This window comes from Candidatus Amarolinea dominans (genome assembly GCA_016719785.1).
In the GTDB taxonomy this organism is placed as follows: Bacteria; Chloroflexota; Anaerolineae; order SSC4; family Amarolineaceae; genus Amarolinea; species Amarolinea dominans.
The window spans coordinates 1-57,671 of sequence record JADJYJ010000007.1 but is presented as its reverse complement, the minus strand read 5'-3'; the positions used below and the strand labels follow the sequence as shown (position 1 = coordinate 57,671).

The window sequence follows — 57,671 nt, the reverse complement described above, 5'->3', positions numbered from 1 at the left end:
TGAACTGGCGCGCAGGCTGCGGCGCCTCCGGCGGGCGATTGGCTGACATAGTCAACTCCTTGTAAATCACGGCCCGATCAGATGACCGGGCCGTGGTTCTTGCGGCAAATGCCTGTTAGAATGGGATTTCTTCGTCGTGGATTTCAGGCGGCGGCGGGCCAAAGCTGCCCGGCGCGCCAGGTGCAGTCGAAGCCGGACGCGGCGCTGCACGCTGCGGAGCCGCATTGTAGGCGCCCCCACCGCTGCCGGCACTAGCGGCACTAGCGCCTGTCCCCGCGCCGGCGACCGGCGCGTCTGTGCGGTTGCCCAGGAAGCGCACGTCACGTGCGGTCAACTCCAGCGACGCCCGCGGTGTGCCATCCTGCGCCATATAGGCCGAGGCCTCGACTTCGCCTTCGATTAGCACCATGCGCCCTTTGCTCAGGTACTGACTGCATGTTTCGGCCAGTTGCCGCCAGGCCGTGACGCGAAACCAGGTGGTTTTGTCCTGCAACGAGCCATCCTGCAGCTTGACTTTGCGGTTGACGGCGACGCTAAAACTGGTGACGGGGACGCCGCTGGGGGTGTAACGCATGTCCGGGTCGGAACCGAGGTTACCGACGATCGTGATCTTCTGCCACATCGTTCTGTGTCCTTTCCGGTCGTAATGTGCTCAATCCAAAGTGGCCCATCTGCCACCGTGGCAGCAACCTGTATTGTAGGGGAAACGGCGGGAGTTGTCAAAATAGCACAGGTGTTCGTGTGAATTGCATACTGCTCACGCCAGGATCAGCGTGAGCGCGCTGGGCGCCAGGGCCAGGCTGAGATGGGCGCCGCCCATCACTGCTTCGGCCAGCGGCAGTTCCAACTGGAGGGGCGTTGCCAGCCCTTCAGCCTGGAACTCGATGGCGTAGTGACCGCCGCGGAAGGTGCGCCGCAGCACCTGGCCATGGACGATGTTCGGCCCTGACGCGCGGATGGGCACGATGGCCGCGGCTTCCGGCCGGATCAACAGCATGACCGCGTCACCAGCCTGCGCCGCGTCGCTCAAGGCCGGAGAGAGCCGCAAGGGGCCGAGGTCGGTCTGCAGCACTGCGCCCTGGGGGCCAACCGCCCAGCGTCCGGCGATCAGATTGCTGAGACCCAGGAACTGGGCCACGAAGCGGTTGGCCGGTTGCTGATAGACCGCCTCAGGCGCACCGCGCTGTACGATTTGCCCCTGGCTCATGATGAGCACCTGGTCGGCGATGGCAAAGGCCTCCTGCTGGTCGTGCGTGACGTAGAGCGCGCTCAGGCCCACCTGCTTGAGTATGGTGCGCAGTTCGCCCAGCAGGCCGGCGCGCAAGGTGCGGTCGAGCGCGCCGAGCGGTTCGTCGAGCATGAGAAACTGGGGCTGCGGCGCCAGGCTGCGTGCCAGGGCCACCCGCTGCTGTTCGCCGCCCGATAGTTCATGCACGCGGCGCTGGCCGTAGCCCGGCAGGTTGACGAGCGTCAGCATCTCAGCCACGCGCCGGCGCCTATCAACCGGCGCCAGGCCCTGCATGCGCAGGCCAAAAGCGACGTTGTCGGCCACGTTGCGATGCGGAAAGAGGGCAAAATCCTGGAACATCAGCCCGAAGCCGCGGCGATGCACCGCCACCCCCGCCAGGTCCTGACCGGCGTAGCTGATCGTGCCCTGATCTGCCTGTTCCAGCCCGGCCACGATGCGCAGCAGCGTCGTCTTACCGCAGCCGCTCGGCCCCAACAGGCAGGCGATTTCCCCGCTTGTCACGGTCGCCGAAACTTCATGCAGCACCCGCGTCGGCCCAAACGCCTTCGATACCCCATCTATAATCAACATGTCTCTCCTAAAACTCCCCCACTTCCTCATATCTCACCCGCTCCAGAAGGATGAAGCCGGCGGCGCAGACGAGCATGAGGAGAGTGCTGGCGGCCAGGGCCTGGCCGTAGTTTTGCGCGCCTGGTTGGCCCAGGAAGCGGTAGATGACCAGCGGCAGGGTTGGGGTCTCTGGCCGGGCGATGAGCGCGGTGGCGCCGAATTCGCCCAGGGAGACGGTGACGGCAAACACCGCGCCCACGATCAGCGCCGGCGCCAGCATCGGCAGGTCAACCTCGCGCCAGACACGGCGCGGAGAAGCGCCTTGCACCGCGGCCGCTTCACGCAGGTGCGGGTTGAGGCCGCGCAACACCGGCAGCAGGCTGCGAATGACGAACGGCAGGGCCACCAGGGTGTGGGCCAGCGGCACCAGCAGAGGCGAGGCGCGCAGATTGAGCGGCGGTGCGTCCAGGGCGACCAGGAAGCCCAGGCCGAGGGTGACGGCCGAGGCGCCCAAGGGCAGCATGAAGATCGGGTCGAGCCAGGCGCTGACGCGCAGGCGCGGGCGGGCCAGCAGGTAGGCGCTGAGCACGCCGAGGATCAGCGCCAGGGCCAGCGTCAGCAGGGCGAAGATCAGGGAGTTGCGCATCGCGGCAACCGGCGGCACAAAGAGGATGGATTGGCGTTGATTGATGAACAGCGCCTGGTAGTAGGCCAGGCTGACGCCGCCCGGTGTGCTGACAGAGCGCACGATCAACGCGGCCAGGGGGGCCAGAAGCAGCCAGAAGAGCAGCGTGATGCCGCTGCCTACCACGGCGAACTGGCGCCAGCCGCGGATGCGACGCTGCGTGGCCTGCTGTGGCTTGAAGTTGAGCACCACGACGTTGCGGGCTTGCATGCGGGTGTAGAGCGCCATGATGGCGAAGGTGAGAACCATCTGCACCAGCGCCAGCGCCGCGGCCATCGGCAGGCGAAACAGGTTGACCGCCTGCCGATAGATTTCGACCTCCAGGGTGGCGAAGCGCGGCCCGCCCAGGATCAGGATGACGCCGAAACTGGTGAAGCAGAAGAGAAAGATCAGCAGGCCAGCCGCGGTCAGCGAGGGCAGCAGCAGGGGAAGTGTAATCTCGCGGAAGGCGCGCCAGCGACTGGCGCCCAGCACGGCCGCGGCCTGTTCCAGGCGCGGGTCCAGGTTGGCCCAAAAGCCGCCCACCATGCGCAGGACGATGGTGGCGTTGTAGAAAACGTGCGCCAGCAGGATCATCCAGATCGTCTGCTGGAGCTGCAGCGGCGGTTGGCCCAGGTGCAGGGCCTGCATGAGCCAGCGGTTGACGGCGCCGTTGGGGCCAAGCAGCGCGCTGAAGGCCGCGGCCACTACCACCGTCGGCATGACGAACGGGATCGTGCTCAGCGCCCGCAGCAGCGTCTTACCGGGAAAGGTGTAGCGGGCGAAAACATAGGCCGCGGGCAACCCCAGGGCCAGGGTCAGCAGGGTGGAGATGACCGCTTGCCAGGTGGTGAACCAAAGCACGCGGCCATAGTAGGGCTGCTGCACCAGCGCGGCCAGGGGCGCCAGGTCGAGTTTGCCCTCCGGCGCCAGGCTGAGGCGCAGAATCTCGAACAAAGGGTAGAAGAAAAAGACGGCCAGGAACGCCAACGGCGTCCATGATACCCAACCCAGGTTCCATTTTCTCATCTCCGATCTCCAATCTCCGGTCTCCAATCTCCGCTCTCCAATCTCCGGTCTCCAACCTCCACCCTACCTCAGCACCGCGGTCGTCCACGCGTCAAGCCAGGCCTCGCGCTGCTGGCTGATCGTCTCCGCGGGCAGGCTGGCGGGCGTCTCTGGTAGCAGGGCAAACTGTTGAAAAAGATCGGGCAGCCTGGCCGTGCGGTTGGCGGGGTAGACGAACATCTGCAAGGGAATGTCCTCCTGGAAGGCCGGGCTGAGCATGAAGTCAATCCACTTGGCGGCCAGGTCACGGTTGGGCGTGCCCTTGAGGATGCCGGCGAATTCGATCTGGCGGAAGCTGGCGCCGGCGGGCAGAATGTTGCCGGTGAGCGGCGTTGTCAACGCGCCTTCGCTGAAATAGACCTCGGCGGCCGGGCTGGTGGCATAGCTGACGACGAGGGGGCGCGGGCCTTTGCCGCTGCTGCCGCTGAACTGCGTGTAGTACGCGTCCTCCCAGCCGTCGCTGACTAACACGTCGTTGGCGCGCAATCCCTGCCACCAGGCCAGGTAGTTGTCCGGACCAAAATGTGCGATACTGGCCAGCAGAAAGGCCAGGCCTGGCGAGGAAGTAGCCGGATTTTCGACCACCAGTAACCCCTTGTATGCCGGTTTGACCAGGTCTTCCAGCGTCTGCGGCGCAGGGATCTGCTTGTCAGCAAACCACTGCTTGTCGTAATTCAGGCAGACGAAGCCAAAGTCAACCGGCAGTAGACGGAACTCCGGGTCGAGCTGCAGATCGGCGGGGATGTCGGCCAGAAGCGGGGATGGGTACGGCTCGAAGATGCCGCTGTTCAGCGCACGGCTGAGGAAGGTGTTGTCCACGCCGAAGAAGACATCGGCCAGCGGGTTGCCCTTGCTCAGGATGGCCTGGTTGAGCGCACTGCCGGCGTCGTTGGCCTTCAGGATTTTCACGGTGGCGTTGTTGGCTGCCTCGAACTGCTTGATGATGGCTTCACTGGCGGCAAAGCTGTCATGGGTCATGATGGTCAGGATGCGCGGGGCAGGCCCCGATGTGCCTGGCGGGGTTGTTGCGGGCGCACAGGCCGCAACGGTCAGCACGACCAGCAGGACGGCGAGCAGGGAGGTCGGTAAAAATTGCTTGAGCATGTCCGTTCTCCTCGTTAGATTGATGCATTCTTTGTGATGTGTACAACGAGCAAGAGACCGTGCTCGATGTAAAGTTCAGCGGAGGGGCCGCACAGCACATTGCTGACGCCACGTGCCACGCCCAGGGGCAGGGTCGCCGCAGTCAGCGGCCATTCAACGTGGTGCGCGGTGACCCCCGTGGCATCACCGCCGATTGGAATGAGGGACAGAGTGTCGCCGGGCTGGCCGGCGATAGTGAGCGGATGCCCAGGTCGCAAGAGACGCACGCTTTGGCTGCCGTCCACCATGCAGACATCCAGCGCGGCCAGATCAACGCGGGTGAGGAGGAGAAGATTGGCCAGGGTATGATCAATGCGGCCGCCCAGTACACCGACGATGACGATGATGGTGGCGCCGGCCTGCAGCGCGTGGTTCAAGGCCAGCTCCAGGTCGGTCTCATCCTTGCGGGTGGGCATGATGATGAATGGGCTGCCCTGAGCAGCCAGGACGACTTGTGCAGCTGCCGGCAGCGAATCCAGGTCGCCGATCACCAGGCTGGGCCGCCAACCCCAGCGCAGGCAGTGCGCGGCGCCCAGGTCCGCGCCAATAACCAGGTCACCCGGTTGGGGCCGTAGCCCAGGTGGTCGTATGACCTCCGGGCTGCCGGCAACGATAATGGCTCGCATGCGTTCCTCGTTTCTCGATGCGCACAAAAAAGACCGCCTCACCTGAATGAAGCGGTCTCATGCGCCATAGCTGCATCTCCCTACGCCGGCATTATCCAGGTCAGGTTCAAAGGGTCGAAGTCAGTGACCGGATGGCCAGGGACTTCCTCTCAACCGGGCTTACTCCCAGCTCCCCATCGTGTAGATTGGTAACGTCTGCTGTCGCTGTGCGGCCCCTAGGCCAGGACTGGCTCCAGTAGTTGCTCAATGACAAGATCGTCCAGCACGCTTGGCAAGGCGGGCGTGGAGGCAATCACCTTGAACTCGATTTGCTTGGTCTCCGGGTTGTAGTCGGCGAGCACGCAATCGCCGGGGCCGAATCGTCCGGCCAGGACACCCTCACTCAGGGGGTCATCGAGTAGGTTCTGAATCGCGCGACGCAGCGGGCGCGCGCCGTAGTCGGGATCATAGCCGATGTTGACGATGAACTCTTTGGTTGCCTCGCTGACCTGCAGGGTGATGTTGTGCTCGCTGAGCTGCCAATGCACCCGTTTCATTTCCAAGTCAACGATGTCGGTGATCTGCGGCTTCGTCAACGCCCGGAAGACCATCACGCCATCAATGCGGTTGAGGAACTCGGGTCGGAATGTCTTCTTGAGGTCTGCCGTCACCCGCTCGCGCATGGATTGGTACTCATCCTCAACCTTCTTCTCTTCATCCCGGTTTGGGATGAAGCCCAGGCTGGTCGCGCGCTTGATCAATTGTGCGCCCACATTGGAGGTCATGATGATGATGGTGTTGCGGAAGTCCACGCGGCGGCCCTTGGCATCGCTCAAATGCCCATCTTCCATGATCTGCAGGAGCATGTTGAACACTTCAGTGTGGGCCTTCTCGATTTCGTCGAGCAGGATGACCGAATAGGGGCGACGGCGCACCGCCTCGGTCAGCTGGCCGCCTTCTTCATAGCCAATGTAGCCGGGCGGCGCGCCCACCAGGCGGCTGACATTGTGCCGCTCCATGAACTCGCTCATGTCCAGCTTGATGAGCGCTTCGTCGCTGCCAAACAGGAATTCGGCCAACGTTTTGGCGAGCAGGGTCTTGCCAACGCCGGTGGGGCCGAGGAAGATCAGAGAGGCGATGGGGCGTTTGGGGTCCTTCAGCCCGGCGCGTGCGCGGCGCACAGCCTTGCTGACCGCTTCGATGGCCTCTTGCTGCCCCACGACGCGCTGGTGCAGTTCGCGTTCCATTTCGAGCAGGCGCGCCGATTCTTCGCCGGCGATGCGCATCAGCGGGATGCCGGTCCACATCGAAACGACCTCGGCAATGTCTTCGGCCCCGACCTTGGGGCGGTTGTCCACATCTTCCCAGCCCATGCGCAACTGGTCAAGCTCATGCCCCATCTCCACCTCGCGGTAATGCAGGTCAATGGCTTCATCATAGCGCTGCGTGTTCAGGGCTGCGTCTTTTTCTTTCTGCAGGGACCTCAGGCTGACGAAGGTCTCGCGCAGGCTGCGCGCAAAGGGCGCCTTATACATGCGCACGCGGCTGGCCGCCTCATCAATGACATCAATGGCCTTATCGGGCAAGAAGCGGTCCACCACATAGCGCGCCGCCAACGTGGCTGCGGCGTGGATGGCGTCTTCAGTGATTTCCAGTTTGTGATGGGCCTCGTAGGCGCCCTTGACCCCGCGCAGAATCTCAACCGTCTCTTCGATGGTTGGCTCGAATACCTGCACCGGCTGGAAGCGCCGTTCCAACGCGGCGTCACCTTCGATGTAGCGGCGGTATTCATCGAGCGTGGTGGCGCCAATGCACTGTAATTCCCCGCGTGACAGGGCCGGTTTGAGGATATTGGCGGCATCCACTGAGCTGCCGGCCGAGCCGGCGCCAACGAGCATGTGTACTTCGTCAATGAAGAGGATGTTGGCGCTGTGCTTGATCTCTTCGATCACCTTCTTGAGTCGTTCTTCGAACTGGCCGCGGTACATGGTGCCGGCCACCAGGGAACCGACATCGAGCGTGAGCACGCGTTTGTCGAGCAGCAACTCTGGCACGTTGCCTGCCACGATGCGCTGGGCCAGGCCCTCGACGATGGCCGTCTTGCCCACGCCTGGTTCGCCGATGAGTGCCGGGTTGTTCTTGGTACGTCGGCACAGAATCTGAATGACGCGCTCGATCTCTTTCTCCCGGCCAATGACCCGATCGAGTTTGCCTTCTTCGGCTTGCGCGGTCAAGTCCATGCCCAGTTGATCGAGCATGGGCGTCTTGCGTTCGGTTTTCTGTTTTTCTTTGGTGATCTGAGTTTGGCTTTGCAGGAGACTGCGTGCGGTCTGGGTGCGCACCTTGTCCAGGCTAACGCCCAGGCTGCGCAGCACATTGACTGCGATGCCGTCACCTTCACGCACGAGGCCCAGGAGGAGGTGTTCGGTGCCGATGTAATGATGCCCCAACAGGCGTGCTTCATCAACGGCCAGTTCAATCACGCGCTTAGTGCGGGGGGCCAGGATGGGTTTGCCGGTGATTGGGCGATCGCCACGGCCCACGGTGCGCTCGACGGCGCGCACCACATGGTTGGTCTCCACGCCCAGCTCCCCCAATACCTTGACGGCGACGCCGTTTTCTTCGCGCACCAGGCCTAACAGCAGGTGCTCGGTGCCGACGTAATTGTGATTCAGGCGCTGCGCTTCATCGTGCGCTAATTGCAGCACACGACGTGCGCGCTTGGTAAACCGATCGAACTTGTCTGCCATGGTGGCAATTCCTTTGGCCCATCAAACAAAAACAAACCTGCCAGGCTTATGCCACCTGACAGGTTTGCTCGCGGCCGATGGGTCTAGTTTTCAGTCTCGAGACTGTCTTCGGTGGTGACTTGCTCGTCATCCATTTCAGCCAGTTGCTCGCGCCAGTCCATTTCCGTGTATTCTTCCTCGGGCGCTTGCTTGAGGCTGAGGCCGATGCGCCGGCGTTGGGGGTCAATGCGAATGATCCGCAGTCTCATGCGCTGGCCCTCGCGCAAGATGTCGCGCGCATGGCCGACGCGTTTGTCGGAGAGTTCCGATAGATGGATCAAGCCTTCGATGCCGTCATCCAGGCGGGCGAAGGCGCCGAAGTTTGTCAGCTTGGTGACCGTCGCGTCCACCAGTTGCCCCACCGCGTAGCGCTCATGCACCACGCTCCAGGGTTCTGGTTGCAAGCGGCGCAGGCTCAGGCCGATGCGCCGGCGATCCATGTCCACATTGAGAACGTAAGCTTCGACCCGCTGCCCCACCTTCAAGGCCTCGCCGGGATGATTGATATGACCCCAGGTGATCTCCGATAGATGCACCAGGCCATCGGCGCCGCCCAAATCAATGAAGGCGCCGAAATCGGACATACTGGTGACGATGCCGCTGCATTTATCACCCTTTTTCAATTCAGACAGCAGGCGTTCTTTGGCCTGCTTACGCCAATCGCGATTGGCCTGGCGTTCAGACAGGATCAGTCGGTTGCGTTTTTGATCCAGTTCAACGACCTTGAGCCTGAGTTTCTTGCCGACCAGGTCGGCCAGGCGTGCTTCCAGGTTATCGCTGGCGCTCTCCTGGGACATGGCTTGCACGGAAACCAATTGCGATGTGGGGACGAAGCCGCGCAGCCGGCCAACTTTGATGGTGACACCACCGCGGTTGAAACCTGCAACCAGACCTTCGAACACTTCCTGGCTCTTCAACAGCTCTTCAGCCTTGAGCCAATCGCGTTCTTGCTGGGCACGGCTAAACGACAAGACCACATGACCTTCTTCATCCTCTGGGCGAACGACGTAGACCAAAATCTCATCGCCAACGGTGAGCTGGGCAAGCGCTTCCTTGCCCACGCGTTCCAGTTCGCGATCAGAAATGATTCCTTCGGACTTGGCGCCAATGTCTACGAGAATCTCGGTTGGCGACATACGGACGATAATTCCCTTGCGCACGGAGCCACTCGACAGCGGCTCAAACCCAAACGAACTATCCATCAACTCGGCCATTGGATTAACGTTTTCGGCCTGTGGCACCTCCTGTTCGGCAGTCAACGTGGGCGATAAATCGAGGTTTTCCATCCTAACTTGCGACATCTCCTCTTTGGTGGGTGAGAACTATTATAATGGATGTAGCGCCGAAACGCAAGAACGTTCGCCAGGTGGTACAGCGTGAAATAAAACTTCCGAAGTCTGGGAGACTTCGGAAGTTTGGGTCTGCAGGAGTGGCTGGCCGACGACTAGCGTCTCGCCCGTTTGACCGGCGCGGCCGGTCGCGCCTTCACCGCCGCTGGCGCCGGCGCCGGCGGGCCGCCTGGCGTTGCGCCGCTTTCGTGGTCGCTTGCCATGTGACATTGCTTGTACTTCTTGCCACTGCCGCACCAGCACGGATCGTTGCGGCCGATCGTGCTGCCGCTGCGCCGCACAGGGCGGGCTTCACCCTCCTGGCGGTTGGTCTGCAGTTGTTGCACCCGCCGCACCGGTTCGGGCCTGGCTTGCTGCACGTGGAAAATGGCGCGCACGATGTCGTGCTGAATGTCCGCCATCAACCCCTGGTACATCTCGAACGCCTCTTTCTTATAGGCGAGGAGTGGCTCAACCTGGGCAAAGGCGCGCAAGCCAATGCCTTCGCGCAATTGGTCCAGGTCGGTCAGGTGCCGCTGCCAGCGATGATCTACAACGCTCAGCATGACATGGCGTTCCGCGTGACGCATCCACTCGGCGCCCAGTTCGGCCTCTTTGGCGTCATACGTCTGCTCGGCTAACTCACACAGGCGGTCGGTCAGCTCATCTGGCGCCATTGCCTGCCAGTCCGCCGCAGTATCCGGCACAGGCATGATGCCGATCACCGTTTGATGCAGTGCGGTGATGTCCCAGTCCGCAGGATCCTGTCCTGACGTAAACGACTTGACAACTGCTGTTAGATCGTTTTCGACCATGCCGAGGATGGTGGGGCGCATCGTGGACTTGGTCAGAATCTGCCGGCGCTGATCGTAGATGATCTCGCGCTGCTTGTTGACCACATCATCGTATTCGAGCACATGCTTGCGAATGTCGAAGTTGAAACCTTCCACGCGCACCTGGGCGTTGGCGATGGTCTTGCTCACCAGGTTGTGCTCGATCGGCATGTCATCTTCGACGCCCAGCCGATTCATCAGGCTGGCTACATTCTCCCCGCCAAAGCGACGCATCAGATCATCGCTCAGCGAAAGATAAAAGCGCGAGGACCCCGGGTCGCCCTGGCGGGCCGCACGCCCTCGCAACTGATTGTCAATGCGCCGCGCCTCATGACGTTCGGTGCCGATCACGTGCAGACCGCCCAACTCCCATACCACTTGCCGATTCCGCTTGACTTCCGCCTCGGCTTCCGCCAGCGCTTGTTCCCACATGCCCGGCTCCAGGTTGATCAGATCATGGCCTTGCTTGCGCAGATGGTCGCGTGCCATGCCTTCAGCATTGCCGCCCAGCAGAATGTCAACCCCGCGACCGGCCATGTTGGTGGCAATGGTCACATTGCCCGGGCGCCCGGCCTGCGCAATGATGATGGCTTCGCGCTCATGCTGCTTGGCGTTGAGCACGCTGTGCGGCACACCATGGCGCTTGAGCATGGACGCCAGCATTTCCGAGGTTTCGATGGCAACCGTGCCCACCAGGACCGGCCGTCCTTGCTTGTGCATCTCGGCCACATCTTTCACCACGGCCCTGAACTTGGCTTCCTGGTTCTTGTAGATCAGGTCGGGTGAGTCCAAGCGCTTGAAATAGCGATCGCCGGTGGCGGGGGCCTCGTAGGTGACCAAGTCCGCGCCACCGACTTTTTCGGTTCGGGTGGTCAATTCGCCCTGCTTGGCGCGATATTCGATGTTTGTAGGGATCATCGTCACATCGAGCTGATAAATCTTGGAGAATTCCTCTGCTTCCGTCGCCGCTGTACCGGTCATACCGGCCAGCTTATGGTACATGCGGAAGAAATTCTGGAAGGTGATCGTCGCCAGGGTCAGGCTCTCACGCTGCACGCGCACCCCTTCTTTGCCTTCGATCGCCTGGTGCGGGCCCTCTGAGAATCGCCGCCCATGCATCAAGCGCCCGGTGAACTCATCCACAATGATGACTTCGCCATCCTTGACGATGTAGTCGCGGTCAACGCTGTACAGCACATGCGCACGCAGGGCGTTGTCCAGGTAGGGCGTTTTTTCGAAATGCTCGGCCGAGTACAGGTTGTCAATTCCCAGCCAGCCCTCGATCTTGTTGACGCCTTCTTCGGTCAGGGTGACCACGCGCTCTTTTTCTTCAACCAGGTAATCTTCGTTGAGACGCAAGCGTTTCACCAGCCCGGCAAAGATGCGGTACAGGTCGGACGACTCTTGCGCCTGGCCGGAGATGATCAGCGGCGTGCGCGCTTCGTCAATCAGGATATTATCCACCTCGTCTACGATGGCAAAGTGCAGTTCGTTCTGCGCGGCTTCTTCGCTGGCGAAGATCATGTTGTCGCGCAGATAATCAAAGCCAAACTCGTTGTTCGTGCCATAGGTGACATCAGCCTCGTAGGCTGCGCGCCGGCTGACCGGTCGCAAGAACTGATAGCGATCATCGGCCGACTGAAATGTATGGTCATAGACGAAGGAACCCAGGTCAGGGTTGGCCGCGGCCGACTGAATGACGCCCACGCTGACGCCGAGCAGACTATAAACAGGGCCCATCCATTGGGCGCCGATCTTTGACAGATAATCGTTGGGCGTCACCAGGTGGGCGCCGTGCCTGGCCAGCGCGTTGAGATACAGCGGCAGCGTGGCCACCAGCGTCTTGCCTTCGCCGGTGCGCATCTCGGCGATCTTGCCCTGGTGCAGCACGATACCGCCGATCAGTTGCACATCATAGTGACGCAGGCCGATCGTGCGCCGGGCCGCTTCGCGCACCGCCGCAAACGCGGTCGGCAGGATGGCATCCAGCACCTCGCGTTCGCCAGCCTTCACCGCCTTCACCGCTGCCTCCCATTCGGCACGGAGACCCTGCTGCGCGCTGGTATCGGTTTCCTGCAGATACGCCTCGCGCGCCTCCGCTGCCTCTTGGGCCAGGGCCGCGGTCTCGGCTGCCACCCGGCGACGGAATTCCTCCGTCTGGCCGCGCAAGTCAGCGTCGCTGCGCGCCTTCATCTCGTTTTCGAGTTGATTGATCTCGTCAATGATGGGCTGCAGGCTCCGCACCTCGCGTTCGTTCGGATCGCCCATCACCCTCGTCAGTAGTTTCTTGAACATCTCAGCGTTTTTTCCTCAGTCCCCAATAAATTTGCCAGGCCATGACAGATTGCAGGCGGGCACGAATTGCCCACGTTTCCTCAGGCGGACAAGCGAAGCCTGTTCCCGCCCGCAGTATAGCATAACAACAGCGCAGGGGATAGGAACGATCATACCCATTGCGCTGTTGTGCTCGTTTGTTGGGACGTCAGGCGCCCCCGTGACGGCTCGCGGGTCGCGCTCAGGCGATGCCGCTGTCTGGCAGGTTGTGATCCAGCGCATCCCATTTGTCGAACAGGGCGCCGACAGATTCACCGTTATGCGTGCGCAGAATGACATCGGCCAGCATTTCGGCCACCGAAACCACCACCAACTTGCAACCGATGATTTCAGACTTCTCAGACGGAATGGCAACCGTATCGGCCACCACCACCTGCTTGAAGACCGAATCGCGCAGGTTGACCGCAGCAGCATCAGATAAAACGGCATGGGTAGCGCAGGCATAGACTTCAATGGCGCCTCTGTTAGGAAGAAAGGCGCCAGCCTTGCACAATGTTCCTGCGGTGTCAATCTCATCGTCCACAACGATGACGTTTTTGTTCTCCACATCGCCGATCAACTCGAACATCTCGGTCTGTTTGCCATCGAGAGAACGCCGTTTTTCGATCACGGCCAGCGGCACAGCGAACCGATCCTGAATCTCAGGATCAGATGTGGTGACGCTGCCGGTGGCGGCAAAGCACAGCTTTTGAGAAAGCCGTTCGGCGAAGTTGCGCGCCCGGCGCACGCCGCCCACGTCCGGTGAGACGACAACCAGGTTGGGAATCTGCAGGCGCGCGAAATGATCCACCAACGGATAGAGCGCGGTCAGCTCATCGGTTGGAATCGTGAAGAAGCCCTGAATCTGGCCGGCGTGCAAATCCACCGTCACAAAACGATCGGCGCCGGCCACGGTAATCAGATCCGCTACCAGCCTCGCCGTAATCGGCACGCGGGGCTGATCCTTCTTGTCGGTGCGCCCATAGCCGTAGAAGGGCAGCACCGCCGTGATGCGACCGGCTGAATCGCGGCGCAGCGTGTCCAGAAAGATCAACAGCTCCATCACGTTGTCATTGGTGGGCGCGGAGGTAGATTGGATGAGGAAGACATCTTTGCCGCGCACGCTTTCGTCGAGTTTACAAAAGGTGTTCCCATTGGCGAACTTAGTAATCTCGGCTTGGCCCAGCCTGAAATCGGGGGCCTCCTTGAGTCGCAGGAAGCGACAGATGGCGTTAGCGAGCGGGGGACTGGCGCTGCCCGAAAAGACGGCCATTTTGCCGTACATGCTCAGTCCGGCCATGGCGCCGTTCGTCCTTTGGTTGCTAATAAAATGGACATGGTGGGTCTTAGCTCCCTTGCTTGCATAGGGCCGTGCGCCATCAGGCGAGCGCGGCCAGCAACTGCTCGGCCGCGGTGTACGGGTCGAGCACGCGGCGCGCGATCTGGTCAACAAGTTCTTGCAGCGATCCCTGCGGGATGAGTTGGGCCAGTTTCTGCAGCAGGCGCCGGCGCACAATGCTTTCCAATTCGCTGGCAGCCCGCACACGCTCACGCGCGCCCCACAGGTCACTCTGGATCAGGAAGGCGCGATGCTGTTCCACTGCGGCCACCAGTTCGAGGATCCCCTGGTCCTGCAGAGCAACAGTCTTGATGATGGGCGGCTCCCAGGCCACGGCGCGCTGCCTGCTCGGCGTTTCGATGGTCAGCAACTGGCCGTGGTGTGAAATGCCACGCACCTCTTCCGGGGCGATGCCGAGCATCATCCTCAACGCCATCACCGTGCGGTCGGAGCCTTCGCGATCCGCCTTGTTCACCGCGAAGACATCGGCGATTTCGAGCACCCCCGCCTTGATGGCCTGCACTTCATCGCCCATGCCCGGCGCCTCCACCACGATGGTGGTGTGCGCGGTGCTGGCAATTTCCACCTCAGCCTGACCAACCCCAACCGTCTCCACCAACACACGCTCGAAGCCGGCCGCGTCCAGCGCGAGGATGACATCGGCCGTGGCGCGGGCCAGGCCGCCCAGGCTGCCGCGCGTCGCCATGGAGCGGATGAAGATACCGGGATCGCCGCTCAGGTCGCGCATGCGCACGCGGTCGCCCAACAGCGCGCCGCCGGTGAACGGGCTGGTGGGGTCAACCGCCACGATACCCACGGTTTTGCCTTGCTGACGGTAAACCTTAGCCACGGCGTTGACCAGGGTGCTCTTGCCCGTACCGGGCGAGCCGGTTACACCGATGACGGTCGCCTGGCCGGTGAACGGGTAGAGGCGCGTCAGCAGCTCATGGGCGGCCGCGCCGCCGGTTTCGATCAGGGTGATGGTACGCGCCAGCGCGCGGCGGTTGCCCTGGCACAGTTGCGCGACAAGCTCAGTGGGCGATTGGTTCATGATTACGCCGGAGCCGCAGCCCTTACCTGCTGATGGATGAAATCAACGATGTGCTGAGTTGGGGTGCCGGGGCCAAAAACGCCCTTGACGCCCATCTTTTTGAGGCTTTCTACATCTTCGTCCGGAATGATGCCGCCCATCAGCACGACAACATCGTCGAGGCCGTTCTGCTGCATCTCTTGCATGATTTTGGGGGCCAGGGCCATATGCGCGCCGGAGAGAATGGAGAGACCAATCACGTCCACATCCTCTTGCAGCGCGGCTTCTACGATCATCTGCGGGGTCTGCCGAATCCCGGTGTAGATCACCTCGAATCCGGCATCGCGCAGCGCCCTTGCCACCACTTTGGCCCCACGGTCATGACCGTCCAGGCCTGGCTTGGCCACTAAGACACGAATCTTACGTTCGCTCATAACCCCTCTTTTCTCCTTTTTTTGTGCTGGCGACACGCGCCAGCAGCCGTTGCCGTTCAGAAATTAGAAAAACACCGGTTCGTGATAAATGCCGAGCACCTCGCGCAATACGTCGCACATTTCGCCCAGGGTGGCATAGGCCTTGACCGCTTCGATGATCGGCTCCATCAGGTTGACCGTGGGCGCACGCGCGGCAGCGGCCAGACGGCGCAGCGCGTGCTGGGTGGCCTGGTTGTCGCGCCCGCTGCGCACCGCGTGCAGGCGCTGCAGCTGGCGTTCATAGCCCTGCGGATCCATCTCCAAAATGGGGATGGCTGGCGTTTCCTTGTTGGCGAATTCGTTGACGCCCACGATCGTGCGGCGGTGGCTGTCAATTTCTTGCTGATAGCGGTAGGCCGCCTCGGCAATCTCACGCTGCATGAAGCCGCCTTCGAGCGCAGGGATGACGCCGCCCAGGGCCTCGATGCGCTTGAGGTAGTGCAGGGTCGCGGCTTCGGTCTCGTTGGTCAGGGCTTCGACGAAGAACGAACCGGCCAGGGGATCAATCGTGTGGGCGACGCCGCTCTCGTGCGCGATGACCTGCTGCGTGCGCAGGGCAATGGTGACCGCTTTGGCGCTGGGCAAGGCCAGCGCTTCATCCATCGAGTTGGTGTGCAGCGATTGCGTGCCGCCGAGCACCGCGGCCAGGGCTTGAATGGCGACGCGCACGATGTTGTTCTCCGGCTGCTGCGCGGTCAGGCTGACGCCGGCCGTTTGGGTATGAAAGCGCAGCATCCACGAGCGCGGGTCCTGCGCGCCGTATTTTTCGCGCAGGATGCGCGCCCAGATGCGGCGGCCGGCCCGGTACTTGGCAATTTCTTCGAAAAAGTCGTTGTGCGCATTGAAGAAGAAAGACAAACGCGGGGCAAAATCGTCCACCTTCATGCCACGAGCCACACAGGCATCCACGTAGGCCAACCCGTCGGCCAGGGTGAACGCAAGCTCCTGCACAGCCGTGCTGCCGGCCTCGCGGATGTGATAGCCTGAAATGCTAACGGTGTTCCACAGCGGCATCTGCTGCGTGCCAAATTCGATGGTGTCCACCACCAGGCGCATGGAGTGATCGGGCGGGAAGAGGAATTCCTTCTGCGCGATGAACTCCTTGAGGATATCGTTTTGCAGGGTGCCGCGTAATTGCTGGCGTTGGTAGCCCTGCTTCTCAGCCGCCACGATGTACATGGCCCAGATGATGGCCGCCGGGCTGTTGATGGTCATCGAAGTGCTGACTTCGCCCAGCGGAATCCCAGCGAAGAGGATTTCCATGTCGGCCAGGGAGCTGATGGCCACCCCGCATTTGCCGAATTCGCCCAGGGCTTCGGGCGCGTCGGAGTCATAGCCATAGAGCGTGGGCATGTCGAAGGCCACCGAAAGGCCCATGTTGCCCTGGCTCAGGAGGTACTTGTAACGGGCGTTGGTCTCCTCGGCTGTGCCGAAGCCAGAGAACATGCGCATGGTCCACACGCGGCCGCGATGCATGGTGGGGTAGACGCCGCGGGTAAAGGGATATTCTCCCGGCAGCCCCAAATCCTGGCCGTAGTCCATGCCGGCCACATCCAGCGGTGTGTACAGGCGGCCGATCGGCACACTCGACGCGGTGATGAACTCAGGCTGGCGCTCCGGTGTTTGCGCCAGCGTTTGCTGCAGGGTGGTCTCTTCCCACTGCTCCACAGCCTCCCGGATGTTGGTCAGGCTGACTCGGTCGTACAGTTCCATTACCTCTCCTCCATCGCCTCTCCTTCATCGCCTCTCCGTTGCCTCCAGTTATTCTATACTGCAAGCGGAATAGACTTCACTCTTTCGCCTAAGGAAACAGGCGCCATTCGTGCCCGCTTGCAGTATACAACGCGGTGCGTCATCGCCGTGCGTCACTCATTCATTGTACCCGAAGAGAGCGCCGCGCGCCAGTTGGATCACCATCCTGGAATGGCTGCCCCGGTCAGAGCGCGGCCGGCCACAGGCCACTCAGCGCGGCCTCAATGCACTGTTCCAGCTCGCCAAAACGCATGGTGACGCCGCTGTGCGCCGGGGCATAGCAGGCCATCTTGCCCGCGTTGGTCGCCATGCTCTTGATGCCCAGTTGCTTGATGGGCGCTACCACCGCGCAGGTGTCGGCCACCACCAGGCCGCCGGCCGCCTCGATGTCATGCACCCAGCCGGCCACCTCGGCGTGCTGGCGAATCGAGCGCCCGGTTGTCACCCACAACTGGGTGGCCAATTTCTGGCCGCGCACCGCCTGCGCCACAGCCTGGATTTCGCTCAGGCTGGCATGGGGGCAGCCGATCGTCACCAGGTCAATGGTGGACACCTCCGGGTTGGCGTCCATGACCGCGTAGGCCGGCGCCAGGCTTTCCACGCGCAGGCGGCGGGCGTCAGGTCGGATCAAGGTCTCGCCCAGGGCCGCGGCTTCCGGCGTGTAGCCGGCGATATGATAGAGTGCCACGGCGCCGTAACCGGCCAGGGCCGCGCCCAGGGTCTTGAGGCGATCGGCGGCGGCGCCGCCGGCGGTCACATCGGCCGGCAGCGGCGGCAGCCAGGCGCCCAGGTCGCTGAACCAGAGACAGCCGTTGCCCACCTCTTTGCCAACGAGATAGCCCAGGGCGCCAAAATCGGCAATCGAGCGTACCGGGCAGGCCACTTCGATCACCCAGTTGGCTTGGCGCCCCTGGTCGAGGTGATAGCCATAGCGGGCCGTGCGCCCCACAATGGCGGCCGCCAGCGCACTGGGGCCACCCTCGCGGTTGGTGCGCAGCGCCAGGATCGAGCTGCCAAAGGCCACCGCGCTCGATTCGGCCCAGGCCACGTGATCACCCCTCTGCAGGCCCGCTTCGGGGAGGAGATAGGGCACACAGGTCAAGGTCTGCTGGACGCCGAGTTTACTGAACGCGCCGATCGCTTCCAACTGGGGTTTGGCAAAAGCCTCGGCGACGCCCATCTCCTGCCAGCGCGCCTCTTCCATGCCCATGGGGTTAAGCATGGTGGGTACACGCACGCGCGCACCCTCCGCCGCCCATGCGCTGAGAAAGGCGACGCCGGCGTCGCCAATGTTTTTGTAACTGACGCCGGCAATCTGGGCATGCGTAATGGGCGCCAAATCAGGCGCACCGTAGATGCGGCCCAGGGTAGCCACAATTTCCATCGCGCGCTGCACACCAGGGCCAAACGCCCCGTTGAGCATCGCTTGTTCTTCGTCATTCAAATACAGGTTGGTCATCGTGTGTGCTTTCTGCGCTGGCAGGCGCTGTCGGTCCCCGCGGTTGCCTGGGCGGACGCGGGCCGGGCTACCCTAGCGGCTGCGGTTGAGGAGGTGATCGAGCAGCAAGAAGATGACGACGGCAAAGATCAGGATCATGGCGGCAAAGCCAACGGGGGTCAACGGGACAAAGAAGACGATGCGTACTTTTTGCCAGATGACAAAGAGGGCAATGCCCAGCGCGAGGGCGAAAAGCAGGGAGCGCGAACGTAAGTTCATGGTGATCCTCCAGGTGAGCTAGGTGCAACCCTATCTTAGCACCGGGAATCCGAAAGCGACAAACTGATGCACGTCATAGTTTGGCTTGCCCTGGTTCACTAGACTGTGTATCATCCTCTTGGCGTTTGGCTGCGTGGGCGCCAGCCAGGCGATCTGGGCGGAATAGACCAGCGGCGACCCACTGCACGGTATAGACATGTTCGATTGACACTCCCGCGCACTGGTGGAGGTACGACGGTGTACGATCTAATCATTATCGGCGGCGGGCCGGCGGGCCTGGCGGCTGCGGTTTATGCCCTGCGCCAGCATCTCAAGTTGCTGCTCATTGGCGACCAAATGGGTGGGCGCGTCGGCTGGCGCCTGGATGTGCCGTGGCTGGAGAATCGTCATAGCATCAGCGGCGAAGAAGTGGTGCGCACCCTCAAGGCCGAACTGCAGCTGCGCCATCTGCCGCGCGTGCTGGACCGGGCGATACAGATAGACGCGCTCGAGGATCATTATCGGGTGCGCACAGCCACCGGCGAATTTACAACGCGGGCGTTGTTGCTGTCCACCGGAGCCTCTCCCCAGCGCATGGGGGTGCCCGGTGAAGAAACGTTCTACCTGCGCGGGTTGTCGTACTCAGCCATTACCTATGCGTCCGCGATGTTGGACAAGACGGTGGCCGTGATTGGCGATGGGCCGCTGGCGCTGCGCAGCGCCGCGGAGCTGGCGCGTGCGGCCGCGCGCGTCTACCTGGTGGCCGGCGATCCTGCCTGCCGGGCGACTGCCTGGGGACAATGGCTGGCCGCGTTGCCCCATCTCACCTGGCTGCTCGACTACCAGGTGGAGGCCATCTACGGTGACGATTATGTCGAAGCCCTGGCCGTACGCGGCCCCGCCGGCCTGCAGACCCTGAAGGTGAACTGCATCTTCGTGGAAATTGGCCTGCAGGCCAACGCGGGCCTGGTGACGGAGCTTGTTGACTGCGACGCCCAGGGCCATGTCAGGGTGGACAATCGCAATCGCACCAGCCGGCCCGGCATCTTTGCTGCCGGTGATGTAACCGATGTGCATGCCGAGCAGGTGCTCATTGCGATCGGCGAAGGCGCCAAAGCCGCGTTGAGCGTTTCGGAGTATTTGGCAACGTGGGAGTCAGGCGCAGGTTTGCACCGGTAGAGGGCGGGCCTTACCTGCATCTCTTACGCTTCCGGGCGTTCACGCTTACTGACGTAGGTGATGTCGGCATGACGGGTGTAGCCGGCGGCCGCGAAGATGGCAAAAGAGGCATCGTTCCAGTTCTCGATCAGCGCGCTCCAGACTTCGATGCCCAGGCTGGCGAACCAAGCTTCGCACGCGGCAATCAAGCGCCGGCCCAGGCCATGACGGCGATAGGTCGGCGCCACGGCCAGACGATTGATGTAACCCCGGCGGCTGTCGTGGGTTGCCAGCACCACGCCCACCAACGCCGGCCCTTGCCACAGCCCGATGGCGCGTTGAACCTGGCCGGCCGCCTGCTGGGCAAATGCTGCACGGCTGTCGCGGCCGGTGGGGCGAATGTGCAGACCGGCCAGTTCCCACAGGGCCAGGAGCTGATCATAATCGGCCGCGGTCAGCGGCCGCTCAGCCAGGGTATCGAAGTTCGTTGTCATGCTCCAGGGGCGCACCCTTGCGGTCGCCCACGCGGGCAGGCGCAAGGCCATGCCCGCTAATCGTTGACGATGCGCAGGTGCAACTCCGCCAACTGGGCCTCGGCAATGGCCGACGGCGCCCCGAAAAGCAAATCGCCGGCCGCAGCCGTCTTGGGAAACGCGATCACTTCGCGGATGTTGCCGGCGCCGGCAAAGAGCGCCACCAGTCGCGCCATGCCCAGGGCAATGCCCCCGTGCGGCGGCGCGCCAAACTCGAAGGCGTCGAGCAGTTGGCTGAACTGCAGTTGCTGCGTCTCCTCGTCAATGCCCAAGCGCGTGAACAGGCGGTTTTGCAGATCCCGGCGGTGGATGCGGATGCTGCCGCCGCCCACTTCCCAGCCGTTCAGGATGATATCATAGGCTTGGGCGCGCACGCTGCCCGGATCTGACTCCAGGCGCGGCCAATCCTCATCGAGCGCGGCGGTAAACGGGTGATGCACGGCCGTCCAGCGTGCCTCTTCGGCGCTGAACTCCAGCAAGGGAAAATCGGTGACCCAGCAGAAAGCAAAGACGTTGTCGGCCAGCAGCCCCAGGCGCCGGCCCATTTCCAGGCGTAGATTGCTGAGCGCCTGCGCCACCACGGCCGGTGCGGCCGCCACCACCAGCACCAGGTCGCCGGGTCGGGCGCCGGTTTGCTGCAGCAGGCCGTCGAACTCGGCCTGGCTCAGGAATTTGGCAAACGATGAGCGCACGCTGCCCAGTTCAGGCGCGATGCCCTCAGGCAGCGCCAGCCAGGCCAGGCCTTGCGCACCGTAACGCTTGACCTGCTCGGTCAGCTCATCCAACTGTTTGCGCGAGTAGCCGGCGCAGCCCGGCACACAGATCGCCTTGACCTCGCCCCCGCCGGCCACCGCGTTCTTGAAGACGCTGAAGGCGCTGTCGGCGAACAGGTGGCCCAGGTTGCACAACTCCAGACCAAAGCGCAGATCAGGGCGGTCGTTGCCAAAGCGTGCCATCGCCTCGGCGTAGGTCAGGCGCGGGAAGGGCATCTGCTGGATGCGCTTCCCGGTGATGCTGGCCTCGCCGGGCTGCGCCACGCTGTGTACCAGGTGAATCAGCATCGCTTCGATCAGCCCCATCACGTCGTCGCGATCTACGAACGACATTTCCAGGTCGAGCTGGGTAAACTCTGGCTGACGGTCGGCGCGCAGGTCTTCGTCACGGAAGCAGCGGGCAATCTGGAAGTAGCGCTCGAAGCCGGCCACCATCAGCAGTTGCTTGAGCTGCTGCGGCGACTGCGGCAGCGCGTAGAATTCACCGGGATGGACGCGGCTGGGCACCACATAGTCACGCGCGCCCTCCGGCGTGGACTTGATCAGAATGGGGGTCTCGATTTCCATGAACTGGCGCTCGTGCAGGAAGCTGCGGATGGTGCGCACGATGCGGTCGTAGAGAATGAGGTTGCGCTGCAAGGTGGCCCGCCGCAGGTCAAGGTAGCGGTACTTCAGGCGCACCACTTCGTCTACCGCGCTCTCCTCGTTGATGTAAAAGGGTGGAGTCTTGGCCGTGTTGAGCACGATCACCTCGTCGGCGATTACTTCGATGTCGCCTGTTGCCATGTTGGCATTGCGCAATTCGGCCGGCCGCGCGGCCACCGTGCCTTTGATCTGCAGGACAAACTCCACGCGCGTCTGACTGGCACTGGCGTGTGCGGCCGCGGTGCGGTCAGCGTTGATCGTCACCTGCACCAGGCCACTGCGGTCGCGCAGGTCAAGAAAAATCAGGCCGCCGTGATCACGGCGGCGGTGCAACCACCCGGCCAGGGTGACGGTCTGGCCGGCGTCGGTCAAGCGAAGATCGCCACAACGGTGCGATTTGAGCATGGTCTCTGTCCTTTGTATTCTGCAACTTGTGAGTCACGGCCGCTGCGACGCCTGCCGTGCTGTGTTGGCTGACATTATACGCAAGTGGGGCGATGTCTCAAGTTGACGCAGCGCGCTCATCAGCTTTTGGCAAAACGACAAACCTGCGGTATCTTTTGTGTAAGGAGAGGACGATGCGACACGATGGGACGCGAACATTGAATTTTGCCCACCGGGGCGCGCGGCAGGCGGCGCCCGAAAATACCCTGGCCGCGTTTGGCCGGGCCGTTGACCTGGGCGCGGACGGCATCGAGCTGGATACGCTGCTCAGCCAGGATGGGGCGCTGGTGGTATGTCACAACTTCGATGTGGATGAAACCAGCAACGGCAGTGGCCGCGTCCACGATCTACCGCTGGCTGCGCTGCGTGAGCTGGATTTTGGCGGCTGGTTCGATCCCGCGTTTGCCGGCACGCAGATTCCGACGCTGGATGAAGTGTTCGATCTGGTGGGGAGCCGTGTGCTGGTCAATGTCGAGATGAAGACGCTCAGCCTGCGCTCTGACGGCCTGGAGGCCGCACTGGCGGGTCTGGTGCGCCAGCGCAACCTGTACGATCAGGTGATCGTGTCGTCGTTCAATCCTTTCGCGCTGATCCGCCTGCGCCGCCTTGATCCACGCATCGAAACCGGCCTGCTCTATTCCACCGACCTGCCGTTTTACCTGCGCCGGCCCTGGCTGCTCCCCTGGGTGCGGCCGCAGGCCCTACACCCTGAGCACGTCTTGGTGGATGCGGGCTACATGGCCTGGGCGCGGGGCCGCGGCTATGGCGTCAACGTGTGGACGGTGAACGAAGAGGCGGACATGCGCCGTCTGCTGGCGCTGGGCGTGACCAGCATCATCACCGATGTGCCTGACCGCCTGCGGCGCGTGCAAGCCGGGCGCTAACCCGGATTACACGCTCGATTCCCGATACGTGATGGGCACGCCGTCGTGAGCGCCATCCGCGCGGCGCACCCCGCGCGTGCCCAGGCTGGGGATGGGCGCTAGCAGCAGGCTGACCGCCTGGCCATTTTCCGCAAAACCCAGGTCGCTGAGCAGACCGAGCGTCACGCCGGTCAGGCCGGCGGCCTCGCACGCGACGCGGAAACAACCCCAGCGCGCGGCCACGGCCAGCGCTTCGGCCAGCAGGTCGTGACCAACCTCGCCCGCTTCGCCATCGGCAATAGCCATATCTGCGATCCACAGTTCCGGCGTGAGCCAGTTGGCGCGCGGGCGTAACGCGCCCAGCAGGACGCCCACTACCTGATCCTGTCGTTCGGCGACGCGTGCCAGCGCGCTGGCCTGGCCCAGCCATTCGCGGTAAATGGCTGCCACGGCCGGGACCTGGTCAGGCGTCGGCCTGGGCCGGCCAGTCTGGGCCAGCAGGGTCATCATCCCGACGATGTCCTGCTCGGCCGCCGGCCGGATGAGCAGCGGGGCCGGGGCATCCTCCATCTCAGCCTCCATTGCAGCCCCCATCGCAGCCGCGGTCAGGACATGCAAATCTGGTTGCTCGCTCAATTTTCCGCGCAGTGACTGTCGTTTCATGGCTGACGTTCCTTTCTCGCTGGCGCCTGGCGGGTGAGCTGCTGGCGCAGGGCGCTGGCGGTGTTCACCGGCAGTTGACAGGTGTGGTTTTCGCACACGTAGGCGGTGGCCTGACCGCCCACCTGGTCGCGGCCGGCGAGCATGGGGATCAAGGCACGGGCGGCGCGATCATCGGCCGGGGCCACGGCCACCAGGGTGTTGGGCAGATAGGTCCGCCAGACTTCGGTGAGCAGGGCCTGGGTGTCTGGCGCAGAAGCGGCGCCGATGATGGCGATTTCGGCCGGGGGAGCCAGGTAGGAATCAAGCACGCACAGCAGGCGGCTAAACGCGCCGGGCGCCTGCATCATACCTTCGTGTAGAAGTTGCAGCACCGCGACTCCGTGGCGCTCATACGTCTCGTGACCCAACAAACGTCCCAGGTGCAGCAGCACCCCGGCGGCACTGGCATTGGCCGACGGCATGGCGTTGTCCACCACCTCCTTGGGGCGAGCGATGAGGGTTTCATGGTCATCGCTGGTGCTGAAGAAGGCGCCCAGGTCGGCATCCCAGAAATGCTGAAGCATGAGGTCGGCCAGGGTCTGTGCTTCATGCAGCCAACGCAGGTCGAAGGTGGCCTGATAGAGAGCCAGCAAGCCTTCGGCCAGCAGCGCGTAATCTTCCAGATAGGCGCTGAGTTTGGCCTGACCATCCCTGTAGGTGCGCAGCAGGCGGCCGTTTTGCGGATCGCGCAGGCGGCTGAGCAGGAAGGTGGCCGCGGCCAGGGCCACCTGGCGATAGTCGTCGCGTCCCAGGATGCGCGCGGCATCGGCAAAGGTCGCCAGCATCAGTCCGTTCCAGGAGGTCAGCACCTTGTCGTCGAGACCCGGCGCCACTCGCTGCTGGCGGGCGGCGAAGAGCTGCGCGCGCCCGCGTTCGATCACGGCTGCCAGGTGCTCCGGCGTGATCCCGGCCTGGCTGGCAACCACAGCCAGTGGTTTCTCGACGTGCAGGATGTTCGTCATCTCGAAGTTGCCGCGCGCCGTCACATCGTAATAGCGGCCAAACAGCTCCGCGTCCTTCTGGCCCAACAGGTCGCGTACTTCGGCCTGGGTCCAGACAAAAAACTTGCCCTCCTCGCCCTCGCTATCGGCGTCCTGCGCGGTGTAGAAACCGCCCTCCGGGCTCGTCATCTCGCGCAGCACGTAGGCCAGGATTTCTTCGGTGATCTGGCGATAAAGAGGCTTACCGGTGATCTGAAAGGCCAGGGCGTACACGCGTGCCAACTGGGCGTTGTCGTAGAGCATCTTCTCGAAGTGGGGCACCAGCCAGTGGTCATCGGTGGCGTAGCGATGAAAACCGCCGCCAAGCTGATCGTAGATGCCGCCGCGTGCCATGTGCTCCAGGGTCTGTTCGGCCATCGTCAGGGCGTTGGGCTGACCGCTGCGGGCATGATAGCGCAGGAGGAATTCCAGGGCCATCGAGGGTGGGAACTTGGGCGCCTGGCCGAAGCCGGCGTCGCGCGTATCGAAACGGGCGGCCAAGTCCTGGTAGGCGTGATCGAGCACCTGGGGGGTTAGCGCCGCGCTGGAGGGCTGCACGAGCGTGGCCTGGCGCAGCATCTGACGAATTTGTTCAGCGTTGCGCTGAATGTCCTGGGGACGACGCTGGTACGCGGCGGCCAGGTTCAGCAGGAGTTGGCGAAAGCTGGGCATACCGTAGCGTGGGGCCGGCGGGAAGTAGGTGCCAGCATAGAACGGCACACCGTCGGGCGCCAAGAACAGGGTCATGGGCCAGCCACCGCTGCCGGTCATGGCCTGCACCGCGTCCATGTAGATCGCGTCCAGGTCGGGGCGTTCTTCGCGGTCCACCTTGATGTTGATGAAATGGCGGTTCATCAGCGCGGCCGTGTCGGGGTCCTCGAACGATTCATGCGCCATGACGTGGCACCAGTGACAGGTGCTATAACCGATGCTCAGGAGAATCGGTTTGTTTTCGTCTCGGGCGCGGGTCAGGGCTTCCTCGCCCCAGGGATACCAGTCCACCGGGTTGTGCGCATGCTGGCGCAGATAGGGACTGGTTTCGCTGCTCAGCCGGTTGCTGAACAGTGGTTCGCTGCCAACGTGCTGGACGGTCCGCTGTGATGTCATCCTTGCTTTTCCAACGAGTGAGATAACGAGTGAGATATTGAGGCGTTATTGTACCACAGCCACACGGCGGCGGCAACGGAGGGCCGTATACCTCTGTGATCTCAATTTTAGGTTTTGCCTCCCCTTCTGGTAAACTAGGAGTAACAATCGCGATCACGTCGCTTCATCATTGTGCCGCCGCTCCCCGACAGCGGATGAATGCAAGGCCGGCCATCCTGGACACCTGCGCCAGCAGGTTGAGTGCAGTGTTTTGCATCTGCTGGTACGGGTCTGTTGGCCTTTTCAGAGGAGGCACGCATGCTGGAAAAGATCAATCTCAGCAAAGAACTCAAGCGCAAAGAATGGAAAGAACTGCGACGCCCGCTTCAGCATCGTCTGTATGAGCTGGCGCAAGCAGCATTCGACACCGGGATACCAACCATCGTCGTTTTCGAAGGATGGGATGCTTCGGGCAAGGGCACCAGCATCAATTTATTGACCCAGCGGCTCGACCCGCGCGGATTCAAGGTGTGGCCGGTGCGCGCGCCGCGCACCCATGAACAGGCCCACCCCTGGTTGTGGCGCTTTTGGAACAAATTGCCCAACCGCGGCCAGATTGCCATCTTCGACCGCAGTTGGTATGGCCGTGTGTTGGTGGAGCGGGTGGATCGCCTGACGCCTGAAAGCGAATGGCGCAAGGCTTACCGGGACATTGTGGATTTCGAGCGCACCCTGGCCGATGACGGTCACATCCTGGTGAAGTTCTGGATGCATATCAGCAAGAAGGAGCAGCGGCGGCGCTTCAAGGCCCTGGAGAAGGACCCGCTGCAAAGCTGGCATGTGCAGCCGGAAGACTGGGAGCATCATCACCAGTATGACAAGTATCTGTTGGCGGTGGAAGAGATGCTGGAGCATACGGAGACCGAGTGGGCGCCCTGGACGATCATCGAGGCGACTGATCAGTATCACACCTGGTGGCGTGTTTTCACCGAGGTGGCCGATGCGCTGGCCCGGGGGCTGAAGCTGCGGGGCATTGACCCCGAGTCGGTGATTTCACCGCTGGCGGCCGCAGGCACGGAGTCAACGACAGATTCGCCGATGGCGGTGAAGACGGCGGCTGAAGAGGCGGCCACGGCCGATGTGGGCACGCCGGGCATTACACGGATGACAGACAACGATGGCGACGCGCCGAACGGCGACGCGCTGGCGCAGGACGACGATGACGACGTTGATTGAGCAACAGGGAAACCACGGAGGTGCAGCCATGTCTTCGATTCTATCACAGGTAGATCTGACACTCAGTTTGAGCGAGGATGAATACGTGGAACAGGTGGTGCGCTACCAGGTTGCCCTGAGCCAACTGGGCTACCAGGTTTATGTGCAAAAGCGCCCGGTCGTCATGGTCTTCGAAGGCTGGGACGCGGCGGGCAAGGGCGGGGTGATCAAGCGCATCACGGAGAAGCTCGATCCCCGCGGCTATGCGGTGTACTCGATTGCCGCGCCGCAAGGCGAGGACAAAACGCATCATTATCTATGGCGTTTTTGGCGCCGTTTGCCGGAGCGGGGGCAGACCGCCATTTTCGACCGCAGTTGGTATGGCCGGGTGATGGTGGAACGGATCGAGGGCTTTTGCCAGGAGGCCGATTGGAAGCGGGCTTATCGCGAAATCAACCAGTTCGAGCGCCAACTCGTGGACTTCGGCGCCATCATCTTCAAGTTCTGGGTTCATATCAGCCCGGAAGAGCAACTCAAGCGCTTCGATGAGCGCGCGGGCACGCCGTACAAGGTGTGGAAGCTGACGGAGGAGGATTGGCGCAACCGCGATAAGTGGAATCGTTACGAGGAAGCCGTGGATGAGATGCTGCTCAAGACCAGCACCCTGTCCGCGCCGTGGACGATCGTCGAAGGGAACAACAAATGGTGGTCGCGCGTCAGGGTTTTACGCACGGTGGTTGACAGCCTGGTGCGCGAGTTGAACTATACGCCCGACATTCTCAAGGTCAAGGGCGCGAAGAAGGGTTCGAAGAAGAAATAGGAGCGCATGCCGGCCGGCGCCGCGTGGCGACATGACTTATATCATTGGCACGCCGCGCGGCCCCGTGCTATAATTTGCCTGCAAGCAGATGCCGTGCGGTGGCGCGTGAAACCACCCGAATGGCTTGTCGAGGCCTGTCGAGGCATGTCAAGGCCTGTCAATGAAGCCAAGGCCCGTGAACGTTGCGAGGTGTGTTTTGCAGGATACCCTCATTGGGCGTCGCTTGAACGCAAGCGGCGCTGCTTTCCATCTTGTGGACTGGCCGACTCTTTCCTCCTGCGGCCTGCCGCTTGGGCTACCCAGGCCCAAGCGGACCTCTTTTTTTCGCTCCTCTCGCTGGCAGCACGTCCGACGGCTTTCACTTCTTGTTGACGCGTACCCCAATGAACCCTCGCCACCGCGACCGATATCTGATTCACTGTGATTGTTGCGCACGGTTGTGCGCATTGCGCACGGTTGTGCGCACCGCTTGCCCCGCACCATCCGGGTGAGGCGAGTTCATCTTTGTACAACGATGTATGAGGAACAACGTATGGATAACAACAAGCCCAACCCCTTCGAGATTGCACAGCGCCAACTCGACGAAGCCGCCGCGATTCTGAAACTCGATCCGGCGGTGCATGAACTTCTGCGCTGGCCGCTCCGCGAATTGCATGTCACCCTGCCAGTCAAGATGGATGATGGCATCACCAAGATCTTTCACGGTTTTCGCGTGCAATACAACGATGCACGCGGGCCGACGAAGGGCGGTCTTCGCTTCCACCCTGAGGAGACCATTGACACGGTGCGTGCCCTGGCCGCGTGGATGACCTGGAAGACGGCCGTGGTAGATATTCCGCTGGGCGGCGCCAGGGGCGGCGTCATCTGCAATCCCAGGGAGATGTCGGCCGGCGAACTGGAGCGCCTGAGCCGCGCCTATATCCGCCAGGTGGGCCGCATTATTGGACTCGAAAAGGACGTGCCCGCGCCGGATGTCTACACGACACCGCAAATCATGGCGTGGATGGTAGACGAGTTCTCATTCATGCAGGGCTACAATGAGTTTGGCGTCATCACCGGCAAGCCGCTGGCCCTGGGTGGCTCGGCGGGCCGCGGTGACGCGACCGCACGCGGTGGCATCTTCACCTTGCGTGAGGCCGGCAAGGTGCTGGGCATTGACCTCAAGGGCGCCACAACGGCGGTCCAAGGCTATGGCAACGCCGGCTCCTTCGGCCACAAGCTGGGCGAGGAACTGCTCGGCCTCAAGATCGTGGCCGTCTCGGACTCGCGCGGCGGCATCTACAGCAGCCAGGGCCTTGATTACGGGAAGGTGATGGCCTTCAAGCAGGAGACCGGCTCTGTGGTGGGCTTCCCCGGCACCGACAAGCTGACCAACGAAGAGCTGCTCGAACTCGATGTGACCGTGCTCATGCCCTCCGCGCTTGAGAACGTCATCACCGAGGCGAACGCGGCCAACATCCGCGCCAAGATCAGCGTCGAGCTGGCCAATGGCCCCACGACACCGGAAGCCGATCGCATTCTGCACGACCGTGGCGTCTACGTCATCCCGGACTTCCTGTGCAATGCCGGCGGCGTCACCGTCTCCTATTTCGAGATGGTGCAGAACGCGTATGACTACTACTGGGATGAGGACCTGGTGCATGAGCGCCTCGACCGCAAGATGACGACCGCGTTCCATGCGGTGCATAAGATGGCGCAGGAGCGTGGCGTCCACAACCGGCTGGCGGCCTACCTGGTAGCCGTCAATCGTGTGGCTGAGGCTGTCCGTCTGCGCGGCTGGGCGTAGGGAGGAGCCTCACCTCAACCCCCGGCCCCTTCTCCTCTCCGCTGGGCGCAGAGGAGAAGGGGGGGAGAGGGGCCACCTCCCGGCCCTTCTCCTCTCGCTGGCGCAGACCTCACCTCAGGGCCCGCGCCCCGGGGGAAACAATTTCACATCAGGGGGTGTGCCGATGCACCCCTTTCTCGTTTTCCACAGATGCTTGTGAGCAGGCAAAAAAACGATGCCAGAACTGCCATCAGATGCACCTCCGATCTTAGAAGTCTATCTGCAGTTGTCGCAATATCCGATTTTGGCGCGGCAGATCCGGCGGCGTATGCGCGAGGAGATCTATCGGCGCGGCATTACCACCTCTGAAAAATTCGAAAATGAGGCCCGCGACAAGGCTATCAAATCGCAGCGCCGCGAAGGCATGATGAACCCGCTGAGCGAAGAGGATGCCGATCAGTGGGAACAGCGGCTGCAGCACATTCGCAATTATCTGACCGATTTCTACTTCGCCTATAACCTGCCGTTCGACCTTTTGCAGCGCCTGATTGACGAGGCGATCGCGCAGCGCCTGCCCGGCGGCGACAGCAGCACGCGTTTGACCTTCAACCCGGAGTTGGCGCCGCTCGATTTCCTGTTGCGCAAGGCGCAGCAGTACGAAAACTTGCCGCCGGAGAAACTGGAGCAGGTGAGCCACCACCTGGAAGAGGTCATTGTCGTGCTCACCAAGACGATGATCAGCGACCAGTTGAGCTTTGTACACCTGGCCAAGGCCTGGTTCACCGCGGCTGACTTTCGCTACATCCAGGCGCGGCGCATTGGGGGAGGCAAAATTGGGGGCAAAGCCGCGGGCATGCTGCTGGCATGGAAAATTCTGCAGACTGCTGCCCCGCACCTGGCGCGCCAAGTGCAGATTCCGCGCTCCTACTTTATCGGCGCGGATGTGTTCTATGACTTCCTGTCGCTCAACGACATCGAGTACATCAACCAAAAGTACAAGACAGCCGAGGAAATTGCCGCGGACTACCCGGTGATCGAGCATGCCTATGCACAGGCTCATTTGCCCGAAGCGGTTACTGCGCACCTGAGCGATATTCTGCGTGAGGTGGGCAAGCGGCCGCTCATTGTGCGATCTTCCAGCCTGTTGGAGGACAACTTTGGCACGTCGTTTGCCGGCAAGTATCACAGCTACTTTTGCCCCAACCAGGGCACGGCCGAGGAAAACCTGGCTGCGCTCACCCTGGCGATCCGCCGCGTCTATGCCAGTGCGCATAATCCCGACGCGTTGCTCTATCGCCGGCGCATGGGCCTGCTCGACTATGATGAGCGCATGGCGATTCTGCTGCAAGAGGTGCAGGGCCAGGCCTACCGTGACTATTTCTTCCCGGCGGCGGCCGGTGTCGCGTTCAGTTTTGCCCCCATCGTTTGGAACCCGCGCCTGCGCCGCGAAGAAGGCTTCGTGCGCCTGGTCATGGGCCTGGGCACGCGGGCCGTCGAACGCGTGGGTGAGGACTACCCGCGCCTGGTGACGCTCAGCCATCCCTTGCTGCGGCCTGAAGTCTCCCCCAGCGCCATCCGCCGCTACTCGCAGCGCCTGGTGGATGTCATTGATCTCAAGAAGAACGAACTGACCACGCTGCCGCTGCGCCAGGTCATTGATTGGCAGTATCCGCCCCTGCGCTGGCTGGCTTCGGCCGACAAGGGCGACACGCTGCTGCCGATCTTCTCGCTTGGCCCTGAGCTGGCCTCCGAACGACTGGTGCCGACGTTCGACAACCTGCTGCAGCGCACAAGTTTTGTGCCGCTCATCAAAGAGGTGTTGGCCACCCTGGAACAGCACTACGGCGCGCCGGTGGACATGGAGTTTGCGCTCAGCTTCATACCCGGCGCCAAGCAGCCAGAAATTGCCTTTCACCTGTTGCAGTGTCGCCCGCAAAGCACGATGAACGGCGAAGTGATCAGCGCGGCGCCTGCAGACCTGAATGAGGCCGATCGCTTCTTGCTGGCCCACCGCATGGCGCCCAAAGGCCGCGTGCCCAAGATCGAGTATGTTATCTTTGTGGACCCCACTGCCTACGGGAATCTGCGCCAGCCTACCCAACAACTTGAGGTGGCGCGCTGTGTCGGGCGTTTGAACCGGGCGCTGGCGAAACACCCTTTCATGTTGATCGGGCCAGGGCGTTGGGGTTCGGCCAATCTCGACTTGGGCGTGCCGGTGACCTATGCGGATATTTTCAACGCCAGGGCGCTCGTCGAAATGGCCGTGGCGCATCGGGGCATCACGCCGGAGCCGTCCTACGGCACCCACTTCTTTCAGGACCTGGTCGAGTCGCGCATCTACCCGTTGGCGCTTTACCCGGATGACGGCCGCGATTGGTTGAATCAGGCTTTCCTGAACCAGGCGCCGAATCAGTTGGTCGCCCTGACGCCCCAGGATGCCGCCCTGGCCGGCTGTGTCAAGGTCATTCACATCCCGACAGCGCGCGACGGACAGGTGATGGAGCTGCGCATGGATGGCAAGCTGGGCGTGGCCTATTTCACCCGCGCCACGGAATAAGGGCCGGCCATCGTCCCGGCGCAGGGTAGACAGCACGCGCCTCGTTGCTTTGACGGGCTGCACTTCATCGGGTAAAATCTCCACACCAGATTGTGTCAATCCCCCCATCTGGCGTGTGCGTAGATTTTTGATCGAGGTGTTAGATTGAGTAAATTTTACTACGGCGGGCAGGCGGTCATGGAAGGGGTGATGATGCGCGGACGCCAGCGCATGGTCGTTGCTGTGCGTAACCCCAGCGGTGAGATCGTGATACACGAAGAGCCGTTGACGGCTCGCATCTATACCAGTTCGTGGGGCCAATGGCCGTTCGTGCGCGGCCTTTCATTGCTCTGGGATACCCTGGGCCTGGGCATGCGCGCGCTCATGTGGTCGGCTGACGTGGCCATGAGCGAAGAGGAACAGAAGATCGAGTTCAGCGGCCCCGTGGCCTGGACCACGGTGGCTTTCTCCCTGTTGGTTTCCATCGGCCTCTTCTTCCTCTTGCCGACATCCATCGCCCATTTTCTGGAACGCTGGTTCCCCGGGCAGCTCGCCAGCGCCGCCATCGAGGGTGTTGTGCGTCTGGGGCTATTCGTGGCCTATTTGTGGGTCATCGGTCTTATGCCAGACATCCGCCGGGTCTTCATGTACCACGGCGCCGAGCACAAGACGATCAACGCGTACGAGGCCGGCGTTGCCCTGACCCCGTCCGAAGTACGCAAGTTCACGGTGCAGCATCCGCGCTGTGGCACCAGTTTCCTGTTCATCGTGGTGGCGCTCTCGATTGTGCTCTTCGCGCCGTTCCATTTCGACCAGTGGTATCTGCGCCTGGCCTCGCGCCTGCTGCTGATTCCGGTCCTGGCCGGGATCGCGTATGAATTCATTCGCTACACCGCCAGTCATCTCGATAATCGCCTGGTACGCGCGCTCATTCAGCCCGGCCTGTGGCTGCAAGGGCTGACCACGCGCGAGCCGGATGACTCGATGCTGGCCTGCGCCATCGCCGCCCTGGTTCCGGTGCTGGCTGCCGATGGCATTCAGGTTGAAATGCCGGCCAGGACGGCGCCCGCAGCGATGCCGGCGCCGCTGGCCGCGTAAGCGATAAGTGCTCACGCGTTTTAGCGTACAACCCGTGCTAAAACCCTGACTCAATCACGAAATCATCGTCAACAAAGGAGTATCACGATGCGCAACAAAATTACAATTGTCGGCGCCGGTATGGTCGGCGCTTCCTGTGCAGCCTGGTTGGCCGAGCGCGAGCTGGGCGACATTGTCCTGGTGGACATCCCTCAGACCGAGGATATGCCCAAGGGTAAAGCCCTGGACCTGCTGCAGGCCGGCCCGATTGTCGGTTACGACACGCGGGTGACTGGCGCCACCTCGTATGATGCGACGGCCAATTCCGACGTGGTGGTTGTCACCGCAGGCGTGCCGCGCAAGCCAGGCATGACGCGTGAGGACCTGGTCGGGATCAACACGCGCGTCGTGCGCGCCGTGGCCTCACAAATTGCGGCCACCTCGCCCAACGCGATCATCATTATTGTCACCAACCCGCTCGATACCATGACCCATGTAGCCTTCCAGGCATCGGGCTTTCCCAAGAACCGTGTGGTGGGGCAGGCCGGCATCCTGGACAGCGCGCGCATGCGCACCTTTGTGGCTCAGGAACTGGGCGTCAGCATCGAAAACGTGCAGGCGTTCGTCCTGGGCGGTCATGGCGATGAGATGGTGCCCCTGGTACGCTTCTGCAACGTGGCCGGCATTCCCATCAGCGAGCTGATGCCGGCCGAGCGTGTGGCAGCGATCGTGGACCGCACGCGCAAGGGCGGCGGCGAAATCGTCAATCTGCTGAAGACCGGCAGCGCCTATTACGCTCCTGGCGCAGCCGCGGCCGAGATGGTGGAAGCCATTCTCAAGGACAAGAAGCTGATTCGCCCCTGCTCCGCATACCTGGATGGCGAGTACGGCCTGAAGGACATCTACTTCGGCGTGCCGGTCGTCCTGGGCCGCAACGGCGTGGAGAAGATCATCGAAGTGGCCTTGACCGATGATGAGAAGGCGATGCTGCAGAAGTCGGCCGATCTCATCCGCAGCACCATGAGCGTCGTGCCGCCCGCCTGACGCCGCGAACCTGTAGGTCCGGCCTCCTGGCCGGACGACGTTGGACGAGAGAAGCAGGCCCTGCGGCGGAGGTTGTCGTCACGCCGGAGGCGTGACCTACGGGCCGAGGACTGTTGTAAACAAGAACGAACGAGCCGTGGGGGTCGCAGATGTGACCGCCGCGGCTCGTTTTGCGTCTATCTGGCAAGGCATTGAAGCAGGGAGAGCGAATAGGATGGACATTCAGGGCAAAGTGGCGCTGGTGACTGGCGGCGCGATCCGCGTGGGCAGGTCGATTGCGCTGGGCCTGGCGCAGGCGGGGGCGGATGTGGTCATCGCCTATCACACGTCGGTGACTGAGGCGCAGGCCACGGTGGCCGAGATCCATGCGCTGGGCGTGGCTGGCCTCGCCATCCAGGCCGATGTCTCGGATGTGAGCCAGGTGCAGGCGCTGGTGGCGCAAATCCAGGCTGCATTTGGCCGCCTGGACATCGTGGTCAACAGCTCGTCGCGTTTCCAAACCACGCCGGTGATGACCACCACCATCGAGGAGTGGCGCCAGGTGCTCAGCGTTCTCCTGGATGGCCCCTTTTTCCTGGCCCAGGCCGCAGCGCCGCTCATGCAGGCGCAGGGCGCGGGCGTCATCATCAACATCCTGGATCTGTCGGCCTTCGAGCCGTGGCCCAACTTCATCGCGCACAGCGTGGGCAAGAGCGGCCTGCTGGCACTGACGCGCGGACTGGCGCTGGAACTGGCGCCGGCGATTCGCGTCAACGCGGTGGCGCCGGGCGCGGTTCTCGCCCCGTCCCATTACGACCCGCAGAAGCTGCAGCAGGTGGCAGACCGCACGCTGCTCAAGCGCTGGGGGTCCCCGCAGGACGTGGCTGATGCCGTCGTCTTCCTGGCCCGCGCAGATTACATCACCGGCGAAACGCTTATCGTGGACGGCGGCGAACAGTGGGGTCGCCCTCACAAAGCGAGCGACTCTCAGCTGAACCAGTAAACGAAGATCGAGGTTTTGAATTTTCCGTACACGGTAGTAGAATCATGACAAGTGCTCTTGCCCTTATGGCACAGAGGGGCTTTCGGGCAGTCCGCGGCATTTCGATCGTGACGAGTGATTAAGGCGATGGGGCGTTTGAGCGACAGGCGTTTGCCTTCATTGCGACCACTGCATCCGGATCATCATCTAGTCGAGCTGAAACTTGATTTGTTTCGGCACTTGGCGACCGATGTGTTGATTGATTCGTTGCGCCCTGGTCAGGCGGGATCACTCAAAACCAGCGCGGATGGCACGATTCTGGATGGTCATCATCGTCTAAAAGTGCTGCGTGAGCGAGGTGTTGATGTTGATGTCTTGCCCCGTGAAGTGATTGCCAAAGGTGGTGTTTTATGAATGCGATTTACTGGCTAGATGGTCCCTGGCCCGGTCGTTTGGCGATCGTTGGCCGGCCGCGCGGGGACGACTGGCTGTCCGATGAGATCGGCCACTGGCGACGAAACGGCATCGATGTCGTTGTTTCGCTGCTTACGCCCCATGAAAGCAGCGAATTGGGACTCAGCCAGGAAGCGACCATGAGTTCGCAGCAAGGAATCCAGTTCTTGTCCCTTCCCATTCGCGATCGCGCCGTGCCGTCATCGTTTGGCGAGATGCGGACCTTCGTCGAAAGAACCGCCGCGCTGCTGTCCGAGGGCAAAACGGTCGCGATTCACTGCCGTCAGGGGATTGGGCGCTCCGCAGTGTTCGCCGCGAGTTTGTTGGTCAACGCGGGCGTCAATCTCGAGCGCGCCTTCCAGCAGATCGAGAGCGCAAGAGGCGCGGTGGTGCCAGACACGCCAGAACAGCGCCAATGGGTCGAGAAGTTTGCCGGAACGATTCAATCCGCCCTCTCACACCGCTAGATCAGCCGCCTGCCAGAATCTGCCGCGCCTGGCGTAACTGTGTCTCGACCGCGGCGGCGGCGGTGCCGCCGGGCGTGGCGCGCTGCTCCACCGAATGGTTGAAATCCCACAGCGCGGCCACATCCGCGCCAAACTGGGGCGAGATAGCCTGCAGCTCGGCCAGCGGCAGGGTGCTGAGGGTCAGGCCCAACGCCTCGGCCCGGCGCACCGCTTGCCCCACCAGGTGATGCGCCTGGCGAAAGGGCGTCCCCTGGCGCACCAGGTAATCGGCCAGGTCAGTCGCCAGCATGTCGCTGCTCAGCGCGGCCTGCATGCGGGTTGGATTGACCTGCAGGGTGCGCAGGACGCCGGCCGTGACCGGCAGCGCCAGCGTCAGGGTAGTCACCGTGTCGAACAGCGGCTCCTTGTCCTCCTGCAAATCCTTGTTGTAGGTCGAAGGCAGGCCCTTGAGCGTGGTCAGCAGGCTCACCAGGTTGCCCAGCAGGCGGCCGCTCTTGCCACGCACCAGCTCCATCGCGTCGGGATTGCGCTTCTGCGGCATCAAACTGGAACCGGTGCTGTAGGCATCAGCCACGCGCACGAAGCCGAACTGCGGGTTCGACCACAGGATCAGATCTTCGGCCAGGCGGCTGAGGTGAATGCCGAGCAGCGCGGCCCAGGCCAGGAATTCCACGACAAAATCACGATCGCTGACCGCGTCCAGGGAGTTGGCGCTGATGGCTGCAAAGCCCAGGTCTGCGGCCAGCGCGACGCGATCCACGTTGAACGGCGTGCCGGCCAGCGCGCCCGAGCCAAGCGGGCAGACGTTGACCCGACGACGCACCTCGGTCAGGCGTTCATGGTCGCGCTGCCACATCCAGAAGAAGCTGAGCGCCCAATGGCTGAAGCGTATGGGCTGCGCGGGCTGCATGTGCGTCGTGCCGGGCATGAGCACAGCGAGATGCGCCTCAGCCAGCGCGATGACGGCCGCCTGCAGGTCACGCAGCGCCGCGGCCAACTGGTCAATTTGATCGCGCAGCCACAGGCGCACATCGGTGGCGACCTGGTCGTTGCGACTGCGGCCGGTGTGCAGTTTGCCCGCGACGCCGCCGATGACCTCGCCCAGGCGCCGTTCGACCGCGGTGTGGATGTCCTCATCGCCGGCATGAGGCGCGAAAACGCCCCGTGCCCACTCCTCCGCCACGGCATCCAGCCCGGCCAGGAGTTGGTCGCGCTCGGCCAGGCTGATCAACCCGGCGCGGGCCAGCGCCCGTGCATAGGCCTGGCTGCCCCGGATGTCCGCCGCCCACAGAGCTTGATCGAACGGCAGCGACGCGTTGAACTGCTCCATCAGCGCGTCAGGCGCGGCGTCGAAGCGGCCGCCCCACAGCTTGGGCGAAGATGAAGCTGGGGGCAGTGTGCGGTTCTGTGTCATGTGCATCTTAGTCTGCCCAGCTCGACAGGTCGTTGAGGCGTTTGATCTCGTCGTCGGCCAGGCCCAAGCCCACCGCACCCAGGCTTTCGTTGAGTTGTTCCACACTGTTGGCGCCGATGATGGGCGAGGTGATGACCGGCTGCGCCAACTGCCAGGCCAGCGCGATCTGCGACACGGTCCTGCCGTGCGTCCGGGCCAGGCTCTCCATCGCCTCCAGCAAGACCCAGTTACGCTCGGTGAAGTAGCGGCGCACGCTGTTGGCGCGCGCGGACTCGGGCAGCGGCTGATCCTTGCGGTATTTGCCGGTCAGGAAACCGCCGGCCAGCGGGCTATAGGGGATGACGCCAAGCTGCTGCTCGCGGCAGAGATCGGCCATCTCACGCTCGAACTCAGCGCGGTGAACCAGGCTGTAGTGCGGCTGCAGGGCATCGTAGCGCGCCAGGCCCAGCTTGTCGCTCTGCCAGAGAGCCGTGGTCAAGCGCCAGGCCGGGAGGTTCGAACAACCGATGTAACGCACCTTGCCAGCACGCACCAGGTCATCCAGGGCGCGTAAGGTTTCTTCGATTGGCGTCTCCGCGTCGTACCAATGAGTCTGATAGAGGTCAATCCAGTCGGTCTGCAGGCGGCGCAGCGAATCTTCACAGGCCTGGATGATGTGCGCCCGGCTCAGGCCTTCACCGTTGGGGCCGTCCCACATGCGCCCGCGCACTTTCGTGGCCAGCACCACCTGCCGCCGGTTGCCGCGCTGTTGCAGCCAACGGCCGATGATTTCTTCAGAGATGCCGCCGGGATTGCCCGGATGCCAGCGTGAATAGACGTCTGCGGTATCAATGAAGTTGCCGCCGGCTGCCACAAACGCGTCCATCACCTCGGCCGCCTGGGTTTCATCCGCGGTCCAGCCAAACTGCATCGTGCCCAGGCAAAGAGCCGAGACTTCGAGGCCGGTGCGTCCCAATTTACGATATTCCATGGTTTTTCCTTTCGTCGTTCTCTCTCGCGTCCCCGTCTTGTGATCCTACGTCCGATAATGCCCGTTGATGTCCACATACGCGTGGCTCAGATCGCAGGTCCAGACCGTGGCCTGACCTGCGCCAAGCCCCAGTTCGATCAGCACTTCAATTTCTGGCTGCGTAAAGCGCGCCGTGGCTGCGGCTTCGTCATAAGGCAGCGGTTGCCCCGCGGCCACCACTTGCAGCGGCGTCAGGTTGAACGCGGCGCTGCCAAAGTGCAGCGCCACTCGATCGGGGTCAACCTGCGCGCCCGAATAGCCAACGGCGGCCAGGATGCGACCCCAGTTGGCGTCGCCGCCGTAGAGGGCCGTCTTGACCAGCGGCGAATGGGCGACCGCCTTTGCGGCCAGGCGAGCGTCTGCGTCCGAGGCCGCGCCGCTGACGGTGATGGCGGCGAACTTGGTGGCGCCTTCGCCATCGCGCACAATCTGCTGCGCCAGGCTGAGGCAGACGGCGGTCAGCGCCTGCTGGAAGGCCGTGAAAGCGGCCGAGTCGGGCGCCAGTGGGGGATTGCCGGCCGCGCCATTCGCCAACACAGCCAGCGTGTCGTTGGTGCTGGTGTCGCCATCCACCGTGACCGCGTTGAAGCTGCGGTCAACCGCGTGGCGCAGCGCCCGATCAAGCGCCGCCGGCGTGATCGCGGCGTCTGTTAAAACCACGCTGAGCATGGTCGCCATGTTGGGGTGGATCATGCCTGCGCCTTTGGCCATGCCCCAGAGGTGGACGGTTTCACCGCTCGCCAGGGTGAACTGGCCGCGGGCGGTCTTGGGCCGCGTGTCGGTGGTCATAATAGCCAGCGCGGCGCGGTCAAGCCCGTCAGCGGCCAGCGCGTTGACCGCGTCCGGCACGCCGCGCAGTAGTTTTTCCAGGGGCAGTTGCACGCCAATGACGCCGGTGGACATCACCAGGCAGGCCGTGGGCGGCAGTCCCAGCGCCTGCTCGGCCAGCTCGGCCATGCGCCGTGCGTTGGCCAGGCCCTCCACGCCGGTGCAGGCATTGGCGCAGCCGCTGTTGATGAGCACGGCCTGCATCGCGTCGCTGTTGACCGCCAGGATATGCCGGTCATACTCCACCGGCGCCGCGGCGAACTTGTTCTGCGTAAAGACCGCGGCCGCCGCGCACGGCAGTTCGGAAACGATCAACGCCAGATCGAGCGCGCCGGTCCTCTTGATGCCGGCCGCCACGCCGCTCGCCACGAAGCCGGGTATCGTCACATCACTCATCCAATCACCTCCGCGCGGCGTTCGAGTCACGCTTGAACTGCGAAAAGTCGGGCTGCCGGTACTTGCTGACGCCGCTGCCCTCGATGTCAATCATGGCCTGCACCTTCAGCGGCAGGCCGAACAGCTTGATGAAGCCTTCGGCATCCTGCTGGTTGTAGACATCGTCCTGATCGAAGGTGGCGTAATCCTCGCGGTAGAGGCTGTGCGGCGACTGGCGGCCGACCAGGATGGCCTGACCCTTGTAGAGCTTGAAGCGCGCGCGGCCGCTGACGTTGTGCTGCGTGACGTTGACGAACGCGTCCAGCGCCTCGCGCAGCGGGGTGAACCACTGGCCGTTGTAGACCAGGTCCGCATACTTGAGCGCCACCTGCAGTTTGTAGTGCAGCGTCTCGCGATCGAGCACCAGCTCTTCGATGCCCTGATGGGCCAGGTAGAGCAGAGTACCGCCAGGGGTTTCGTAGACGCCGTGCGACTTGATGCCGACCAGGCGATTCTCCACCAGGTCCACGCGGCCGATGCCATGGCGGCCGCCGATGGCGTTGAGGGCCTCCATGATGCCGAGCGGGCCGTGCGCCACGCCGTTGACGCGCACCGGCAGCCCTTGCTTGAAGTCAATCTCCAGGTATTCAGGCTGATCGGGCGCCTGCTCTGGCGCGACCGAAAGCTGGTGCATGGCCTCTTCCGGCTCCAGCCAGGGATTTTCGAGCAGGCCGCCCTCATGGCTGATGTGCCAGAAGTTGCGGTCCCGACTGTAGATGGACTTCTCCGTGGCGGTGACGGGCACGTTGTGCTTGGCCGCGTACTCCAGTGCATCTTTGCGGCTGCGAATCTCCCACTCGCGCCAGGGCGCGATGATGCGCAGGCGCGGGTTGAGCGCCATGACCGTCAGTTCGAAGCGCACCTGGTCATTGCCTTTGCCGGTCGCGCCATGCGCCACCGCGTCAGCGCCCTCCGCTTCGGCTACCTCCACCATGCGCTTGGCGATCAAAGGCCGGGCGAAGGAAGTGCCCAGCAGATATTTGCGTTCATAGATGGCGCCCGCGCGCAGGGTGGGAAAGACGAAATCGTTGAGGAATTCGAGGCGCAAGTCTTCGACATAGCACTTGCTGGCGCCGGAAGCGATGGCTTTGGCCTCCAGACCGCTCAGTTCTTCCGCCTGGCCCAGGTCAGCCGTGAAGCAGACGACTTCGCAGCCGTAATTTTCGCGCAACCAGGGAACGATGACCGACGTGTCAAGGCCGCCGCTGTAGGCCAGCACGCACTTTTTGATTTGGTGACGAACAGACATGATTGGATGAACTCCTTTGCTTGCTTGTATGGCACAAAAAAGCCACGCAGGGGACATTTCCCCTCGTGGCTTGGACGGCTACAGGTCAACGTGACCGCGTTGGTCAACGCCGCAGAGGCGTGCGACCAAACCGGTCATAACCGGCAGCCGTGCGCCTGGGCCTCCTGACGAGTCGAGCAGTCGTGATCGTAAGCATGGATGTAATGTACACGAAGAAGGGGAGTTTGTCAAAGAGATGATGAGAGGGAATCCAGGTTTGACAGGGCCAAGGGATGGGCGTACACTTGGTGGAGTGACAGGGCCACAAGGGGTGACGTTTCTAGTGGAACCGATACTGTTTCCTGCTTCAGTAGAGAGGTTCAAATGATGAATTCCAATGGAGACAACACAATGGCGCTCTACGATCTCTCGCTGCTGATCGAAGAGCTGAACGACGGCAGCGATTATCGCTATGTGGGCAGCAGTCCTGATCTACCGAACCTCATTGTGGTCGGTGATACTGTTGATGAAGTGCTATCACTGGCCCCTTAGGTGACTGCGGCGCTAATCGCTTCGATGAAAGCAGCGGGCGATCGTTTGTCGAATACCTTACAGAGCAAGAACAATGCCGAAGAAGCGTTTTGTACTTGACACCATGCCACCGCGACTGTTGGAAATCGCCTGGAAAGGTGGATGGTTTCGTGTCGAGTCAGACATCGTAATCAGGTGTGATGGAATCATGGTGGGTAGTAACCTCCAGCCCGATGATCTACTTACCGGCCATGATATTGTCGTTGCTGATGGCACGCCGCTGACGGTGCGTCTGATAGACCACCGAATCCAGGTCTTCTCTAACGAAGCAAGACTGGTAGAAAAGGAATCTCAGTGGGCCTTAGTCATGCTGTTCGGCCCTGGCCTGATCAGCGTTTTCGATCAGGTGGTGGCTGACGTCATCTATAACCTGACAAATCTGCGTACGAGTGGGAATGCATGGCTATGATAGACACTCCTATCCAAACTCGGAGAAGCAGCAAAGCAAGTCCCTGCTGAGAACATAAATCATGCTCATCACCCGCCTAGATCCAACGGACACTTTAGCCATTCAGCAGGCTGCGGAAGCGCTCGTGGCCGGCTTTGTGGTGATGGCTCCCAACGCCTGGCCCGATCTCGATGCGGCCATCGAAGAGGTGCATCAGGCGCTGCATGAGCAAAAGCTCTGCCTGGCGGCGCGAGACGACGAAGGCAGGGTGCATGGCTGGATTGGAGGACAGCACGCTTATGCGCGTGTCTGGGAGCTTCACCCGCTGGTGGTGCATCCTCGGTCGCAAGGGCAAGGCATCGGCCGCAGTCTCGTTGCGACCCTCGAACATGAGGTCAGGCAGCGGGGCGGGCTTACGATGTTGTTGGGTACGGACGACGAGACCGACATGACCACGCTGAGCGGCGTTGATCTCTACCAGGACACCTGGGCGCACGTGACTGCTATTCGCAACCTGAAGGGACATCCTTTCGAATTCTACCTGAAGTGTGGTTACAAGATCGTCGGAGTCGTGCCTGATGCCAATGGCTATGGTCGGCCGGACATCTTGATGGCCAGACGGCTGTAAGTCGCATCATCTTGCGCGATCCCAAAGCCAAACCATACTCTCTGATGTACCGACGGCGTCATTATTATCCCCTTCCTTCAGCGAGAATCGGAACTGGTAATTTTGGCGTTGATTATGATATTGTGTGGGATGTTGTCATAAAGAAAATTCCACAGTTGCAGCAAGGTGTGAAAGAAATTCTACAAAATGAGAGAAAAGGCTGAGTTCAGCCGGCAGGGGCTTGAGACAGTTACTCATGGGGCCGGCTCTTTACGGGTGATAGGGGGCCACTCGGGCTTGCCGATGAGGGGCAGTCGTCGAGTCCCTGCACCTTGAGCATTGAGACTCAATCAGGCGGCGGATGAAACCGTCACCGGCTCAGACGCTGCGTGTGGCTGAGCCGATGGGCCAATTGGGCGGGAAGGCCGCCGAACGGATCGGTCGGGTGGAAACTCAGTATCGGTCCTGCCGGCGGCGATGGTATAATTGGCATACACAAGTTTTGTGAATGCGAGGAGAAACATGCAAACCTACCGTGCTGAGACAACTATTGCTAAAGATGGAACCCTTGCTATCAAGGACCTACCATTCTTGATAGGTGATAAGGTCGAGATTATCGTGCGTAGTTACAAGCGCGAACAAAAACACAGTCCGCGTTATCCTTTGCGTGGTAAACCGATCAAGTATACTGGCCCCTGTTGGAGTGTCGCCGAAGCTGAGTGGGAAATACTGCAATGATTGTCCTGGACACACATATATGGGTGTGGTGGGTACATGGCGATGAACGACTCAGCCAAACACGAGCGGAGATTATTGAGACTCATGAGGCGGATGTTATTGGGGTCAGTGCCATTTCATGTTGGGAGATAGCGAAACTGGTCGAATATGGGCGGTTGGAACTCCCCTGTGCAGTAGATGAGATGAACAAGTATACTGCAAGCGGGCATGAATTGCGCCTGTTTCCTTGGGCGGAAAAGTGAAATCGCAATACCGCAAAACTCGCTGGCGCAAGGTCGCCCCTGGAGTTCCCGCGCGCAAGCGCTCCGCAGTGACGCCCGCGTCGGGTGCAGGTGGCAGAGTCCCAGCCCGCCCGCCGCAGGTGGGACCATGCCCCCAGACAGGCGGGGTAGCGGAGCCCATGAACCCCGCCCCCGAAGGCCCCCCGCGCCATGCGGCCCGACCCCCGCGGCCGCCCCTCGGCAGTCACCCTGTGGGCACGGCCAAGGGCGGGGCGCCGCGTCAAGACGCCCCCCGCACCCGTCCCCCGTCGGGGTGGGCCCGGAGCCCCACGGGCGGACGCCGGTAGTGCCCGGCCAGGGCCCTTGGCCCGGGGGCCCGCGGAGTGGCCGCCACGGGCCCCGGACCGTCCCCCCCTCTGACGCCTGGAGGGCAACAGCCCTCCCGCACACGCCGAGCAGCGGGGCCGGCTGCGGATCGCAGGCCCCCTCAGGTCCTGAGTGCCGCAGGTCGTTGCGTTGGCACCAGGGGGGGTGCCGGGAAACACGGGCGCGCTAATCCGTTTGTCGCGGTCCCGCCCCCAGGCATGCGGAGCGTAAAGCGCCTGATTGCTGACTCAGCCAGCCCTGAGGCCGTGCACGCGCCCCGAGGGCCGTGGGCGGCCCCCAGCCACACAGCGCAGGGTCTTGATACAGTCCCCGCCCAGCCCCGCCCCCACGCTGCCGCCCTGACAGTTGGGGCCACGCCACCGCCGCAAAAGTGGGGTGCTCTGGTGCCCCACTTCAGGCCGCCAGGCACAATCAGGTGTACACTTTAGTTCTCTGTACATGGTAGGGGTTTCTGGCTTGGAGACAGGCCCAAAACCCCCGCAGTCCTTGGTTTGAAATCTATTCCCGCTTGCAGTATATCATCCCGCGTTGTAATGCGCCACGTGTAGGCGGCAATAGGGGCCGGCTCTTCACGGGTGATAGGGGGCCACTCGGGCTTGCCGATGAGGGGCAGTCGTCGAGTCCCTGCACCCTGGCACAACATGCGGATCAAGCCATTCCGTGCAGCCTTTCGCCAGGCTCAGGGAGCGCCGACTGGGGAGAAGCTGGGCTGATTGAGAGCGTTGACGGCCCCGGCGACTGACGGTTGCCGAATAACAAAGGCGCCGGTTGCAGCACGGAGCTGATCGGTGAACCAGACTTGATCCTGCGCCACCAGACAGGAGGTGTCCCAGAACCAACGCAAACGCTGCAGTCCCTTCCCCGAGAGACAGTGGTTGGGGCCGTCAATAGTTGGCAGCGGGTGCGGGCGAGTGGTACAATTTGCTCTCTACGCCCTCCATGTGGTGCATGTGGCGCCGCGCATGACCGAACTTCCCCGGGAGCGCAAACGCGACGATGACGGCCTACCACACCGGACGGCACGAAGACGTGGAAGGTTGGAAGTGGAGGCAAAATGACATGCTGACGCAGGTCACGATATCTGGTTACAAAAGCCTACAGGGTTCGACTGCAAAGTTTACGCCGTTTACTGTGATCGTCGGACGTAACAATACCGGCAAGAGCAACTTGTTCGACGCGCTGCGGCTGCTCTCGCATTTGGCCGAGATGCCAGTAGCAGGCGCCTTCAAACCCGAGCGGCATCGCGGCGACCCTGTGGAATCCTTCTTCACTGAAAGCCAACCACGATTGAGCCTGGTTTGTGAGTTCGACCTGACCGGTACGCCTCACCCGTTCTACGGAGATCAGCCGCTCACCCATCCGAACCTACATTATGAAGTCGAGATCGTCTTCCGCAACGGTCTGCTTGAGGTGGAGACGGAACAGCTCAGAGGCCGCACGGTGTCGGGAATCAAGTACCGTCCTTTCATCACGACAGGGAGAATCGGCAAACACCGCGACGCCAATAGCGGAACCGCGGATCGAGGTGGCAAGCGACAGGTCTCGGTCAATCGCGACACGGCGAAATCAGGCAAGTCTCGCCATTTTCCCTCTCCAGCATCGCGCTCTGTGCTAACAATGATTGATGATGCCGAACTGTATCCACACGTTGTCGCTGTGGCACGCGAATTAAGCTCATGGCGGTTTTTTCACTTCGAGCCGGAAGCCCTGCGAGAACCTTCTCCCGCGATGGATATCCTCGAATTGGAGCCGAGCGGACGTGGACTGTCCGGCTTCTACGATACGCTGAGCAGTCGAGATACGGCGCGCTTCGCGTCGGCTGAGCGTGCCCTCCGACGGGGCATTCCAGAAGCAAAGGGCATCCGTTTACTAGATACAGGCGACCGTCGTCGCCTGTTGGCAGTGATACGCGACGATGGGCGTGAGTTCACCGCCCGAGTGCTTTCGGATGGCACTCTGCGCTTTCTCGCGCTACTGGCATTGGCTTACGCGCCGCAGCCGCCCGGGCTGGTATGCTTCGAGGAACCGGAGAACGGCGTACATCCCGGACGGTTGCCCTTCATCGCAGACACCTTGCGCGGGATCAGTGAACGCGGCATGGACGGCGGCCGGCGCGCGCAAGTGCTGGTCAACTCGCATTCGCCCTACCTCGTTGATCTGCTCGATCCAGCCGAGATACTGCTGGCGTCGCTCACGGAACGCGGGCAGACGAGATTCGCATCAGTCGGCCAAGACCTGTTCACGAGTCATCCGATCCTCAAGAGCATTCTTGAAAGCGGTGAGCAAACACTGGGCGAACTATGGTCTCAGGGGAGCTTCGATGTCGAGTCTTAAGTTGGGCTTCGTGCTGGAGGGCAACAGCGATTATCCCGTCATTCCTTGCCTGGCGCGTCGGGTTGTGGCAGAGAGCTTCCCGGTGATCGCTCTGGCGTCGGATTCGGAAGCAATCCGCCTACCCGTGCTACGGCAGAGATGCCCCCATTTTGATGAGTTTGCGCGCAACTTGATCGTCTGCGTCCGAGAGTGGCAACGACTGCAACTCCAGGGCCTGAGCACCCCATGAATTACCGCATTGGCGATTCCGTTCGCGGCGGCTGGACCGCGGTAACCGTGGCCGTGGCCTGCGGGGGGCGCCCAGCGGCTAATCCGGGTAACAACCGGCACAGGCAAGACAATTCTCCAAGTTTGCGAACATCTCTCGTTGCACTACAATAGCGACCATGAACTCACAGACGAAGGTCGCCATCATCGGTGGCGGGGCCGCGGGGGTCATGGCCGCGATTACCTGCGCGGAGGCGAATCCGCAGGCGCAGGTGACGATCCTGGAAAAGGCCACGCAGCCGCTGGGCAAGGTGCGCATCTCCGGTGGGGGGCGCTGCAATGTCACCCACGCCTGCTTCGACCCGGCGCAACTGGTGACATTTTATCCGAGGGGCGGCAAGGCCTTGCGCGGGCCGTTCACGCGCTTTCAGCCGCGTGACACCATCGCCTGGTTTGCCGCGCGCGGGGCACCGCTCAAGACCGAAGCGGACGGCCGCGTCTTTCCGGTGACCGATTCCTCCGCGACGATTGTGGCTTGCCTGCTGCACGCCGCGCACGCAGCCGGGGTGACGCTGCGAACCCAGGCGCAGGTGACGCGGGTGAGCCGGCCGGCGGGTGGCTTTCAGATTGACCTGGCGACCGGAGAGACGCTGGCGGCGGATGACGTGCTGCTGGCGACCGGCGCTGAACACCGGGCGTATGCCTGGGCGCAGGAGTTGGGGCACACCATTCAGCCGCCGGCGCCTTCACTGTTCACCTTCACCGTGCGCGACGCGCGGCTGGCCGGCCTGGCCGGGGTGTCGGCGCCGTTGGTGCATCTGCGCCTGGTGGACAGCGGACTCGCGCAATCTGGCCCGCTGCTCATCACGCACTGGGGGCTGAGCGGGCCGGCCGTGCTCAAGCTGTCGGCGTGGGGCGCGCGCGTGCTGCACGATCAGCACTACCAGGCGCAGTTGCGCATCAATTGGCTGCCGGCCTGGACGCGACTGGATGCCCACGATCATCTGCACGCGGTCAGAGTCGCACAGGCGCGCCGGGCGCCGGGCAGCCAGGCGCTCTTTGATCTCCCGCTGCGCCTGTGGCAACGGCTGATTCTGGCGGCCGGGGTGAGCGAGGGCCAGCGCTGGGGCGATCTGACCAGGCTGCAACTACAGCGTCTGCTGGATGAGTTGACGGCCGGCGCCTACGCCATCGAGGGCAAGGGCGCGTTCAAGGAAGAATTCGTCACTTGCGGCGGCGTGACCCTGGACGAGGTCAATTTCAAGACCATGCAGAGTCGCCGCTGCCCTGGTCTCTATCTGGCCGGGGAAATCCTGGATGTGGATGGTGTGACCGGCGGTTTCAATTTTCAGAGTGCGTGGACCACCGGCTGGCTGGCTGGAAACGCGCTCAGCCGTTGCGGGTAGCCCTGGACAGAGAAGAAAAACACCGAGTCGAGGATCTCACGCAAACAGGAGCAAACAGGAGCAAACAGGAGCAAACAGGAGCAAACAGGAGTAAACAGGAGTAAACAATGGAAGTCCAACTGTCCCCTCAGCCCGCTGCACGCAGCCGTGCGTTCGAACTGGGTATTTATTCTTTCGTTGAGCTGACACCTGACCCGCTCACCGGCGCCAGTGTGAATCCGGCCCAGCGCGTCCACAATCTGCTCGAAACCATTGAATTGGCGGATCAGGTCGGTCTGGACGTCTTTGGGATTGGCGAGCATCACCGGCCCGATTTTGTCTCTTCCTCGCCGGCGACGATTCTGGCTGCCGCGGCTGCGCGCACCAAGCGCATCCGCCTGACCAGTGCGGTCACGGTCCTCAGCTCTGACGACCCGGTGCGTGTCTTTCAGGACTTTGCCACGCTCGATCTGCTCTCCAACGGCCGCGCCGAGATCATGGCCGGCCGCGGTTCGTTCATTGAGTCGTTCCCGCTGTTCGGCTATGACTTGAAAGACTATGACAACCTCTTTAGCGAGAAGCTCGACCTGCTCTTGAGCCTGCGCGCCTCCGAACGCGTCACCTGGTCGGGCGTCCATCGGCCTCCATTGCGCGATCTTGGGGTCTATCCGCGGCCGGTGCAGCAGTCACTGCCGGTCTGGATTGCGGTTGGCGGCACACCGGAGTCCATTGCGCGCGCAGGCCGGCTTGGCTTGCCGGTGGCGCTCGCCATCATTGGCGGCGCGCCCGAACATTTTGTCCCGCTGGTGGAACACTATCGAGAAGCGGGCCGTCGCGCCGGCCATACCCAGCTCAGTCTTAGCATCAATTCGCATGGGTTTCTGGCCGACAACTCGCAACAGGCCGCGGACGATTACTTCCCCAGCTACGCCCTGATGATGAACAGGATCGGACGCGAGCGCGGTTGGGGCAACATCGGTCGCCAGCAATTCGAAGCGTCGCGGCGGCTGCGCGGCGCGGACTTCGTCGGCGCCCCAGAGGAAATCAGCGCGAAAATTCTCTTCCAGCACGAGCTGTTCGGTCATCAGCGGCTGCTCCTGCAGCTTGGCGTGGGGACCATCGCGCATGCAAAGGTGATGCGGGCCATCGAACTGCTCGGTACGCAGGTGGCGCCAGTGGTGCGTGAGGAGATTCAGCGCCGCACCGCGGCGCCGACCGCGATACCAGGTTAGGGCTTCGAGTGTCCTTCCACTTCTTGCGATACATCACTTGCGCTTGCGGCGCCAGATAAAGGCTGCACCCAGCACAGCCGCTGCGGCTGCCGGCAGGGCCGCCAACGGCGCAGCCGTCGGCGCAGGCATCCGATCTACACCGGCCGCCAGATCCGCCAACGTCGCAGCCGTCGGCGACTGCACGGTCACCGTGGCCGCATCCGTTGCCGTCACCAGGTTGACCGGGCCGGCGTTATAGGCCGACCAGGTTCCCGTATTGACCGTGGTGACATTGATGATCGTGCTTGTGGTCATGAACGCCGATGCGGTGGGCGACAACGCGAAGGGAAAACCGTTGAGAATCGAACCCAGCTCACTGTCGTCGAGGTCGTGCAGATTGAGTTCCACGGTGCCGGTGTTCTCCACCGTGTAGCAGTAGGTCACCTCAGTGCCGGACGCCACGGTGATTTCATCAGTCAGGGCGCAGGTATTCGGGTCGGCGCCCACCGTCTTGTTCAGGGTGATGGCCGCCTCTTGCTGCCAAATCCAGGCGCAGGCCCCGGCGACTGCAAGTCGCTGCAACGACTGCGAAGCCCACCTCGTGGGCTGTGCATCAGGGCTGAAATGCGCGCTCCTGACCTGTAACGCTCTGCTTTGTCTCTACGGCCAAAACGTGCTATTATCTACCCCTACCTGACCCGACATCAACAACCATGAGGAAACAGTGCAACATGAGTAACGAAACCGTCCTGGATATTCGCCCGATTCACCCGGCTCAGCGCCACCCCTTGATCTTCGACCTGTTCGATGGACTGGAAGCGGGCGGAAGTTTTATCTTGGTCAATGACCACAATCCGAAGCCGCTGTACTATCAATTCCAGGCGGAGCTGACCGGTCAGTTCACCTGGGAATACCTGGAAGAAGGCCCCGCCATGTGGCGAGTACGCATCGGCCGCCGTTGAGTTGACGCCATTTACCACGCACCTGCGGCGCGACATGATGGCGCCATGAGGGTGGTGGCACTCGCAGACTGAGGACTGAACCCTAGTCGCTCCAGGAGGACGCCCAATGCAGAACCAACGCCGCTGGCTACCGATCCTGATCCTTATCCTGATCGTTCTGTGTCTTGTGCTCTATTTCCTGCTGCGTCCGCTCATCCCTATCATTCCTGGGACACCCACCCCCACGCCGACGAGCGTGCGTGACCTGCGCACGCCAACCGCCACCGCCACCCGCACACCCACCGCCACCCCCACACGTAACTACATCCTGGTGCGTCGCGACGACTACCAGCCGACAACGCCGCTGCCCACGAGTTTTCCCGCCCTCGCCTCTCACATTGATGTCATCTGGGATGACGTTCATTCCATAAATAACGAGCTTGATTGGTCCGCAATTGAAACCCAAGTCGCTCAGATTGCGGCCCAGCACGTCACACTGGCTAACGGCACCGCGATTCCGCGTCCGGTCTGGCTGACCCTGCCTGTCTTCTGGACGCAAGGTGATCCAGGTAAGTGCGACTACAGCGGACCAGTGGATTATCTTCTGACCGTGGCCCCCCCGCTGGCGCCTGTCGGGCAAAAGGTGCCGGCCTTCAACCACAGCGGCTTCAAGGATCAATATCGCCGCTTCGTCCTGGCCGCCGGCCGCCAGTGGAACAACGACCCCCGCATTGCTGGCGTCATCATTGCCGGCGGTTATGACAACGAGACGCAGATCGGCGCCAATTATTGTCATGTACTAGGCAACGACGATTACTTCCCGGTCACTAAGCAGCAAATGACCGACTTTGTCACCAACGCCATCGAGGCTTTTCACGACGCCTTCCCTGACAAGCCAGTCTACCTCAACTTCGCGCCGGCGCCGACTGACCAAGCCCGTTGCGACTGGGTCAACCTGATGCTCTCCTACAACCCACGTCACATCGGCGTTGGCTTCAACGGCATGAGCCCGGACGTGCCTGCCTTTGTCGAACACCCGCCCGTCCTCACCACCACCCCTACGCCGTCGGGCCTGGACTGCGGCTCGCTGGAGTTGATCAAACGCTACGCGGAAATCTTGCCCGTCAAGTTCGAGCCGGTAACGGGTTTCCCCAGCGGCAATAATTCAGAGCTACAATGGCGCTACTGGTCATGGTTGGCCGCGCTCAATGCGCGCGTGGACTTCGTGGATGTCCAGGACCCCTGGTTCTGCAGCCCGACCGATGGCAACGACATATGCACCACCCCGCCCACGCTCAGCCTCAACGCCGTGCAGACGCCCAATCCCGCGACGGGCGATGCCGTCTTTCCCGTTCTTTTTAGTGACTGGATCGAACGCCAACTGGGTAAGACCGCCGCTACCAATGACCAACTCTGGGTGGTCTTGCGCGAGACGGAGTATCCGATCGGCACTCCCAAGCCAACTCCCGATACCTACTGCAACGGTTACTGCAGCGGCTGGCCCGGCGACTTCGAGCATTACATCAAGGTCATCGCGACATCGCCTGCGCCGCTTCACCTCAGCGCCTTCTGCGGGATCACCCCCACTGCTTCTAATCCTCTGCCCTGCAACACTCCCGGCTTGCCGTTCCCAGTCGCGTCCATCTACTCGCGCCACGCCAAGCAGATGCAGTCCGCGCTGCTGGGATTCGATGTGGTGGACACGGTCCACGCCGGGCGCCAACTGAGCAACGTGACGCTGCGCCTGGCGTATGTGGACAACGACCCTAGCGATTTCTATATCATCTATACGTCCGATGCGGATGGCACGCCCCAGCCGCTGACCATCAACCGTCAAGGCACCGGCGCCTGGCGCTGGTACACCTCGGCGCCGTTGACCCTCTTTGCCGGCAATCGGCTCGACAACGGAGCCGACATCCAGATCAAATACACCGGCTCAGGCGCCAAACCGATCCTGCACATGCTCTGGCTCGACCTGCGCAATGCCGGCACCCCGACCGTGACCCCCACCGCGCCGACGAACACCCCCACCGCGCCGACGCCTACGCGCCGCCCCTTCGCGCCCTGGCCCTCACGCCGCGCACCTGGACGCCGACCATCACGCCCACGCGCACCTGGACGCCGACTTCGACGGCTACCCCAACGCCGACGCCGACTATCACGCCGACGCGCACCTGGACGCCGACTTCGACGGCTACCCGGACGCCGACTGTGACCATCACACCGACGCCGACGCACACCCCGACCCCGACCATCACACCGACGCCCACGGCTACCCGGACGCCGACTGTGACCATCACACCGACGCCGACGCGCACACCGACCGCGACCGACACGCCGACGCCGACTAACACGCCAATGGCTACGGACACCCCGACGCCAACCGACACCCCAACCGTTACGCCGACGGCTACGGACACCCCAACCGCAACCGATACGCCAACGGCTACGGACACCCCGACGCCGACCGATACCCCCACGGATACCCCGACGCCGACCGACACACCAACGCCGACCGACACGCCGACCGCGACCGACACCCCAACCATTACGCCGACGGCTACGGACACCCCCACCGAAACGCCGACCACGGTTCCCACCGGGGTGGTCATCCTGCAGCAGGGGCGCGCCGGTTACGAGGGCGGCGGCGATGCGGCTATCCGGGCCGACGCGCCCACGGCCAATTTCGGCAAAGAACCGCTGCTGGCCGTGCAGTCCGGCGGCCGCTCGGCCGTCCTGCTGCGCTTCGACCTGCCCGACCTGAGGGGCTTCGCCGATGTCTCTAAGGCCACGCTGGAGATTCACGCCCGTCAGCGTTCGGCCAGCACCCGGCTCTTCATCGCGGCCTACGAAGTGACGCAGGACTGGGATCCGGCGACAGTGACCTGGCAGGAGGCGGCCGCGGGTACCGCCTGGGGGACGCCAGGCGGCGACAAGCGTCAGGCGCCGGCAGCCACCGGCGTGCTGCTCAGCGACCACATCTGGTACCGCCTGGACATCACGCCGCTCGTGCAGCGTTGGCTCAGCGGGCAGACGCCCAACTTCGGACTGCTGATCCGGGCCACCAGCGATGCGCCGGTGCGTTTCGATCTCGCCAGCAACGAAATCACCACGGGCGCCTTGCAGCCGCGCCTGGTGCTCAACTATCGCCCGGTGACGCCTACGCCAACGCCGACGGCAACGGATACGGCCACCTCGACGCCGACCGACACGCCTACTCCGACCGCCACGGATACAGCCACCCCGACGCCGACCGACACGGCGACGCCAACTCCGACCGAGACGGCTACGCCGACCCCGACCGCCACGGCGACGCTAACGCCGACCGCCACGGCCACGCCTACTCCGACCGGGACGGCCACGCCGACCGCGACCGACACGGCCACGCCAACCGCGACCGAGACGGCCACACCGACGCCGACTGAGACGGCGACGCCAACGCCGACCGCTACGGCCACGCCAACGGCGCTGACTCCGACCCCGACGCCGAGCGGGCCGGGTCAACCCACGGCCACGCCGGGCATTATCACCAGGCCAACCGGCACCCCCACTCCCGGCCTATCCCCTGCGCCGACCGTCCTTGCGCCCGTGGCGACCACCACGCCCGTCGCCGGGATGCAGGCCAGGATCGAAATCGTGTGGCCGCACAACGGCGCGGCGGTCAGCCAGGCCGATCAAGCCAATGTCACGGCCTATCTGTTTGCGGATGGCAATCTGAACCCGGTGAGTTGCAGCGCCACGCCCACCGTGCGCCTGTGGATGGCGCAGAACAGCGAGCCAGCGACCTTCGTGGGCCGCGGGGACAAGCGCCTGGCCACCGATGCCGGCCGCACCTTCCCGGTGTGGGACTTCAACGACGTGGATGTCAGCGCGGCGCGTAATGCCGCCAACACGCTGCACTTCTTCGTCACCGTGGATGAGGAGAGCGCCGCGCACAACGTCTGGTCGCATGGCAGCAGCCCGCTGACCCGCCCGGCCGCGGTGCGGGCGCCAAGCGGGGTGGCGGCCGGACGGCCGTTGGCCCTCGATGCGCGCATCGTCTCGGTGCAGAGCGCCGGCAACCTGCCGGTGGCGCAGGCCACGCGGGGCATGCTGAGCGTCCATCTGTTCGTAGCCAACAGCCTGCAAGCCGTGGTGGGCGACCGCGCCTGGCAGCCTGATGTGCGCCTGCATTGGGCGGTCAACAGCGGCGTGGATCAAGCACCGCAGGGCATCGCCGGCGCGCCGCGGTCGCTGACGGTCGGCAACGTCACCTTCACCGCCTGGGACTTCGCCGATTTCGACCTCAGCCTGGCGCGCGACCCGGCCAATCAGATTTACTTCTGGGTGGATGTGCCCGGCGTGCCCACCTTCAGCAACGTCTGGGTCTACGGCACAGACACACGCACCTATCATCCCCTGGCCGATGTGCCCGCAACCAACTGCCGCTGACACGCAAAAATCCCTGCGGGCCGTGACGATACTCACGGCCCGCAGGGACTGGGTTCAAAACGGGGGCAAACGATTCGTTTAGTTTGCGGCGCGGCCGCTTTCGGCAAACGGTGCGACGCTCTGACTTTCCAGGCGTGACCAGCCTTTGCGTGCGATGCGCCACAGATCAAACACGATGGGAATCAGTGAAGCAGCCCACAGCGCGTAGGCTGTGCCGTGCAGGACCGTATACGAATCGGTGATGAAGATACTGGCCCAAAGAAACACGCCGCCCAGGTGAACGGTGAGCAGAGTAAACCAGTTGCCGCCTAACTTAGCCGGTTCGTTCGGCAAGAAAAAGCGCGTGAAGAGGTAGGGCAGCAGCGCGTAAGCGAACTGCAGCACCCAGCCGTAGATCAAGGCCTGCGGCGCATTCTGTTCGATGCCCGCGCCGGGGAAGCCGGGAACCTTCAGGATGATGAGCGGCGCCACCAGCACTGGCGCAATGATCCACACATAGGATGTGAGCAAGTGCCACAGGCCCGGCCCCCACGCGCTGCGCTCGCCTCTCAGCGGTTTGATCACATTGAGCAGCAGCCAGCCCGTGGCGCTGAGGTGCAGCAGAATGCCTGGCACCGTAAACCAGGTGGATTGCACCCACGGGCCGAGCACAAGGAGCAAGGCGCCCAGGGTCATCATCCAGAAGATCGGCTTGAGCGACTGCGGCCAGGCCAGACTGCGCCCCGCAAAATCGGGGTAGAGATCCACGATCAGCCCGGCGAAGACCAACGCCATGAAGCCCCAGTTGTTGGCGTGAATATGCACCTCGATTGGAACGGCGATGCGCAGCCACTCACCCCAGCCCATCCACAGGCCGGTGCCAACGATAATTCCGAGCAGGAAATAGCTCAGTCCGGCCAGGTAGAAGATGCGCCCGCTGGGCGCCGTCCTCGCCGGTGTCACGGCCGCGCCGCGCAGTTCATGTACGTGCTGCACCAGCATGGATGTCGCCACAAAAACCAGCGTGCCGCCCACGAAGATCAGCGGGGTGTTGACCAGGGGAATCCCCACGAGCAGGGTAAGCAACCCTGCGTTGAGGATGAGCCAGATGTCCCAACGAATGCTGGGCCGCGGCCGCCCGCTGCGCGTCGCCACCAGGATGGGCAATAGTCCGAAGATGATCTCGGTCAGTGTGCCCAGGGTGATCAGGTGAACCCGCAGCCAGCGCAGGCCGTTGAACCAGGGGAGGAGATTCAGGCTTGCCAACGACGAATCCAACGCCGCCAGGACGGCCAGCATGATGTAGAGCAGGGCGAACAGAAAATAGGGATTCAACATGAGGTCTCTCCGATGCAGCTATTCGATCAAGCCGGCTGCGTGCAGCAGATCGTGCGTCTTGCTGAACATGTCAGCCTGGGCCTGCGTAATCGCGCCATCCTGCACCAGTTCGGCCAGCACCGCGGCCTGGCGTTCAGCCGGATTGCCGCTGCCCGAGTCATGCGGGGATGCAGCCATGTGATCTTCCAGCGCGGCATGCACGATGGTGAAGTTGTCTGCTTGCGCCTGTGTGATCTGGCCTTTGGCCACGGACTGCGCCAGAACCTCGGCGCGCTGCGCCGCCTCGGCCTGTGGATCGTATGCAGCGCCGCCCACTGCCTGGCCCGGCTTCACATCGCCGCGGCCCAGGGCGCGCACGTAGTTGATCACATCCCAGCGCTGCTGCTCAGTCAACGCCTCTTTCCAAACCGGCATGGCCGTGGTAAACGAGACGCCGCCCTCGCTGATGCGCCAGAACAGATAGTCATCGCCCATCATCTGACTGGTGTGGGCAACCGCCGCGGGCGCAGGGTTCAGGCTGGCGCCGGCCGGGCCATCGCCCATGCCGCCGTCGCCATGACAGGTGGCGCAGTTGGCCGTAAAAACGGCCGCGCCCCGCGTCAGCGATTCCGCATCAGCCTTCACCGGGCTGGATAATCCGGCATACGGCGCCGGAACCTGTGCGCGATGGCGCTCCATCATGCCGCTCGCCATGCCCATCCCCATGCCCATGCCTGCGCGCTGTTGCCTGGCGTCGAAGCGACCTGGGGCGCCGGCGCGCTGCACGCCGCAAGCAGCAGCAGGCTCAAGACTGATAACAGGGACAACCGAGAAAACGAGATACGATTCATGTTCAACCTCATGGTGCGATGGCCGAGACCCCGACGCCAAATGTGTAGACCAATTCGCCGCCATACAGACCGACCACAACGATCAGAGCGACGCCGATCAGTTGAATCACCGTGTGCAAGATGCGTTTGCCAGGGCTGTAGACGCCCTTGCTGCGATACGCGCAGAGGGCCTGCATGCCGAAGATCACGAACGTAGCGATCCCCAGCAGTTTATGGGTGTTGAGGGTGGCCAGCGCCGGGCTGTCCGCGGGGACGCCTTGCGCAGCGAGCAGGCCCGTGATCAGAGTGACGAGCGTGCCGGCCAGGCCAAGCAGCAGGGTGTACCACGCGGCCTGGTCGAAGTTTTTACCTTGCCACAGCCGCCCGGCCCAACTGAAGGCGACGCTGCTGAGCAAAAGGGCAATGGGGAAGTGAACGAAGAGAGGGTGCAGATTGGTCGGCATTGGAATACTCCTGTCAATCCTGTGTGATTTCTTACGCCAGCCGCGTTGCCAGGAAGGCCAGCCGGCTGTCGGCTTCGATGCCGCGCTTCGCGCCTTCCGGGGTGAAAACCGTAGCGCCCGCCGCGACCGCGAAACGCTCATCGTCCACCTGCATCCAGCCGCTGCCGTCGAGGAAGTGATAGATGGCGGTTGCCTCTGGATGCGGGGGAATCTTCTGCCCAGGCTCCAGCCCGGCCATGATCGTCTTGAACTTGTCGCTCTCGGCCACAACCTGCGGCTGTGGGCCGGCCGGCGAGAATATCACCTTTTCCTGCCAATGGGGAACCAGTACATGGGTCATGTCAACTCTCCTTGCTTCTGACTCATCGAGATG

The 57,671-nt window shown here is 62.7% G+C and carries 49 protein-coding genes and 1 riboswitch (1 of these 50 running past the window's edge); of the genes, 21 read left to right on the top strand and 28 right to left on the bottom strand.

The window, feature by feature from the left end; translation table 11 throughout:
* From IPM84_10115 to IPM84_10045, 15 genes are all read right to left on the bottom strand, one after another.
* Nucleotides 1-49, bottom strand: the 5' end (the start) of a protein-coding gene (locus tag IPM84_10115; GenBank protein ID MBK9093121.1) for a DUF3467 domain-containing protein. It extends 314 nt beyond the left edge of the window; the window shows 49 of its 363 coding nt (coding positions 1-49); the start codon lies at nt 47-49; its stop codon lies beyond the left edge, outside the window.
* 66 nt (nt 50-115) lie between these two features.
* The gene (gene ssb / locus IPM84_10110; protein MBK9093120.1) at nt 116-622 is read right to left on the bottom strand and encodes a single-stranded DNA-binding protein; all 507 of its coding nucleotides are present in this window, start codon (nt 620-622) and stop codon (nt 116-118) included.
* Between the two features lie 135 nt (nt 623-757).
* A complete protein-coding gene (locus tag IPM84_10105; protein ID MBK9093119.1) occupies nt 758-1,819 on the bottom strand; it encodes an ABC transporter ATP-binding protein in 1,062 nt (353 codons plus the stop codon).
* A gap of 7 nt (nt 1,820-1,826) precedes the next feature.
* Nucleotides 1,827-3,491, bottom strand: coding sequence for an iron ABC transporter permease (locus IPM84_10100; GenBank protein ID MBK9093118.1), 1,665 nt, complete (start codon nt 3,489-3,491; stop codon nt 1,827-1,829).
* 63 nt (nt 3,492-3,554) lie between these two features.
* Complete coding sequence (locus tag IPM84_10095; protein MBK9093117.1) at nt 3,555-4,634, bottom strand: thiamine ABC transporter substrate-binding protein; 1,080 nt, start codon at nt 4,632-4,634, stop codon at nt 3,555-3,557.
* A gap of 14 nt (nt 4,635-4,648) precedes the next feature.
* Nucleotides 4,649-5,299, bottom strand: a complete 651-nt coding sequence (locus IPM84_10090) for a thiamine diphosphokinase (protein MBK9093116.1) — start codon at nt 5,297-5,299, stop codon at nt 4,649-4,651.
* Nucleotides 5,300-5,358: 59 nt separating this feature from the next.
* A riboswitch (TPP riboswitch) is annotated at nt 5,359-5,485 on the bottom strand.
* 29 nt (nt 5,486-5,514) lie between these two features.
* Complete coding sequence (locus tag IPM84_10085) at nt 5,515-8,028, bottom strand: ATP-dependent Clp protease ATP-binding subunit (protein MBK9093115.1); 2,514 nt, start codon at nt 8,026-8,028, stop codon at nt 5,515-5,517.
* An 83-nt stretch (nt 8,029-8,111) separates the two neighbouring features.
* Nucleotides 8,112-9,353: a S1 RNA-binding domain-containing protein gene (locus IPM84_10080; protein ID MBK9093114.1), complete on the bottom strand. Its 1,242-nt coding sequence runs from the start codon at nt 9,351-9,353 to the stop codon at nt 8,112-8,114.
* A gap of 158 nt (nt 9,354-9,511) precedes the next feature.
* A complete protein-coding gene (locus tag IPM84_10075; protein ID MBK9093113.1) occupies nt 9,512-12,523 on the bottom strand; it encodes a preprotein translocase subunit SecA in 3,012 nt (1,003 codons plus the stop codon).
* Between the two features lie 220 nt (nt 12,524-12,743).
* Nucleotides 12,744-13,841, bottom strand: coding sequence for a ribose-phosphate pyrophosphokinase (locus IPM84_10070; protein ID MBK9093112.1), 1,098 nt, complete (start codon nt 13,839-13,841; stop codon nt 12,744-12,746).
* Nucleotides 13,842-13,920: 79 nt separating this feature from the next.
* Nucleotides 13,921-14,931, bottom strand: a complete 1,011-nt coding sequence (meaB, locus tag IPM84_10065) for a methylmalonyl Co-A mutase-associated GTPase MeaB (protein ID MBK9093111.1) — start codon at nt 14,929-14,931, stop codon at nt 13,921-13,923.
* A 2-nt stretch (nt 14,932-14,933) separates the two neighbouring features.
* A complete protein-coding gene (locus IPM84_10060; protein ID MBK9093110.1) occupies nt 14,934-15,344 on the bottom strand; it encodes a cobalamin B12-binding domain-containing protein in 411 nt (136 codons plus the stop codon).
* A 63-nt stretch (nt 15,345-15,407) separates the two neighbouring features.
* Nucleotides 15,408-17,096 (bottom strand): methylmalonyl-CoA mutase family protein, encoded by a 1,689-nt coding sequence (locus IPM84_10055; protein MBK9093109.1) that lies wholly within the window; start codon nt 17,094-17,096, stop codon nt 15,408-15,410.
* A 223-nt stretch (nt 17,097-17,319) separates the two neighbouring features.
* Complete coding sequence (locus IPM84_10050; GenBank protein MBK9093108.1) at nt 17,320-18,585, bottom strand: aconitase X catalytic domain-containing protein; 1,266 nt, start codon at nt 18,583-18,585, stop codon at nt 17,320-17,322.
* Nucleotides 18,586-18,666: 81 nt separating this feature from the next.
* Nucleotides 18,667-18,852: a hypothetical protein gene (locus IPM84_10045; GenBank protein ID MBK9093107.1), complete on the bottom strand. Its 186-nt coding sequence runs from the start codon at nt 18,850-18,852 to the stop codon at nt 18,667-18,669.
* A gap of 237 nt (nt 18,853-19,089) precedes the next feature.
* On the opposite strand from IPM84_10045, the gene IPM84_10040 reads away from it, so the two are divergent.
* A complete protein-coding gene (locus IPM84_10040) occupies nt 19,090-20,010 on the top strand; it encodes an FAD-dependent oxidoreductase (protein ID MBK9093106.1) in 921 nt (306 codons plus the stop codon).
* Nucleotides 20,011-20,033: 23 nt separating this feature from the next.
* Here IPM84_10040 and IPM84_10035 read toward each other — a convergent pair whose 3' ends face one another.
* Together IPM84_10035 and aspS are read right to left on the bottom strand one after the other, a co-directional pair.
* Nucleotides 20,034-20,483 (bottom strand): GNAT family N-acetyltransferase, encoded by a 450-nt coding sequence (locus IPM84_10035; GenBank protein MBK9093105.1) that lies wholly within the window; start codon nt 20,481-20,483, stop codon nt 20,034-20,036.
* A 56-nt stretch (nt 20,484-20,539) separates the two neighbouring features.
* A complete protein-coding gene (gene aspS / locus IPM84_10030; GenBank protein MBK9093104.1) occupies nt 20,540-22,345 on the bottom strand; it encodes an aspartate--tRNA ligase in 1,806 nt (601 codons plus the stop codon).
* A 173-nt stretch (nt 22,346-22,518) separates the two neighbouring features.
* Between aspS and IPM84_10025 the strand changes: the two genes are divergently transcribed.
* Complete coding sequence (locus IPM84_10025) at nt 22,519-23,268, top strand: glycerophosphodiester phosphodiesterase (GenBank protein MBK9093103.1); 750 nt, start codon at nt 22,519-22,521, stop codon at nt 23,266-23,268.
* Nucleotides 23,269-23,274: 6 nt separating this feature from the next.
* On the opposite strand, the gene IPM84_10020 is transcribed toward IPM84_10025, so the two are convergent.
* A complete protein-coding gene (locus IPM84_10020) occupies nt 23,275-23,910 on the bottom strand; it encodes a hypothetical protein (protein ID MBK9093102.1) in 636 nt (211 codons plus the stop codon).
* Nucleotides 23,907-26,036 (bottom strand): thioredoxin domain-containing protein, encoded by a 2,130-nt coding sequence (locus IPM84_10015; GenBank protein ID MBK9093101.1) that lies wholly within the window; start codon nt 26,034-26,036, stop codon nt 23,907-23,909. Before IPM84_10015 ends, IPM84_10020 begins: the two co-directional genes overlap by 4 nt.
* Nucleotides 26,037-26,333: 297 nt before the next feature.
* Here IPM84_10015 and IPM84_10010 point away from each other — a divergent pair, with 297 nt between their 5' ends.
* From IPM84_10010 to IPM84_09970, 9 genes are all read left to right on the top strand, one after another.
* Nucleotides 26,334-27,251 (top strand): hypothetical protein, encoded by a 918-nt coding sequence (locus IPM84_10010; protein MBK9093100.1) that lies wholly within the window; start codon nt 26,334-26,336, stop codon nt 27,249-27,251.
* Entirely contained in the window at nt 27,193-28,050 is an 858-nt protein-coding gene (locus tag IPM84_10005; GenBank protein ID MBK9093099.1) for a hypothetical protein, read from the top strand. Before IPM84_10010 ends, IPM84_10005 begins: the two co-directional genes overlap by 59 nt.
* 532 nt (nt 28,051-28,582) lie before the next feature.
* On the top strand, nt 28,583-29,836 hold the full coding sequence (locus IPM84_10000) for a Glu/Leu/Phe/Val dehydrogenase (protein MBK9093098.1): 1,254 nt from the start codon (nt 28,583-28,585) through the stop codon (nt 29,834-29,836).
* Nucleotides 29,837-30,050: 214 nt separating this feature from the next.
* Nucleotides 30,051-32,372, top strand: coding sequence for a PEP/pyruvate-binding domain-containing protein (locus IPM84_09995; protein ID MBK9093097.1), 2,322 nt, complete (start codon nt 30,051-30,053; stop codon nt 32,370-32,372).
* Nucleotides 32,373-32,549: 177 nt separating this feature from the next.
* A complete protein-coding gene (locus tag IPM84_09990) occupies nt 32,550-33,449 on the top strand; it encodes a DUF1385 domain-containing protein (protein MBK9093096.1) in 900 nt (299 codons plus the stop codon).
* Nucleotides 33,450-33,536: 87 nt separating this feature from the next.
* Nucleotides 33,537-34,472 carry a malate dehydrogenase gene (mdh, locus tag IPM84_09985; protein MBK9093095.1) on the top strand — a complete coding sequence of 312 codons (936 nt, stop codon included), beginning with the start codon at nt 33,537-33,539 and terminating at the stop codon, nt 34,470-34,472.
* A gap of 214 nt (nt 34,473-34,686) precedes the next feature.
* Entirely contained in the window at nt 34,687-35,454 is a 768-nt protein-coding gene (locus IPM84_09980; protein ID MBK9093094.1) for an SDR family oxidoreductase, read from the top strand.
* Between the two features lie 135 nt (nt 35,455-35,589).
* On the top strand, nt 35,590-35,847 hold the full coding sequence (locus tag IPM84_09975; GenBank protein MBK9093093.1) for a hypothetical protein: 258 nt from the start codon (nt 35,590-35,592) through the stop codon (nt 35,845-35,847).
* Nucleotides 35,844-36,353 (top strand): dual specificity protein phosphatase family protein, encoded by a 510-nt coding sequence (locus tag IPM84_09970; protein MBK9093092.1) that lies wholly within the window; start codon nt 35,844-35,846, stop codon nt 36,351-36,353. The genes IPM84_09975 and IPM84_09970 overlap by 4 nt, the downstream gene beginning before the upstream one ends.
* 1 nt (nt 36,354) lies before the next feature.
* On the opposite strand, the gene argH is transcribed toward IPM84_09970, so the two are convergent.
* From argH to IPM84_09950, 4 genes are read right to left on the bottom strand one after another with little or no spacing between them, the layout of a single operon-like run.
* Nucleotides 36,355-37,767: an argininosuccinate lyase gene (gene argH / locus IPM84_09965; GenBank protein MBK9093091.1), complete on the bottom strand. Its 1,413-nt coding sequence runs from the start codon at nt 37,765-37,767 to the stop codon at nt 36,355-36,357.
* 7 nt (nt 37,768-37,774) lie between these two features.
* Nucleotides 37,775-38,737, bottom strand: a complete 963-nt coding sequence (locus tag IPM84_09960) for an aldo/keto reductase (protein MBK9093090.1) — start codon at nt 38,735-38,737, stop codon at nt 37,775-37,777.
* A gap of 45 nt (nt 38,738-38,782) precedes the next feature.
* Nucleotides 38,783-40,000 carry a bifunctional glutamate N-acetyltransferase/amino-acid acetyltransferase ArgJ gene (gene argJ, locus IPM84_09955; protein MBK9093089.1) on the bottom strand — a complete coding sequence of 406 codons (1,218 nt, stop codon included), beginning with the start codon at nt 39,998-40,000 and terminating at the stop codon, nt 38,783-38,785.
* A gap of 4 nt (nt 40,001-40,004) precedes the next feature.
* Nucleotides 40,005-41,288 carry an argininosuccinate synthase gene (locus IPM84_09950; GenBank protein ID MBK9093088.1) on the bottom strand — a complete coding sequence of 428 codons (1,284 nt, stop codon included), beginning with the start codon at nt 41,286-41,288 and terminating at the stop codon, nt 40,005-40,007.
* Nucleotides 41,289-41,651: 363 nt separating this feature from the next.
* Between IPM84_09950 and IPM84_09945 the strand changes: the two genes are divergently transcribed.
* The 7 genes from IPM84_09945 (at nt 41,652) to IPM84_09915 (ending at nt 49,357) form a co-directional block, all read left to right on the top strand.
* Nucleotides 41,652-41,819 carry a hypothetical protein gene (locus IPM84_09945; GenBank protein ID MBK9093087.1) on the top strand — a complete coding sequence of 56 codons (168 nt, stop codon included), beginning with the start codon at nt 41,652-41,654 and terminating at the stop codon, nt 41,817-41,819.
* A 73-nt stretch (nt 41,820-41,892) separates the two neighbouring features.
* Nucleotides 41,893-42,267, top strand: a complete 375-nt coding sequence (locus IPM84_09940) for a hypothetical protein (GenBank protein MBK9093086.1) — start codon at nt 41,893-41,895, stop codon at nt 42,265-42,267.
* A gap of 61 nt (nt 42,268-42,328) precedes the next feature.
* A complete protein-coding gene (locus IPM84_09935) occupies nt 42,329-42,874 on the top strand; it encodes a GNAT family N-acetyltransferase (protein ID MBK9093085.1) in 546 nt (181 codons plus the stop codon).
* A 501-nt stretch (nt 42,875-43,375) separates the two neighbouring features.
* Nucleotides 43,376-43,591 carry a hypothetical protein gene (locus tag IPM84_09930; GenBank protein MBK9093084.1) on the top strand — a complete coding sequence of 72 codons (216 nt, stop codon included), beginning with the start codon at nt 43,376-43,378 and terminating at the stop codon, nt 43,589-43,591.
* A gap of 1,667 nt (nt 43,592-45,258) precedes the next feature.
* Nucleotides 45,259-46,533 carry an AAA family ATPase gene (locus IPM84_09925; protein MBK9093083.1) on the top strand — a complete coding sequence of 425 codons (1,275 nt, stop codon included), beginning with the start codon at nt 45,259-45,261 and terminating at the stop codon, nt 46,531-46,533.
* Nucleotides 46,534-46,919: 386 nt separating this feature from the next.
* Nucleotides 46,920-48,146, top strand: coding sequence for an NAD(P)/FAD-dependent oxidoreductase (locus IPM84_09920; protein MBK9093082.1), 1,227 nt, complete (start codon nt 46,920-46,922; stop codon nt 48,144-48,146).
* A gap of 107 nt (nt 48,147-48,253) precedes the next feature.
* Entirely contained in the window at nt 48,254-49,357 is a 1,104-nt protein-coding gene (locus tag IPM84_09915) for an LLM class flavin-dependent oxidoreductase (GenBank protein MBK9093081.1), read from the top strand.
* 33 nt (nt 49,358-49,390) lie between these two features.
* Here the strand turns inward: IPM84_09915 and IPM84_09910 are convergent, their stop codons facing one another.
* Nucleotides 49,391-49,918 carry a hypothetical protein gene (locus IPM84_09910; GenBank protein MBK9093080.1) on the bottom strand — a complete coding sequence of 176 codons (528 nt, stop codon included), beginning with the start codon at nt 49,916-49,918 and terminating at the stop codon, nt 49,391-49,393.
* A 149-nt stretch (nt 49,919-50,067) separates the two neighbouring features.
* Here IPM84_09910 and IPM84_09905 point away from each other — a divergent pair, with 149 nt between their 5' ends.
* From IPM84_09905 to IPM84_09895, 3 genes are all read left to right on the top strand, one after another.
* Nucleotides 50,068-50,298: a DUF2249 domain-containing protein gene (locus IPM84_09905; GenBank protein MBK9093079.1), complete on the top strand. Its 231-nt coding sequence runs from the start codon at nt 50,068-50,070 to the stop codon at nt 50,296-50,298.
* A gap of 106 nt (nt 50,299-50,404) precedes the next feature.
* Nucleotides 50,405-52,492, top strand: a complete 2,088-nt coding sequence (locus IPM84_09900; GenBank protein MBK9093078.1) for a hypothetical protein — start codon at nt 50,405-50,407, stop codon at nt 52,490-52,492.
* 143 nt (nt 52,493-52,635) lie between these two features.
* Entirely contained in the window at nt 52,636-54,708 is a 2,073-nt protein-coding gene (locus IPM84_09895; GenBank protein MBK9093077.1) for a DNRLRE domain-containing protein, read from the top strand.
* Nucleotides 54,709-54,786: 78 nt separating this feature from the next.
* Here the strand turns inward: IPM84_09895 and IPM84_09890 are convergent, their stop codons facing one another.
* From IPM84_09890 to IPM84_09875, 4 genes are all read right to left on the bottom strand, one after another.
* A complete protein-coding gene (locus tag IPM84_09890; protein ID MBK9093076.1) occupies nt 54,787-56,025 on the bottom strand; it encodes a hypothetical protein in 1,239 nt (412 codons plus the stop codon).
* Between the two features lie 18 nt (nt 56,026-56,043).
* Nucleotides 56,044-56,790, bottom strand: a complete 747-nt coding sequence (locus tag IPM84_09885; protein MBK9093075.1) for a cytochrome c — start codon at nt 56,788-56,790, stop codon at nt 56,044-56,046.
* A gap of 73 nt (nt 56,791-56,863) precedes the next feature.
* Nucleotides 56,864-57,298: a DUF2231 domain-containing protein gene (locus IPM84_09880; protein ID MBK9093074.1), complete on the bottom strand. Its 435-nt coding sequence runs from the start codon at nt 57,296-57,298 to the stop codon at nt 56,864-56,866.
* A 31-nt stretch (nt 57,299-57,329) separates the two neighbouring features.
* Nucleotides 57,330-57,638: a cupin domain-containing protein gene (locus IPM84_09875; GenBank protein MBK9093073.1), complete on the bottom strand. Its 309-nt coding sequence runs from the start codon at nt 57,636-57,638 to the stop codon at nt 57,330-57,332.
* Nucleotides 57,639-57,671: the final 33 nt, after the last annotated feature.

Bases quoted from the DNA above. Each gene is read 5' to 3' on its own strand.
- ssb (MBK9093120.1), bottom strand. From the start codon at position 622: ATGTGGCAGAAGATCACGATCGTCGGTAACCTCGGTTCCGACCCGGAC.
- IPM84_10105 (MBK9093119.1), bottom strand. From the start codon at position 1,819: ATGTTGATTATAGATGGGGTATCGAAGGCGTTTGGGCCGACGCGGGTG.
- IPM84_10100 (MBK9093118.1), bottom strand. From the start codon at position 3,491: ATGAGAAAATGGAACCTGGGTTGGGTATCATGGACGCCGTTGGCGTTC.
- IPM84_10095 (MBK9093117.1), bottom strand. From the start codon at position 4,634: ATGCTCAAGCAATTTTTACCGACCTCCCTGCTCGCCGTCCTGCTGGTC.
- IPM84_10090 (MBK9093116.1), bottom strand. From the start codon at position 5,299: ATGCGAGCCATTATCGTTGCCGGCAGCCCGGAGGTCATACGACCACCT.
- IPM84_10085 (MBK9093115.1), bottom strand. From the start codon at position 8,028: ATGGCAGACAAGTTCGATCGGTTTACCAAGCGCGCACGTCGTGTGCTG.
- IPM84_10080 (MBK9093114.1), bottom strand. From the start codon at position 9,353: ATGGAAAACCTCGATTTATCGCCCACGTTGACTGCCGAACAGGAGGTG.
- IPM84_10075 (MBK9093113.1), bottom strand. From the start codon at position 12,523: ATGTTCAAGAAACTACTGACGAGGGTGATGGGCGATCCGAACGAACGC.
- IPM84_10070 (MBK9093112.1), bottom strand. From the start codon at position 13,841: ATGGCCGGACTGAGCATGTACGGCAAAATGGCCGTCTTTTCGGGCAGC.
- meaB (MBK9093111.1), bottom strand. From the start codon at position 14,931: ATGAACCAATCGCCCACTGAGCTTGTCGCGCAACTGTGCCAGGGCAAC.
- IPM84_10060 (MBK9093110.1), bottom strand. From the start codon at position 15,344: ATGAGCGAACGTAAGATTCGTGTCTTAGTGGCCAAGCCAGGCCTGGAC.
- IPM84_10055 (MBK9093109.1), bottom strand. From the start codon at position 17,096: ATGGAACTGTACGACCGAGTCAGCCTGACCAACATCCGGGAGGCTGTG.
- IPM84_10045 (MBK9093107.1), bottom strand. From the start codon at position 18,852: ATGAACTTACGTTCGCGCTCCCTGCTTTTCGCCCTCGCGCTGGGCATT.
- IPM84_10035 (MBK9093105.1), bottom strand. From the start codon at position 20,483: ATGACAACGAACTTCGATACCCTGGCTGAGCGGCCGCTGACCGCGGCC.
- aspS (MBK9093104.1), bottom strand. From the start codon at position 22,345: ATGCTCAAATCGCACCGTTGTGGCGATCTTCGCTTGACCGACGCCGGC.
- IPM84_10025 (MBK9093103.1), top strand. From the start codon at position 22,519: ATGCGACACGATGGGACGCGAACATTGAATTTTGCCCACCGGGGCGCG.
- IPM84_10020 (MBK9093102.1), bottom strand. From the start codon at position 23,910: ATGAAACGACAGTCACTGCGCGGAAAATTGAGCGAGCAACCAGATTTG.
- IPM84_10015 (MBK9093101.1), bottom strand. From the start codon at position 26,036: ATGACATCACAGCGGACCGTCCAGCACGTTGGCAGCGAACCACTGTTC.
- IPM84_10010 (MBK9093100.1), top strand. From the start codon at position 26,334: ATGCTGGAAAAGATCAATCTCAGCAAAGAACTCAAGCGCAAAGAATGG.
- IPM84_10005 (MBK9093099.1), top strand. From the start codon at position 27,193: ATGGCGACGCGCCGAACGGCGACGCGCTGGCGCAGGACGACGATGACG.
- IPM84_10000 (MBK9093098.1), top strand. From the start codon at position 28,583: ATGGATAACAACAAGCCCAACCCCTTCGAGATTGCACAGCGCCAACTC.
- IPM84_09995 (MBK9093097.1), top strand. From the start codon at position 30,051: ATGCCAGAACTGCCATCAGATGCACCTCCGATCTTAGAAGTCTATCTG.
- IPM84_09990 (MBK9093096.1), top strand. From the start codon at position 32,550: ATGGAAGGGGTGATGATGCGCGGACGCCAGCGCATGGTCGTTGCTGTG.
- mdh (MBK9093095.1), top strand. From the start codon at position 33,537: ATGCGCAACAAAATTACAATTGTCGGCGCCGGTATGGTCGGCGCTTCC.
- IPM84_09980 (MBK9093094.1), top strand. From the start codon at position 34,687: ATGGACATTCAGGGCAAAGTGGCGCTGGTGACTGGCGGCGCGATCCGC.
- IPM84_09970 (MBK9093092.1), top strand. From the start codon at position 35,844: ATGAATGCGATTTACTGGCTAGATGGTCCCTGGCCCGGTCGTTTGGCG.
- argH (MBK9093091.1), bottom strand. From the start codon at position 37,767: ATGACACAGAACCGCACACTGCCCCCAGCTTCATCTTCGCCCAAGCTG.
- IPM84_09960 (MBK9093090.1), bottom strand. From the start codon at position 38,737: ATGGAATATCGTAAATTGGGACGCACCGGCCTCGAAGTCTCGGCTCTT.
- argJ (MBK9093089.1), bottom strand. From the start codon at position 40,000: ATGAGTGATGTGACGATACCCGGCTTCGTGGCGAGCGGCGTGGCGGCC.
- IPM84_09950 (MBK9093088.1), bottom strand. From the start codon at position 41,288: ATGTCTGTTCGTCACCAAATCAAAAAGTGCGTGCTGGCCTACAGCGGC.
- IPM84_09945 (MBK9093087.1), top strand. From the start codon at position 41,652: ATGATGAATTCCAATGGAGACAACACAATGGCGCTCTACGATCTCTCG.
- IPM84_09940 (MBK9093086.1), top strand. From the start codon at position 41,893: ATGCCGAAGAAGCGTTTTGTACTTGACACCATGCCACCGCGACTGTTG.
- IPM84_09935 (MBK9093085.1), top strand. From the start codon at position 42,329: ATGCTCATCACCCGCCTAGATCCAACGGACACTTTAGCCATTCAGCAG.
- IPM84_09930 (MBK9093084.1), top strand. From the start codon at position 43,376: ATGCAAACCTACCGTGCTGAGACAACTATTGCTAAAGATGGAACCCTT.
- IPM84_09925 (MBK9093083.1), top strand. From the start codon at position 45,259: ATGCTGACGCAGGTCACGATATCTGGTTACAAAAGCCTACAGGGTTCG.
- IPM84_09920 (MBK9093082.1), top strand. From the start codon at position 46,920: ATGAACTCACAGACGAAGGTCGCCATCATCGGTGGCGGGGCCGCGGGG.
- IPM84_09915 (MBK9093081.1), top strand. From the start codon at position 48,254: ATGGAAGTCCAACTGTCCCCTCAGCCCGCTGCACGCAGCCGTGCGTTC.
- IPM84_09905 (MBK9093079.1), top strand. From the start codon at position 50,068: ATGAGTAACGAAACCGTCCTGGATATTCGCCCGATTCACCCGGCTCAG.
- IPM84_09900 (MBK9093078.1), top strand. From the start codon at position 50,405: ATGCAGAACCAACGCCGCTGGCTACCGATCCTGATCCTTATCCTGATC.
- IPM84_09895 (MBK9093077.1), top strand. From the start codon at position 52,636: ATGGCTACGGACACCCCGACGCCAACCGACACCCCAACCGTTACGCCG.
- IPM84_09890 (MBK9093076.1), bottom strand. From the start codon at position 56,025: ATGTTGAATCCCTATTTTCTGTTCGCCCTGCTCTACATCATGCTGGCC.
- IPM84_09880 (MBK9093074.1), bottom strand. From the start codon at position 57,298: ATGCCGACCAATCTGCACCCTCTCTTCGTTCACTTCCCCATTGCCCTT.
- IPM84_09875 (MBK9093073.1), bottom strand. From the start codon at position 57,638: ATGACCCATGTACTGGTTCCCCATTGGCAGGAAAAGGTGATATTCTCG.